The organism is Methyloversatilis sp. (assembly GCF_051861465.1).
Lineage (GTDB): Bacteria > Pseudomonadota > Gammaproteobacteria > Burkholderiales > Rhodocyclaceae > Methyloversatilis.
The window spans coordinates 1-54,159 of the sequence record NZ_JBHYCQ010000009.1 but is presented as its reverse complement, the minus strand read 5'-3'; the positions used below and the strand labels follow the sequence as shown (position 1 = coordinate 54,159).

60 protein-coding genes and 1 rRNA gene (1 of these 61 only partly in view) are annotated in these 54,159 nt (G+C 64.5%); 33 read left to right on the top strand and 28 right to left on the bottom strand.

The features are described 5' to 3' along the window. The 5 genes from ACTIFF_RS13870 to ACTIFF_RS13850 form a co-directional block, all read left to right on the top strand. Positions 1-296 carry the end of an STAS domain-containing protein gene (locus ACTIFF_RS13870; protein ID WP_439537361.1) on the top strand. It extends 784 nt beyond the left edge of the window, so 296 of the gene's 1,080 nt are visible here — the last part of the coding sequence; its start codon lies off the left edge, out of view; it ends in the stop codon at positions 294-296. Between the two features lie 66 nt (positions 297-362). Continuing rightward, the gene (gene hslV, locus ACTIFF_RS13865; RefSeq protein WP_069038550.1) at positions 363-902 is read left to right on the top strand and encodes an ATP-dependent protease subunit HslV; all 540 of its coding nucleotides are present in this window, start codon (positions 363-365) and stop codon (positions 900-902) included. A 26-nt stretch (positions 903-928) separates the two neighbouring features. After that, positions 929-2,251 carry an ATP-dependent protease ATPase subunit HslU gene (gene hslU / locus ACTIFF_RS13860; RefSeq protein WP_439537360.1) on the top strand — a complete coding sequence of 441 codons (1,323 nt, stop codon included), beginning with the start codon at positions 929-931 and terminating at the stop codon, positions 2,249-2,251. An 81-nt stretch (positions 2,252-2,332) separates the two neighbouring features. After that, a complete protein-coding gene (locus ACTIFF_RS13855) occupies positions 2,333-2,812 on the top strand; it encodes a disulfide bond formation protein B (protein WP_439537359.1) in 480 nt (159 codons plus the stop codon). 109 nt (positions 2,813-2,921) lie between these two features. Further along, the gene (locus ACTIFF_RS13850) at positions 2,922-4,244 is read left to right on the top strand and encodes an NAD(P)/FAD-dependent oxidoreductase (protein ID WP_439537358.1); all 1,323 of its coding nucleotides are present in this window, start codon (positions 2,922-2,924) and stop codon (positions 4,242-4,244) included. A gap of 45 nt (positions 4,245-4,289) precedes the next feature. On the opposite strand, the gene ACTIFF_RS13845 is transcribed toward ACTIFF_RS13850, so the two are convergent. From ACTIFF_RS13845 to gpmA, 5 genes are all read right to left on the bottom strand, one after another. After that, a complete protein-coding gene (locus ACTIFF_RS13845) occupies positions 4,290-5,042 on the bottom strand; it encodes a HesA/MoeB/ThiF family protein (protein ID WP_439537357.1) in 753 nt (250 codons plus the stop codon). A 27-nt stretch (positions 5,043-5,069) separates the two neighbouring features. After that, the gene (locus ACTIFF_RS13840; protein WP_439537356.1) at positions 5,070-5,531 is read right to left on the bottom strand and encodes a hypothetical protein; all 462 of its coding nucleotides are present in this window, start codon (positions 5,529-5,531) and stop codon (positions 5,070-5,072) included. An 85-nt stretch (positions 5,532-5,616) separates the two neighbouring features. Further along, entirely contained in the window at positions 5,617-7,005 is a 1,389-nt protein-coding gene (locus ACTIFF_RS13835) for a S41 family peptidase (RefSeq protein WP_439537355.1), read from the bottom strand. Positions 7,006-7,038: 33 nt separating this feature from the next. Further along, the gene (locus ACTIFF_RS13830) at positions 7,039-8,265 is read right to left on the bottom strand and encodes a murein hydrolase activator EnvC family protein (RefSeq protein ID WP_439537354.1); all 1,227 of its coding nucleotides are present in this window, start codon (positions 8,263-8,265) and stop codon (positions 7,039-7,041) included. Beyond that, positions 8,262-9,080, bottom strand: coding sequence for a 2,3-diphosphoglycerate-dependent phosphoglycerate mutase (gene gpmA, locus ACTIFF_RS13825; RefSeq protein WP_439537353.1), 819 nt, complete (start codon positions 9,078-9,080; stop codon positions 8,262-8,264). The genes ACTIFF_RS13830 and gpmA overlap by 4 nt, the downstream gene beginning before the upstream one ends. A gap of 266 nt (positions 9,081-9,346) precedes the next feature. Between gpmA and ACTIFF_RS13820 the strand changes: the two genes are divergently transcribed. Genes ACTIFF_RS13820 through ACTIFF_RS13800 form a run of 5 tightly spaced genes read left to right on the top strand, consistent with a single transcriptional unit; the run spans position 9,347 to position 11,995 of the window. Next, positions 9,347-9,757, top strand: a complete 411-nt coding sequence (locus tag ACTIFF_RS13820) for a rhodanese-like domain-containing protein (RefSeq protein WP_439537352.1) — start codon at positions 9,347-9,349, stop codon at positions 9,755-9,757. 4 nt (positions 9,758-9,761) lie between these two features. Continuing rightward, positions 9,762-10,019, top strand: a complete 258-nt coding sequence (grxC, locus tag ACTIFF_RS13815; protein WP_069038542.1) for a glutaredoxin 3 — start codon at positions 9,762-9,764, stop codon at positions 10,017-10,019. A gap of 41 nt (positions 10,020-10,060) precedes the next feature. Then, positions 10,061-10,540, top strand: a complete 480-nt coding sequence (gene secB, locus ACTIFF_RS13810) for a protein-export chaperone SecB (RefSeq protein WP_306476199.1) — start codon at positions 10,061-10,063, stop codon at positions 10,538-10,540. After that, positions 10,540-10,986 carry an SH3 domain-containing protein gene (locus ACTIFF_RS13805; protein WP_439537351.1) on the top strand — a complete coding sequence of 149 codons (447 nt, stop codon included), beginning with the start codon at positions 10,540-10,542 and terminating at the stop codon, positions 10,984-10,986. Before secB ends, ACTIFF_RS13805 begins: the two co-directional genes overlap by 1 nt. 16 nt (positions 10,987-11,002) lie before the next feature. Then, complete coding sequence (locus ACTIFF_RS13800) at positions 11,003-11,995, top strand: NAD(P)H-dependent glycerol-3-phosphate dehydrogenase (RefSeq protein WP_439537350.1); 993 nt, start codon at positions 11,003-11,005, stop codon at positions 11,993-11,995. Between the two features lie 6 nt (positions 11,996-12,001). On the opposite strand, the gene ACTIFF_RS13795 is transcribed toward ACTIFF_RS13800, so the two are convergent. Together ACTIFF_RS13795 and ACTIFF_RS13790 are read right to left on the bottom strand one after the other, a co-directional pair. Further along, positions 12,002-12,484, bottom strand: coding sequence for a tRNA (cytidine(34)-2'-O)-methyltransferase (locus tag ACTIFF_RS13795; RefSeq protein ID WP_439537349.1), 483 nt, complete (start codon positions 12,482-12,484; stop codon positions 12,002-12,004). A gap of 52 nt (positions 12,485-12,536) precedes the next feature. Then, positions 12,537-13,244 carry a ComF family protein gene (locus tag ACTIFF_RS13790; RefSeq protein WP_439537348.1) on the bottom strand — a complete coding sequence of 236 codons (708 nt, stop codon included), beginning with the start codon at positions 13,242-13,244 and terminating at the stop codon, positions 12,537-12,539. A 71-nt stretch (positions 13,245-13,315) separates the two neighbouring features. Between ACTIFF_RS13790 and bioB the strand changes: the two genes are divergently transcribed. The 7 genes from bioB (at position 13,316) to ACTIFF_RS13755 (ending at position 22,578) form a co-directional block, all read left to right on the top strand. Continuing rightward, positions 13,316-14,296: a biotin synthase BioB gene (gene bioB, locus ACTIFF_RS13785; protein WP_439537347.1), complete on the top strand. Its 981-nt coding sequence runs from the start codon at positions 13,316-13,318 to the stop codon at positions 14,294-14,296. A 62-nt stretch (positions 14,297-14,358) separates the two neighbouring features. Beyond that, positions 14,359-15,216, top strand: coding sequence for a methyltransferase domain-containing protein (locus ACTIFF_RS13780; protein WP_439537346.1), 858 nt, complete (start codon positions 14,359-14,361; stop codon positions 15,214-15,216). After that, positions 15,213-15,386, top strand: a complete 174-nt coding sequence (locus ACTIFF_RS13775; protein ID WP_439537345.1) for a hypothetical protein — start codon at positions 15,213-15,215, stop codon at positions 15,384-15,386. Before ACTIFF_RS13780 ends, ACTIFF_RS13775 begins: the two co-directional genes overlap by 4 nt. 2 nt (positions 15,387-15,388) lie before the next feature. Further along, a complete protein-coding gene (locus ACTIFF_RS13770) occupies positions 15,389-16,588 on the top strand; it encodes an MFS transporter (protein WP_439537344.1) in 1,200 nt (399 codons plus the stop codon). Between the two features lie 126 nt (positions 16,589-16,714). After that, positions 16,715-18,661 (top strand): bifunctional metallophosphatase/5'-nucleotidase, encoded by a 1,947-nt coding sequence (locus tag ACTIFF_RS13765; RefSeq protein WP_439537343.1) that lies wholly within the window; start codon positions 16,715-16,717, stop codon positions 18,659-18,661. Positions 18,662-18,734: 73 nt separating this feature from the next. Further along, entirely contained in the window at positions 18,735-21,824 is a 3,090-nt protein-coding gene (locus ACTIFF_RS13760; protein WP_439537342.1) for an ExeM/NucH family extracellular endonuclease, read from the top strand. Positions 21,825-21,849: 25 nt separating this feature from the next. After that, positions 21,850-22,578 (top strand): PEP-CTERM sorting domain-containing protein, encoded by a 729-nt coding sequence (locus ACTIFF_RS13755; protein WP_439537341.1) that lies wholly within the window; start codon positions 21,850-21,852, stop codon positions 22,576-22,578. Positions 22,579-22,587: 9 nt separating this feature from the next. Here the strand turns inward: ACTIFF_RS13755 and ACTIFF_RS13750 are convergent, their stop codons facing one another. Together ACTIFF_RS13750 and msrP are read right to left on the bottom strand one after the other, a co-directional pair. Then, a complete protein-coding gene (locus tag ACTIFF_RS13750) occupies positions 22,588-23,148 on the bottom strand; it encodes a sulfite oxidase heme-binding subunit YedZ (RefSeq protein WP_439537432.1) in 561 nt (186 codons plus the stop codon). A gap of 112 nt (positions 23,149-23,260) precedes the next feature. Next, complete coding sequence (gene msrP, locus ACTIFF_RS13745; protein ID WP_439537340.1) at positions 23,261-24,214, bottom strand: protein-methionine-sulfoxide reductase catalytic subunit MsrP; 954 nt, start codon at positions 24,212-24,214, stop codon at positions 23,261-23,263. Positions 24,215-24,297: 83 nt separating this feature from the next. On the opposite strand from msrP, the gene ACTIFF_RS13740 reads away from it, so the two are divergent. Then, the gene (locus tag ACTIFF_RS13740) at positions 24,298-25,110 is read left to right on the top strand and encodes a ferritin-like domain-containing protein (protein ID WP_439537339.1); all 813 of its coding nucleotides are present in this window, start codon (positions 24,298-24,300) and stop codon (positions 25,108-25,110) included. Here ACTIFF_RS13740 and ACTIFF_RS13735 read toward each other — a convergent pair. After that, the gene (locus ACTIFF_RS13735) at positions 25,089-25,739 is read right to left on the bottom strand and encodes a c-type cytochrome (RefSeq protein ID WP_439537338.1); all 651 of its coding nucleotides are present in this window, start codon (positions 25,737-25,739) and stop codon (positions 25,089-25,091) included. The two genes, ACTIFF_RS13740 and ACTIFF_RS13735, sit on opposite strands and share 22 nt — an antisense overlap. A gap of 146 nt (positions 25,740-25,885) precedes the next feature. On the opposite strand from ACTIFF_RS13735, the gene yihA reads away from it, so the two are divergent. Beyond that, positions 25,886-26,515, top strand: coding sequence for a ribosome biogenesis GTP-binding protein YihA/YsxC (gene yihA, locus ACTIFF_RS13730; RefSeq protein WP_257081923.1), 630 nt, complete (start codon positions 25,886-25,888; stop codon positions 26,513-26,515). A 287-nt stretch (positions 26,516-26,802) separates the two neighbouring features. Beyond that, entirely contained in the window at positions 26,803-27,813 is a 1,011-nt protein-coding gene (gene hemB, locus ACTIFF_RS13725) for a porphobilinogen synthase (protein ID WP_439537337.1), read from the top strand. Here hemB and ACTIFF_RS13720 read toward each other — a convergent pair. The 14 genes from ACTIFF_RS13720 to ACTIFF_RS13655 form a co-directional block, all read right to left on the bottom strand. After that, positions 27,800-28,468 carry a pyrimidine 5'-nucleotidase gene (locus ACTIFF_RS13720; protein WP_439537336.1) on the bottom strand — a complete coding sequence of 223 codons (669 nt, stop codon included), beginning with the start codon at positions 28,466-28,468 and terminating at the stop codon, positions 27,800-27,802. The genes hemB and ACTIFF_RS13720 overlap by 14 nt on opposite strands. Then, complete coding sequence (gene argB / locus ACTIFF_RS13715; RefSeq protein WP_069038525.1) at positions 28,465-29,367, bottom strand: acetylglutamate kinase; 903 nt, start codon at positions 29,365-29,367, stop codon at positions 28,465-28,467. Before argB ends, ACTIFF_RS13720 begins: the two co-directional genes overlap by 4 nt. A 109-nt stretch (positions 29,368-29,476) precedes the next feature. Continuing rightward, positions 29,477-29,899 carry an Hsp20/alpha crystallin family protein gene (locus tag ACTIFF_RS13710; protein WP_439537335.1) on the bottom strand — a complete coding sequence of 141 codons (423 nt, stop codon included), beginning with the start codon at positions 29,897-29,899 and terminating at the stop codon, positions 29,477-29,479. A 70-nt stretch (positions 29,900-29,969) separates the two neighbouring features. Beyond that, positions 29,970-30,419, bottom strand: a complete 450-nt coding sequence (gene nudB, locus ACTIFF_RS13705; protein WP_439537334.1) for a dihydroneopterin triphosphate diphosphatase — start codon at positions 30,417-30,419, stop codon at positions 29,970-29,972. Then, a complete protein-coding gene (locus tag ACTIFF_RS13700; RefSeq protein ID WP_439537333.1) occupies positions 30,416-30,871 on the bottom strand; it encodes a barstar family protein in 456 nt (151 codons plus the stop codon). The genes nudB and ACTIFF_RS13700 overlap by 4 nt, the downstream gene beginning before the upstream one ends. 2 nt (positions 30,872-30,873) lie before the next feature. Beyond that, entirely contained in the window at positions 30,874-31,263 is a 390-nt protein-coding gene (locus ACTIFF_RS13695) for a ribonuclease domain-containing protein (protein ID WP_439537332.1), read from the bottom strand. A gap of 9 nt (positions 31,264-31,272) precedes the next feature. Then, complete coding sequence (gene aspS, locus ACTIFF_RS13690) at positions 31,273-33,066, bottom strand: aspartate--tRNA ligase (RefSeq protein WP_439537331.1); 1,794 nt, start codon at positions 33,064-33,066, stop codon at positions 31,273-31,275. Positions 33,067-33,110: 44 nt separating this feature from the next. Then, positions 33,111-33,740 carry a DUF502 domain-containing protein gene (locus ACTIFF_RS13685; protein WP_439537330.1) on the bottom strand — a complete coding sequence of 210 codons (630 nt, stop codon included), beginning with the start codon at positions 33,738-33,740 and terminating at the stop codon, positions 33,111-33,113. Further along, positions 33,740-34,060: an FmdB family zinc ribbon protein gene (locus tag ACTIFF_RS13680; protein ID WP_439537329.1), complete on the bottom strand. Its 321-nt coding sequence runs from the start codon at positions 34,058-34,060 to the stop codon at positions 33,740-33,742. The genes ACTIFF_RS13685 and ACTIFF_RS13680 overlap by 1 nt, the downstream gene beginning before the upstream one ends. A gap of 121 nt (positions 34,061-34,181) precedes the next feature. Beyond that, positions 34,182-35,036, bottom strand: coding sequence for a prepilin peptidase (locus ACTIFF_RS13675; protein WP_439537328.1), 855 nt, complete (start codon positions 35,034-35,036; stop codon positions 34,182-34,184). A gap of 18 nt (positions 35,037-35,054) precedes the next feature. Then, positions 35,055-36,287: a type II secretion system F family protein gene (locus ACTIFF_RS13670; protein WP_439537327.1), complete on the bottom strand. Its 1,233-nt coding sequence runs from the start codon at positions 36,285-36,287 to the stop codon at positions 35,055-35,057. 59 nt (positions 36,288-36,346) lie between these two features. Further along, positions 36,347-38,062, bottom strand: a complete 1,716-nt coding sequence (pilB, locus tag ACTIFF_RS13665; RefSeq protein WP_439537326.1) for a type IV-A pilus assembly ATPase PilB — start codon at positions 38,060-38,062, stop codon at positions 36,347-36,349. A 100-nt stretch (positions 38,063-38,162) separates the two neighbouring features. Next, on the bottom strand, positions 38,163-39,440 hold the full coding sequence (locus tag ACTIFF_RS13660; RefSeq protein WP_439537325.1) for an HlyC/CorC family transporter: 1,278 nt from the start codon (positions 39,438-39,440) through the stop codon (positions 38,163-38,165). A gap of 3 nt (positions 39,441-39,443) precedes the next feature. Next, entirely contained in the window at positions 39,444-40,256 is an 813-nt protein-coding gene (locus ACTIFF_RS13655) for a cytochrome C assembly family protein (protein ID WP_439537324.1), read from the bottom strand. A 37-nt stretch (positions 40,257-40,293) separates the two neighbouring features. Here ACTIFF_RS13655 and ffh point away from each other — a divergent pair, with 37 nt between their 5' ends. Then, positions 40,294-41,649 carry a signal recognition particle protein gene (ffh, locus tag ACTIFF_RS13650; protein WP_439537323.1) on the top strand — a complete coding sequence of 452 codons (1,356 nt, stop codon included), beginning with the start codon at positions 40,294-40,296 and terminating at the stop codon, positions 41,647-41,649. A 19-nt stretch (positions 41,650-41,668) separates the two neighbouring features. After that, complete coding sequence (locus tag ACTIFF_RS13645; RefSeq protein WP_439537322.1) at positions 41,669-42,295, top strand: response regulator transcription factor; 627 nt, start codon at positions 41,669-41,671, stop codon at positions 42,293-42,295. Between the two features lie 6 nt (positions 42,296-42,301). On the opposite strand, the gene ACTIFF_RS13640 is transcribed toward ACTIFF_RS13645, so the two are convergent. Together ACTIFF_RS13640 and ACTIFF_RS13635 are read right to left on the bottom strand one after the other, a co-directional pair. Then, entirely contained in the window at positions 42,302-42,913 is a 612-nt protein-coding gene (locus tag ACTIFF_RS13640; protein ID WP_439537321.1) for a lytic transglycosylase domain-containing protein, read from the bottom strand. Next, positions 42,913-44,640, bottom strand: a complete 1,728-nt coding sequence (locus ACTIFF_RS13635) for a proline--tRNA ligase (protein WP_439537320.1) — start codon at positions 44,638-44,640, stop codon at positions 42,913-42,915. Before ACTIFF_RS13635 ends, ACTIFF_RS13640 begins: the two co-directional genes overlap by 1 nt. Before the next feature lie 144 nt (positions 44,641-44,784). Here ACTIFF_RS13635 and ACTIFF_RS13630 point away from each other — a divergent pair, with 144 nt between their 5' ends. The 3 genes from ACTIFF_RS13630 to coq7 all read left to right on the top strand — a co-directional run bounded on the left by ACTIFF_RS13630 (position 44,785) and on the right by coq7 (position 46,648). Then, a complete protein-coding gene (locus tag ACTIFF_RS13630; RefSeq protein ID WP_439537319.1) occupies positions 44,785-45,360 on the top strand; it encodes an RNA pyrophosphohydrolase in 576 nt (191 codons plus the stop codon). Between the two features lie 82 nt (positions 45,361-45,442). Beyond that, positions 45,443-46,024, top strand: a complete 582-nt coding sequence (locus tag ACTIFF_RS13625; RefSeq protein ID WP_439537318.1) for a CNP1-like family protein — start codon at positions 45,443-45,445, stop codon at positions 46,022-46,024. Further along, the gene (coq7, locus tag ACTIFF_RS13620; RefSeq protein WP_439537317.1) at positions 46,025-46,648 is read left to right on the top strand and encodes a 2-polyprenyl-3-methyl-6-methoxy-1,4-benzoquinone monooxygenase; all 624 of its coding nucleotides are present in this window, start codon (positions 46,025-46,027) and stop codon (positions 46,646-46,648) included. 13 nt (positions 46,649-46,661) lie between these two features. Here the strand turns inward: coq7 and ACTIFF_RS13615 are convergent, their stop codons facing one another. After that, positions 46,662-47,084, bottom strand: coding sequence for an OsmC family protein (locus tag ACTIFF_RS13615; RefSeq protein WP_439537316.1), 423 nt, complete (start codon positions 47,082-47,084; stop codon positions 46,662-46,664). Positions 47,085-47,584: 500 nt separating this feature from the next. Between ACTIFF_RS13615 and rplM the strand changes: the two genes are divergently transcribed. The 6 genes from rplM to erpA all read left to right on the top strand — a co-directional run bounded on the left by rplM (position 47,585) and on the right by erpA (position 51,132). After that, a complete protein-coding gene (rplM, locus tag ACTIFF_RS13610) occupies positions 47,585-48,013 on the top strand; it encodes a 50S ribosomal protein L13 (protein ID WP_069038506.1) in 429 nt (142 codons plus the stop codon). A gap of 13 nt (positions 48,014-48,026) precedes the next feature. Beyond that, positions 48,027-48,425 carry a 30S ribosomal protein S9 gene (gene rpsI / locus ACTIFF_RS13605; RefSeq protein WP_069038505.1) on the top strand — a complete coding sequence of 133 codons (399 nt, stop codon included), beginning with the start codon at positions 48,027-48,029 and terminating at the stop codon, positions 48,423-48,425. 124 nt (positions 48,426-48,549) lie between these two features. After that, on the top strand, positions 48,550-49,581 hold the full coding sequence (gene argC, locus ACTIFF_RS13600) for an N-acetyl-gamma-glutamyl-phosphate reductase (RefSeq protein WP_439537315.1): 1,032 nt from the start codon (positions 48,550-48,552) through the stop codon (positions 49,579-49,581). A gap of 101 nt (positions 49,582-49,682) precedes the next feature. Next, the gene (locus ACTIFF_RS13595) at positions 49,683-50,309 is read left to right on the top strand and encodes a DUF6776 family protein (RefSeq protein ID WP_439537314.1); all 627 of its coding nucleotides are present in this window, start codon (positions 49,683-49,685) and stop codon (positions 50,307-50,309) included. 23 nt (positions 50,310-50,332) lie between these two features. Next, positions 50,333-50,734, top strand: coding sequence for a bactofilin family protein (locus ACTIFF_RS13590; RefSeq protein WP_306476235.1), 402 nt, complete (start codon positions 50,333-50,335; stop codon positions 50,732-50,734). A 47-nt stretch (positions 50,735-50,781) separates the two neighbouring features. Beyond that, positions 50,782-51,132 (top strand): iron-sulfur cluster insertion protein ErpA, encoded by a 351-nt coding sequence (gene erpA, locus ACTIFF_RS13585; RefSeq protein WP_439537313.1) that lies wholly within the window; start codon positions 50,782-50,784, stop codon positions 51,130-51,132. Positions 51,133-51,148: 16 nt separating this feature from the next. Here the strand turns inward: erpA and ACTIFF_RS13580 are convergent, their stop codons facing one another. Further along, positions 51,149-52,237, bottom strand: a complete 1,089-nt coding sequence (locus ACTIFF_RS13580; RefSeq protein WP_439537312.1) for an anhydro-N-acetylmuramic acid kinase — start codon at positions 52,235-52,237, stop codon at positions 51,149-51,151. A 108-nt stretch (positions 52,238-52,345) separates the two neighbouring features. On the opposite strand from ACTIFF_RS13580, the gene tyrS reads away from it, so the two are divergent. Next, entirely contained in the window at positions 52,346-53,548 is a 1,203-nt protein-coding gene (gene tyrS, locus ACTIFF_RS13575) for a tyrosine--tRNA ligase (RefSeq protein WP_439537311.1), read from the top strand. Positions 53,549-53,896: 348 nt separating this feature from the next. Then, positions 53,897-54,159, top strand: a 16S ribosomal RNA gene (locus ACTIFF_RS13570); the annotation flags it as partial.

Genomic DNA, 54,159 nt, shown 5'->3' with positions numbered 1-54,159 from the left:
CGGCCAAAGCGACCGGCAAGCAGGCGGTGGCATTGCAGGGCGAAATCACCGGTGCCAGGCAGGATGCCTTCGCCGTGCTGACGGCCGGCGATCACCCGCCGGGCGTCCTGAAGGTCGAATGCTGCGATCTGAAGCGCATGGATTTCATCAGTGCCGGCCTGCTGTTCAACGTGATCACGGCTGTGCAGGCCACGGGTCGCCAGCCGCGATTCGTCGAGGTGCGCCCGATGATTGCAGCGCTGTTCGTGCTGATCGGCGTGGCTGCGGTGGCGGAAATCCAGCAGCGGCATTTCTGAATCGACCCACCCGGTCGCGTCCGCAGGGGTAAAGTACGCGACCTCTCTGCTTCATCAGGATCAGGCATGGAACAGTTTCACGGCACGACCATCCTTTCGGTGCGCCGTCCGGGGCAGGTTGCGCTCGGCGGCGACGGCCAGGTCACGCTCGGCAACATCGTCGTCAAGTCCACGGCACGCAAGGTGCGTCGCCTGTATCAGGGCCGCATCCTGGCCGGTTTCGCCGGCGGTACGGCCGACGCCTTCACGCTGTTCGAGCGTTTCGAGACCAAGCTGGAGAAGCATCAGGGGCACTTGCTGCGCAGTGCGGTCGAACTGGCCAAGGACTGGCGCACCGATCGCATGCTGCGCCGGCTGGAAGCCATGCTCGCCGTGGCCGATCGCGAATCGTCGCTGATCATCACCGGCAACGGCGATGTGCTTGAACCGGAAGGCGGCATCGTTGCCATAGGCTCTGGCGGCGCCTACGCCCAGGCGGCCGCCCGCGCACTGATCGAAAACACCGAACTGTCCGCCAGCGACGTGATTTCAAAGTCACTCGGCATCGCGGGTGACCTGTGCATCTACACCAACCAGAGCCACACCATCGAAGTGATCGAATGGTGATGAATACTGCCGCTTCCAGTCACACCATGACGCCCTCCGAAATCGTGTCCGAACTCGACAAGCACATCGTCGGGCAGACGCGCGCCAAGCGCGCGGTTGCCGTGGCGCTGCGCAACCGCTGGCGTCGCGCCCAGGTGGCCGAGCCGCTGCGCACCGAAATCACGCCGAAGAACATCCTGATGATCGGCCCGACCGGGGTCGGCAAGACCGAGATCGCGCGCCGGCTGGCGCGCCTGGCCAACGCGCCCTTCATCAAGGTGGAGGCGACGAAGTTCACCGAGGTGGGCTACGTCGGGCGCGATGTCGACAGCATCATCCGCGACCTGATGGAAATCGCGATCAAGGACCTGCGCGAGCGCGCGATGAAGGCCTCGCGCACGCGCGCAGAGGACGCCGCGGAAGACCGCATTCTCGACGTGTTGCTGCCGCCGGCCCGCCCGACCGGTTTCGGCACCGACGCGCCGCCGGCCGAAGAATCCGGCACGCGGCAGAAATTCCGCAAGAAGCTGCGCGAGGGCGAACTGGACGACAAGGAGATCGACATCGAGGTCGCGCAGTCGGCGCAGTCGATGGAAATACTGACGCCGCCGGGCATGGAGGAACTGTCCGGTCAGCTGCAGTCGATGTTCCAGAACATGGGCAACCCGCGTCGCAGCCGGCGTCGCATGACCATCGCGGAAGCGATGCGCGTGCTGACCGACGAAGAGGCTGCCCTGCTGGTGAACGAGGACGAGGTGAAGCAGCAGGCGCGGCTCGCGGTCGAGCAGCACGGCATCGTGTTCCTCGACGAGATCGACAAGATTGCCACGCGCTCGGAGCACGGTGGTGCAGACGTGTCGCGCCAGGGCGTGCAGCGCGACCTGCTGCCGCTGGTCGAAGGCACGACCATCAGCACCAAGTACGGCATGGTGAAGACCGATCACATCCTGTTCATCGCCAGTGGCGCCTTCCACCTGTCGCGGCCGAGCGACCTGATACCTGAAATGCAGGGCCGCTTCCCGATCCGGGTCGAACTCGAATCCTTGTCGGTGGAGGATTTCGAACGCATCCTGACCGCCACCGACGCCTGCCTGACGCGCCAGTACAGTGCGCTGCTGGGCACCGACGGCGTCACGCTGGATTTCACCGCCGACGGTATCCGCCGGCTGGCCGAAGTCGCCTGGTCGGTGAACGAGCGTACCGAGAACATCGGCGCGCGCCGTCTGCATACGGTGATGGAAAAGCTGCTGGAAGACGTGTCCTTCGACGCCGGCCGGCACGACAGCGCACTGACCGTCGATGCCGCCTACGTCGACGTCCGCCTGGGTGAACTGTCGCAGAGCGAAGATCTTGCCCGCTATGTGCTTTGAGCGCACACCGTTGCGTACCGCTCTTTCCATCGTCCCGAGCTTCTGCCTGAAGGTCCGCCTGTCCGTCTACCTGAGCGTCCGATGACCCCGATCGCCCGTACCCGCCTGCTGTTCGTCCTGTCCTACCTCTGTTTCGGCCTCGTTGCCTATGCGCTCTACCTGCAGCACGTCGAACGCCTGGCGCCGTGCCCGTTGTGCATCCTGCAGCGCTACGCCTTTGCCGGAACCGGCCTGTTCCTGTTGCTGAGCGCGTTGTTCGGTGGTGCGCTGTCGCGCAGCGGTCTGTGGCTAGCGGCGCTGGTCGCCGGCGCGGGCGCTGCGATTGCCGGTCGGCATGTCTATGTGCTGTACCACCCGTCGGTCAGCTGCGGTCTCGATCCGGTCGAGGATTTCGTCAACAGCCTGCCGCCCGCGCAATGGCTGCCGCAACTGTTCTTCGCCGACGGCGCCTGCGGCGCAAAGCTGCCGCCGATCTTCGGACTCGACATTCCGGAGTGGTCGCTCGCGTGGCTGGTCGCACTGGCGCTGATCGCCGTGCTGCTTTCCTGGCGCAGGCACTGAGCGGCCGCACCGGCTGTTTCATTTGTGCAGCATCCGGACGGGTGTCGAGCACAAGCGACGGTTGCTGATGCACAATTCGCGTGCATCAATCTTTCTGCTTCCGGACACTATGAATCATCAGAAAAAACCCGTCATCGTGGTGGTGGGTGGCGGCGCGGGCGGTCTCGAACTCGTCACCAGTCTCGGTGACCGCTACGGCGAAAAGGGTCTGGCCGACGTGGTGCTGGTCGATGCATCGCCGATCCACATCTGGAAGCCTCATCTGCACGAAGTCGCCGCCGGACGCATGGACATGCACATGCACCGGCTCGAATACGTCGCCCAGGCGCGCTGGCACAGCTTCGAGTTCCAGCTTGGCTGCATGACGGCGATTGACCGCGATCGCAAGACCATCCGCATCGAGGCGGTGCCGGACTTCGACGGTGACCCCATGCTGCCGGAGCGCGAACTCCATTACGACTATCTGGTGATCGCCATCGGCAGCACGGTGAATACCTTCGGCATCCCGGGCGCGGACGAGTTCACGATGGCGCTCGACTCGACCCACGACGCCGAACGATTCCGGCAGAAGCTGGTGGCCGCCTGCATGCGTGCCGATGCGCGCGCCGAGCGCGGTGAGCCACACCAGGTGTCGATCGCCATCATCGGTGCCGGCGCAACCGGCGTCGAACTGTCGGCCGAGCTGCGGCACACCAGCAAGGTGTTGCGGGCCTTTGGCGTGCACAGCATGGACCCGCGGCAGGACGTCCGGATCACGTTGATCGAGGCGGCCGAACGCGTGCTGCCGGCGCTGCCGACGCGAATTTCGGTTTCGGTCGAAGGCCTGCTCAGGAAGATGGGCATCGATGTGCTGAAGTCCGAACGGGTCAGCGAAGTGAGCAAGGACGGTCTGGCCACGGCCAGCGGCCAGTTCATCCGCGCCGACCTGATGGTGTGGGCGGCCGGCATCAAGGCGCCGAACATGCTTGCCGGTTTCGGCGGACTGGAATCGAACCGCATCAACCAGCTGGTGGTGGATGATCACCTGACCAGCACGCGAGACCCGGACGTGTTCGCCTTCGGTGACTGTGCGGCCTGCGTCTGGCTGGATGGCGAAGGCACGATTCCGCCGCGTGCCCAGGCGGCACACCAGCAGGCCAGCTATCTGGTGAAGATTTTCGACATGCGCCTGTTCGGCAAGGGCGATCCCGGCCCGTTCAAGTACAAGGACTTCGGCTCGCTGGTGTCACTGGGCAAGACCGGCGCAACCGGCAACCTGATGGGCGGCATCATCGGCGGCAGCATGTTCATCGAAGGTCTGGTGGCGCGCGTGATGTATCGCTCGCTGTACCAGATGCACCAGATCGCGCTACACGGCTGGATCAAGAGCTCGATCGACGCGCTGGCGCGCATCATCAAGCGCAGTACGGAGCCGCACGTCAAGCTGCATTGAGGCGGGATCAAGATTCAAGGTGCAAGGGGGCGGGAGCCGGGCGGGTCAGGTCCGGGGGGCGCACACTTCGCACGCGGGGTCGCGCGGCAGCGTGATGCTGCGCCACTCCATGCCCAGCGCGTCGAGCAGCAGCAGCCGGCCGGCCAGCGACTGACCGGTGTGCGCCAGCAGCTTCAGCGCTTCGGCGGCCTGCATCGTGCCGATGATGCCGGTCAGCGGCGCGAACACGCCCATCACTGCGCAACGCACCTCGTCGGCGTCGCCACCTTCCGGAAACAGGCAGTGGTAGCAGGGCGCGTCGACGCCGCGGCTGTCGAACACCGACACCTGACCGTCGAAACGGATCGCAGCGCCGGACACCAGCGGCGTGCGCGCGGCCACGCAGGCGCGGTTGATGGCATGGCGGGTGGCAAAATTGTCGCTGCAGTCGAGCACCACGTCGGCCGCCTCGACCTGTTCGCGCAAAGCGTCGCCGGCCAGCCGGGTCTTGAGCGCAATCACCTCGATGCCCGGATTGATGTCGTGCAGCGCTTCTCGCGCCGACTCGACCTTGGCCCGCCCGACCGAATGCTGCCGGTGCAGCACCTGCCGCTGCAGGTTGGTCAGATCGACTTCGTCATCGTCGACAATCACCAGCGTGCCGACACCGGCGGCCGCCATGTACAGCGCGGCCGGGCAGCCCAGACCCCCGGCACCGACGATCAGGGCGCGCGAGGCGAGCAGTCTGTCCTGTCCTTCGATGCCGATCGGGTCCAGCAGGATGTGCCGGCTGTAGCGCAGCAGTTGTTCGTCGTTCATTGCAGATGAGGGTGCCGCCGTGCGGTGTCAGCGGTAATCGCGCAGTTCGGTCGGCGTGTCGTCATGGTCGCCGTGCGGATGATGCTGCCAGGCCTTGACATAGATTTCGTTCGATTTCTTGATCAGCCGCTCCGGTTGCCGCAGGTTGCGCAGCTGGGTGTCTTCGCAGAAGTGCAGCAGCGCACGCACGATGCGCATCACCAGCCCGGTGTCGGTGTGAAAGCCGTGCTGGCCGAGCAGCCGTTCGATGCTGCGGAAACTGTGCTCGGCCAGACTGTATTCGATGGCCAGAGCCCGACCGCGGCGACCGGTGACAGTGATGTTGCCCTGCGCGGTCAGAAAGCGGCCGGCCTCATCGATCCGCTCGTAGCTGCGCAGGCTGAAGCGCACTTCGCGGTGTTTCATCAGGCCGGCCTGCGGGCCATAGCCCGGCTTGCGCGGGGCGCGGTGTTCGCGACCGAAACGACGCTGGCTTGCATGCGCGGCCATCATTGAGCTCCTCAATCCGGTAGTTCCGAAGATCCGCGTGCGGACTTCGGACACGCTGGCCGGACCGCGCGGACGCGGTCGCAGCTCAGTTCTTCTGCATGATCTGCAGGCCCTTCAGCAGATTCAGCGCCTGCGTGAACTGATAGTCGGTCTTGGTCGCAAATTCAAATGGCGCGGCCTGCTTGTCGTCCTCTTCGTCCTTCGCAGGCGCTGCCTTGCCCTTGGCGCCCGCATCGGTCGGCATGGCGGGGATCTCCACGTCCTTGTCGTTGTTCAGGTGACGGTCAAGATCGGCTTCGCGCAGACGCAACCCGCTGCTGCCGTTCGCACTTTCCTCGACGACGATGTCCGGCACGATGCCCTTGGCCTGGATCGAGCGGCCATTCGGCGTGTAGTAGCGCGCCGTGGTCAGCTTGATCGCCGTATTGTTGGTCAGCGGCATGATGGTCTGCACCGAGCCCTTGCCGAAGGTCTGGGTGCCCATGATGACTGCGCGCTTGTGGTCCTGCAGCGCGCCGGCGACGATTTCCGAAGCCGAAGCCGAACCCGAATTCACCAGCACCACCAGCGGCACCGATTTGGCACCCGCCGGCAGGCTCTGCAGGAAGTCGTCGCGACTGCCGCGCAGGTAGTCTTCCGGCGATGCGATGAAGCGGCGCTTCGCGTCATCCGTACGCCCGTCGGTCGACACCACCAGCGCCTTCGGTTGCAGGAAGGCGGCCGACACGCCGACCGCGCCGTGCAGCAGACCGCCTGGATCATTGCGCAGGTCGAGCACCAGTCCTTTCAGCTCGCCGTCCTTGTAGAGTTTGCCGATGTGCTTGGCCAGATCTTCCGCGCTCTGCTCCTGGAACTGGGTCAGCCGCAGGTAGCCGTAGCCTGGCTCGACCAGCTTGGACTTCACGCTCTGCACCTTGATCACTTCGCGCATCAGCGTCACTTCGATCGGCTTGGTTTCGCCCTTGCGCGCGATGGTCAGGCGGATGCTGGTATTCGGTTTGCCGCGCATGCGCTTGACCGCATCGCTGAGGTTCAGCCCCTTGGTCGAGGTGTCGTCGAGCTTGATGATCAGGTCGCCGGACTTGATGCCGGCGCGAAACGCGGGGGTGTCCTCGATCGGCGACACCACCTTGACGAATCCGTCTTCCATGCCGACTTCGATGCCGAGGCCGCCGAATTCGCCCTGGGTACCTGCCTGAAGGTCCTTGAACGCATCCTGGTCAAGGTAGGCGGAGTGCGGGTCGAGGCCGGACAGCATTCCGCTGATGGCCTGGGTGATCAGCTTCTTGTCATCGACCGGCTCGACATAGCTGGCCTTGACCGCGTTGAGGACGTCGGCAAACTGGCGGAGCTCTTCAACCGGCAGGCTGCTGCCGGGCGTCTTGTTCGCATTGGCGGAGAAATTGAGACTGAGCAGCACGCCTGCACAAAGCCCGATCATGATCAGGCCGGTTTGCTGCAGCTTCTTTTGCATCGAAAGCACTCCGCGTGTGTATCGGCCGGAAATCTAGCGGGAAACCCATTTCAAGGGATCCAGCGCCTGTCCCTGATGCCGCAATTCAAAGTATAAACCCGATTCCAGAGCCCCACCGCTGCTGCCGATCGAGGCGATGTTCTCGCCACTGCCGACGCGTGCCCCCACGCCTTTGAGCAGGGCTTCGTTGTTGCCGTAGATGCTGAGGTAATGGTCACCGTGGTCGACGATGATCAGGTTGCCGAAGCCGCGCAGCCAGTCGGCGAACACCACGGTGCCCGCCGCCACGGCTTTCACGTCGCCGGCACCGGCACGGATGAAAATGCCGCGCAGCGGTGTGCCGCCATCGGCGCTTTGGGCACCGAAGCGGCGCGCAAGTTCGCCGCTTGCCGGCCACGGCAGTTTGCCGCGCAACCTGACGAAGGGCTGGCCGCCGTGATCGACCGGCAGCGACTGCACGACCGGACCCGTGTCCGCCTTGTTGCGGGCGGGTTCCGGGTCATCTGCAGGGGGCAGTCCGCCGGGCGCCGGGCGCGGCACGGTGCGCGCACTTTTCTTCGACAGGGCTTCGATCAGCCGGCCGAGTCTCGCCGCGTCGCGCTTGAGCGTGGCCAGTTCGCGACGTTCGGTGCGCAACTGCGTGGCCAGTCGTTCGAGCACCTTGCGGCGCACATTGTTTTCGGCAGCCAGTCGTTCGCGTTCGCGTTCGCGCTCCGCCTCAAGTGTGCGCACCTGTTCGAGCTGGCTGTCCTGCTGCGCCAGCAGCTCGCGCTGCTGCGCCAGCGCGGCGCGATGCGTGTCCATCAGCGCGAGCTGGCTGCGCGACAGGCTGCGCAGGTAGTGCAGGTCGCGCGCGCTCTGGTTCGGGTCGGTGCCCGACAGCAGGTGGCGCAGCGCATCGGCTTCGCCGGCGCGCTGGTGTCCGCGCAGCAGTTGTGCAAGTTGTGTCTGCTGGCGCTGCAGTGTCGTTTCGCCGGTGGCGATGTCGGCGCGCGTGCGGGCGAGTGACGTCTCGACCTCCTTGCGCTGCCGGCTGATGTCGCGCAGCGCGCGGGTGGCGTCGGAGATGGCTTTCTCTGAACTGCGCAGTTCGTCGCGCGCCTCGCGGTGCGCGCTTTCGGACTGGTTGAGCTCGTCACGCAGCGCTTCCATGCGCTGCTGCAGTGCCTTGAGCTGTTCCGGACTGGACTGGACCGAGCGTTCAGCGTGTGCGGTCAGCGGCAGGGCGCACAGCAGGGCAAGGAGGAACCGGACGGTCACTCCATCCACGGCGGGCGTTGCTCGGTCTGCGCCTCGTCGGTGTCCGGAATCGGCGGCCGCTGGCGCTGCGGAACGGCGCGACTCTGGTTGGCCACGGCGTCGATGGCGGCCCTGATGGCCTCCTGGTCGCCCAGGTAGTAATGACGGATCGGCTTCAGATCGTCGTCCAGCTCATAGACCAGCGGCTGTGCAGTCGGGATGTTGAGGCCGAGGATGTCCTGCTCGGACACATTGTCGAGGTACTTGATCAGCGCACGCAGACTGTTGCCGTGGGCGACGATGAGCACGTTCTTTCCAGCCCTGATCTGCGGCACGATTTCCGCGCTCCAGAACGGCAGCACGCGCGCCACGGTGTCCTTCAGGCACTCGGTGCGCGGAAAGCATTCGTTCGGCACTTCGGCGTAGCGCGGGTTCTTGCGGTCGAGTCGCGGGTCGTCCTCCTCCAGCGCCGGCGGCGGCGTGTCGTAGGAGCGGCGCCATGCCAGCACCTGTTCCTCGCCGAAGCGCTGTGCCGTCTGCGCCTTGTCCAGACCTTGCAGGGCACCGTAGTGGCGCTCGTTCAGGCGCCAGGTCGGGCGGATCGGAATCCACATCAGGTTCATTTGTTCGAGCGCAACATACAGCGTCTTGTTGGCGCGCTTGAGCACCGACGTGAATGCCACATCGAAGCGGTAGGACTCGCGGGCGAGCAGGCGGCCGGCTTCGCGCGCCTCGATTTCACCCTTCTCGGTCAGACCGACGTCGGTCCAGCCGGTGAAACGGTTTTCCTTGTTCCAGACGGATTCGCCATGGCGCAACAGAACGAGCTTGTACATGAGGTGGGATCTGTAGGGTGGGATCGGGTCGCGCGCGGCATCCTGCGGCGGAGAGTTGCGCTACTGATTCGTGGTCGGTAGGTGAGCCGCGCGCGCTTGGGCTAAAATCGACATTTTCCCAGAAAAAGCATTTCGCGGTCCGGTAAAAAATCGACATACCTGCGCGTTTCGACGCGCATCAAGTGGTCGGATGCTTCCATACGACGGTCCGCTCACCCGGGCATGCGACTTCATTCCGCCCCCCACACTGGCTGCTCTCAGACTCCATGGACTTCGTAACAACCAACTACATCTGGGCCATCACCGCTTTCATGAGCGGTGCCGGACTCATCATCCTGACCATTCGCCAGAAGGTATCCGGCCCGCGCCTGTCACCGGCCCAGGCCACGCAGCTGATCAACCGCGAAGACGCGCAGGTGATCGACGTGCGTGATCAGGCGGAGTGGTCCAAGGGCCACATCAATGGCGCGCGACACATCCCGGCGGGCGAAGTTGCACAGCGGCTGGGCGAACTGGAAAAGTTCAAGCAGCGGCCGCTGATCGTCGTCTGCGCCAGCGGGCAGCGCTCGGCGAGTGCCTGCTCCGCGCTGCGCAAGGCGGGTTTCGAGAAGGTTTTCGCGCTGGACGGCGGGATCGGTGCCTGGGAACAGGCCAGTCTGCCGCTGACAAAGAAGTGATGCCATGGCACGCGTGCTGATGTATACAAGCGGTTTTTGTCCGTATTGCTCGCAGGCCGAACGCCTGCTGACGAGCAAGGGTGTGACCGATATCGAGAAGGTGCGCATCGACATCGATCCGGACCGTCGGTCCGAAATGATGGAGCGCACCGGCCGGCGTACCGTGCCGCAGATCTACATAGGCGATTACCACGTGGGCGGGTGCGACGATCTGCATGCACTCGACCGCGAAGGCAAGTTAGACCCCCTGCTGCAGGCGTGAGCCGGTTTTTGCAGCCTTAACCCCCAACCGAGAAGCGAAAAATGGCCGAAGAAGCAGTGCAACCCCAACAGCCCACGGGCCCGGTGTTTTCCATCGAGAAGATTTACGTCAAGGATCTGTCGCTCGAAGTCCCTAACGCGCCGGAAATCTTCCTGACGCGCGAGAATCCGACCGTGCAGATCCAGCTGCAGACCGAAGGCAAGGCCGTGCAGGAAGGCGTGTTCAACGTGACGCTGACCGTCACCGTCACGGCCAAGCTCGAAGAGAAGACGATGTTCCTGGTTGAAGTCCGTCAGGCCGGCATCTTCCAGATCCGCAACGTGCCGAACGAAGACATCCAGCCCATCCTCGGCATCGCGTGCCCGACGATCCTGTTCCCGTACGCCCGTGAAAGCGTGTCGGACGCGGTCAATCGCGCCGGCTTTCCGCCGGTCGTGCTGGCTCCGGTCAATTTCGAATCGATCTACCAGCAACGCATGCAGCAGCCGCCCGAAGGCCAGAACGGCGCCACGGTGCAGTGATGAAGCAGGCCGCGTGTGCGGCACTGGCCGCCCTCGTCTGCCCGCTTGCCGCGCAGGCGGCGGGCGTCGAGTACCGGTCGCTGTCGGATGTTGCGGTGATGTACGACGCGCCGTCCCGGCAGGCGCGCCAGCAGTTCGTCATTGCACGCCACACGCCGGTCGAGGTGGTGCGCAGCCAGACCGGATGGGTCAAGGTACGCGAACCGGGCGGCATGCTCGCCTGGGTCGAGGCGGCCTCGCTGGCACCGGCACGCATGGTGATTGTCACCGCCGAGCGCGCGCGCATCCTGGTTCGTGCGGAAGACGACGCACCGCTGGTGTTCGAAGCGGAACGCCGCGTACTGCTCGAACCGCTCACCGAAGCCGCGCCTGCAGGCTGGGCGAAGGTGAAGCACCGCGACGGCCAGAGCGGTTTCGTGCGCATCTCCCAGGTCTGGGGGCTGTGAGCCGGATCTTGCCGACATGAAGCTGTGCGTGATGGGTGCCGGTGCCTGGGGTACGGCGCTGGCTGTCGCCTATTCGGCGGACCATGATGTCACGCTGTGGACGCGCGACGCCGACCATGCGCTGTCGCTGCACAGCTCGCATTGCAACGAACGCTATCTGCCGGGCATTGCGCTGCCGCCCGGCATTGCGGTGTCGTCCGACGTCGCGCTTGCGCTGGATGGATGCGATCTGGCGCTGATCGCGACGCCGATCGCCGGCCTGCGCGCTGCGCTCGAAGCGGTCGCAGGCAGCGGGGTTTCCGCCGTGCTGTGGGCCTGCAAGGGCTTCGAAAGCGGCAGCGGTCTGCTGCCGCATCAGGTGGCGCTGGACATCCTGCCCGCGCAGGTTTCGCGCGGTGCATTCAGCGGGCCCAGTTTCGCGATCGAGGTGGCGCGCGGCCTGCCGACCGCCATCACCGTGGCGAGCGATGACATCGAATTCGTCAGTGCGCTGGTCGCGTCACTGCACAGTCCGCGGCTGCGGCTGTACGCCAATGACGATCTGATCGGCGTCGAGGTCGGTGGCGCAGTCAAGAACGTCATGGCGATCGCCACCGGCGTGTGCGACGGACTGGGCTTCGGCATGAACGCCCGGGCCGCGCTGATCACCCGCGGGCTGACCGAGATTGCCCGCCTGGGCGTGGCGCTCGGCGGCCGCAGCCAGACCTTCATGGGGCTGGCCGGCATGGGGGACCTCATCCTGACCTGCACCGGCGACCTGTCGCGCAACCGGCGCGTCGGCCTGTTGCTGGCCGAAGGGCGTTCGCTGGCGCAGGTGCTGGCCACGCTGGGTCATGTGGCCGAAGGTGTGCCGACCGCGCGCGAGGCGGCCGCGCTGGCTGAGCGCCTGCAGGTCGACATGCCGATCACCCAGGCGGTGGCGGCGGTGCTCGACGGGCGGCTGGCCGCGGCCGACGCGGTCGAGTGCCTCTTGTCGCGTGACCCGAAGGCGGAAACGCCGCCGCTGTAATCTTTTTCAGGGCGTCGCCGCACCGGCGAAGTCATTCTGGCGCCACGCTTCATAGGCGACGATGGCCACCGAATTGCTCAGGTTCAGGCTGCGGCTGTCCGGCTGCATCGGAATGCGCAGGCGTTGCGCGACCGGCACCGTGTCGAGCAGCGCACGGGGCAGACCGGCGGTTTCCTGACCGAACAGGAAAATGTCGCCGGCGCGGTACTGCGGCGCCGTGTGCGCCGTGCGCCCGCGCGTGCTCAGCGCGTACAACCGCGGATCGTCGGCCTGCAGCGTCAGCGCGTCCGACAGCGCCGCCCAGTCATCATGGATCGTCACATTCACCAGGTCGCGGTAGTCCATGCCGGCACGCGCGAGATGCTTGTCGGTGATTTCGAAACCGAGCGGCTTCACCAGATGCAGCCTGAAGCCGCCGTTGGCGCACAGCCGCATCACGTTGCCGGTGTTGGGCGGAATTTCGGGCTGGTACAGGACGATGTGGAACATGGAGGGGCGCCGGGTCGGGGAGCAGGATTGTGCCGCGGCGACGCAGGTGACGCTACTTCCCGCGCAGCCGCGGCGTGCGCGCCAGCACCAGATTGGTCACCGTCAGCGCGCCGGCTGCCTTCAGCATGCGCGCGACCTCATGCAGGCTGGCGCCGGTGGTCAGCACGTCATCCACCACGGCGACATGCCGACCCGCCACCTCGCTGCGCACCGCAAAGGCGCCGCGCACATTGCGCCGTCGCTGCGACCACGCGAGATCGCGCTGAGGCGGCGTGTCGTGCAGGCGTACCAGCCCAAAGGCATCAAAGTTCAGCCGATCAAGCTTGCCGAGCGCGCGGCCGATCTCGACCGACTGGTTGAAGCCGCGTTCGCGCAGCCGGTTGGGATGCAGCGGCATGGCGAGCAGCAGGTCGCAGGGCGGCAGGCCGAGCGCATGCAGCTCGCGCGCGAACCAGCCTGCCAGCGGCAGGCGGGCGCGGAACTTCAGCGCATGGATCAACTGGTCGGCAGGCTCCGCGTACGCCCAGACCGCCAGCGTCGCATCGAACGCCGGCGGATGCTTCAGGCAGCGTCCGCACACGTCGGCCGTGGGTACCGGCAGCGCGCAGACCGGGCAATGCGCCGCGGGCAGGCGCGGCAGCTCGTCGCGGCAGCCGGCGCAGAGCAGGGCATCGCCCGATGGCAGGCCGCACAGCCGGCAGTCCTGCGGCAGCAATCGCACGCTTGCGGCTCGCGCGGCCGCAATCACGCGGTGCAACATGGGCAGGCCGTTTTCGCGGAAAATGCGGGCTTCGCCGTTTCGGCGCCGATGCGCCCGCCAGACTTCACATCATGCATACCCAGGTCATCCATCTTCCGCCGTCCTCCCGGTCGCAAGTGCCCCCGCGCTGGACCACCGAACAGGTCGAGGCGCTGTTCGCGCTGCCGTTTTCCGATCTGATGTTCCGCGCACAGCAGGTGCACCGCGCGCATTTTGATCCCAATGCCATACAACGATCCACCCTGCTGTCGATCAAGACTGGCGGCTGCCCGGAGGACTGTGGCTATTGTCCGCAGTCGGTGCGCCACGATACCGGTGTGACCAGCCAGGACCTGCTGCCGGTTGAAGACGTGCTGGCCGCCGCGCGCGCGGCGCGCGATGCCGGTGCGACGCGCTTCTGCATGGGCGCCGCCTGGCGTGGCCCGAAGGATCGCGATGTCGAAGCGGTCGCCGAAATGATTTCGGCGGTGAAGGGCCTGGGTCTGGAAACCTGCGCCACGCTGGGCATGCTGCGCGAGGGCCAGGCCGAACGCCTCAAGGAAGCCGGGCTCGATTACTACAACCACAACATCGACACGGCCCCGGAGTTCTACGGTGACGTGATTGGCACGCGTACGCAGGCGGACCGCTTCGACACGCTGCAGGCGGTGCGCGAAGCCGGCATGAACGTGTGCTGCGGCGGCATCGTCGGCATGGGTGAATCCCGTCGCGCGCGCGCCGGCCTGATCGCCACGCTGGCCAGCATGGACACGCCGCCGGAATCGGTACCGATCAACAATCTGGTCAAGGTCGAGGGCACGCCGCTGGCCGATGCGCCCGATCTCGATCCGTTCGAATTCGTGCGCACCATCGCCTGCGCCCGCATCACGATGCCGGACAGTCACGTCCGGCTGTCCGCCGGACGCGAAGCGATGAACGACCAGATGCAGGCGCTGTGCTTTCTTGCCGGCGCCAATTCCATCTTCTACGGCGACAAGCTGCTGACCACCGGCAACCCGCAGGCCGACAACGATCGTCGGTTGCTGGAGCGGCTGGGCATCCGGTCGGTCTGAGCGCGGAGCGCCCGACCATCGCCGCTGCGGTTCCGCCCGATCTCGCACTCGATGCGCGCGCCGTGGCGCGTCGCTTCGAGCGTGCCGCGGCGCGGTTCGACGACGCGGCGATACTGCATCGCGAAGTCGCCCGGCGCATGGCCGAGCGGCTTGACATGGTCATGCTGAAGCCGGCGCGCCTGCTCGATCTGGGGTGCGGAACCGGCGCCGATCTGCAGCCGCTGCGCGCCCGCTATCCCGACATGCAGATGATCGGCATCGATCGTTCGGCGGCCATGCTCGCGCGGGCAGCCGCCCGCACGCCGCGCTGGCGGCGCTGGCTGCCCGGGGTGCTGGGCGGCAGCCAGACCACGCTGGTGCGTGCCGATATCACGCGGCTGCCGATCGCGCCGCGCAGCATCGACATGGTGTGGTCGAACATGGCGCTGCACTGGCAGGCGGACCTGCCGGCGACACTGCGCGAGGCGCAGCGCTGCGTGCGCGTCGGCGGGCTGTTCATGTTCTCCATGCTCGGCCCGGACACGCTGCGCGAACTGCGTGGCGCGCTGGCTGAAGCCGGGTTGCCGTTGCGTGCGCACCGCTTCGTCGACATGCACGATGTCGGGGACATGCTGGTCGAAGCCGGCTTCGCCGAACCGGTGATGGACATGGAACACATCACGCTGACCTTCGACACGCCGGCCGCGCTGTACCGCGATCTGGCCGATACCGGCGGTTTCAGCGCACTGGCTGCGCGGCCGCGCGGCCTGCTGACGCCGCGTGCCCGTGTGCGGCTCGATGATGCGCTGCTGCGGCTGCGTGACGACGGCCGCCTGCCGGCGACGATGGAAATCATCTACGGCCACGCCTGGCGCGGCGAGCCACGCCAGACCGAAGACGGCCGCGCGATCATCCAGTTCGAACGCGGCCGCCGGCGATGAAGCGCAAGGACGCCGTGCGGGTCAGCGCCAAGGGACGCAGCCTGAAGCCACGCAACCCCCTGGCCACGGCGGCGCTGATGAAGAAGGGCGGCGAGCACGCACGGCAGGACAAGAAGGCCAGTCGCGCCCGGCTCAAATCGGATCTGCGCAAGACGGCGGACAGCGACTGACCATGTCGCCGTCGGCCCGGCTCACGCTGCTGATGTGCGCTGCCGAGACGCTGGGCATGACCGGTTTTGCCGCGTATCCGTCTTTTCTGCCCTTGCTCACTGGTGCCTGGCAGCTGAGTGGCGCCGAGGCCGGTCTGATCGGCGGCGCCTTCTTCTTCGGCTACATGGTGGCCGTGCCCTTTCTGTCCGGCGTCACCGACCGCATCGATGCGCGCGTTGTCTATGTGGCGTCCTGCGTGCTGATGGCAGGCGGAACGCTGGGCTTCGCGCTGCTCGCCCGGGGCGTGTGGAGTGGCGCCTTCTTTCAGGCGCTGTGCGGCGCCGGACTTGCCGGCTGCTACATGCCCGGCCTGCGCGTACTGACCGATCGCGTGTCGACGGCCCGAAGCAATCGACCGATCGCGTTCTACACCGCGAGCTTCGGCATCGGTACCAGCCTGTCGCTGCTGCTGGCCGGCGCCCTCGGCAACCTGATGGACTGGCGGATCGCGATCGCGCTGATGGCGGTCGGCCCCCTCCTTGCGGCCGTCATCGTGTTTGCGGGCACCGGGCCGCATGCGCCGCCCGGTGCCGCCGACGCGCACTGGCTGCCTCGTTTCGGACCGGTGCTGGCGCACCCGCGGGTGCGCCAGCTGGTGACCGGCTATGCGGTGCATTGCTGGGAGCTGTTCGGCCTGCGGTCGTGGATGGTGGCCTTCATCGCTTTCGCTTACGGACTGTCGTCGGCGCAGGCCGCGCTGTCGCCGACCGAAGCGGCGGCGCTGATCAATCTGCTCGGACTGCCGGCCAGCATTCTCGGCAACGAAATGGCCGGACGTGTCGGGCGACGGCGCTGGATCGTCGCCATGATGATCGCCTCGGGCCTGCTGTGCTGGCTGGCCGGCGCGTCGGCGGCGTTGCCCTGGTGGCTCATGCTGTGCGTGCTGGCGCTTTACAACACGGCCGTCATGGCCGATTCGGCCTCGCTGACCGCCGGCCTGGTGCATGCAGCGCCGGCCGCGCAGCGCGGCGCAGCGATGGCGCTGTATTCGCTCGGCGGCTTCGGCGCCGGTTTCGTCGCGCCGCTGGTGTTCGGCAGCGTGCTGGACCTGTCTGGGGGCCTCTCGTCTCCTGTGGCATGGACCTTCGCCTGCGGCACGCTGGGCATCGGTTGCCTGCTTTGGGCGCTGTCGGCGCTGCGTCGCCCGGCCCGCGCAGCATAGTCCGATCAGATCATGCCGCACGGTTTTCGCGGCCACAGTCCGGTCATCTTCGCGCCCTAACCTTCCGGTCACACCGTCGGGTGCCGTTGCGCGCCCGCCGTTCGACAACGGTTCCGGAGATGTCCCATGAAAGCCACCCTCGTCGTGCGCAGGCATACGCTTGCCATCCTGATTTCGTCACTGTTTGCCGGCCCGGCGCTGGCCGAAGGTCTGACGCTGCTGCATGTCGGTGACCAGGAGTCCTGGCTGCTGTCGGCGCAGGGCAATCTGCGTGACAACGCCTCGCAGGCCGTGTCGTTCTACGGCGGCGTCGATCGCCTCGCCAGCGTCATGTTCGCCGCCGAGTCGGCCGCCGAACTGGCTGGCAACACGGTGTTCAAGCTCAACGCCGGTGACGCCTTCCTGCCCGGGCCGCGCCTGAACGCCAGCTTCGCCAATCTGGGCTCGGCCTACATCGACGGCGGACAGGATTTCTACGACGCCATCGCGATGCGTCACATCGGTTTCGATGCTGCCGTGTTCGGCAATCATGAATTCGACCTCGGCCCGGATGTCGCGGCGCGCTTCGCCCAGGTGTCCGGCACGACGTATCTGTCGTCCAACCTGAACTTCAGCGCCACACCCGCGTTCGCGTCGCTGGCGGCGACCGGCACAGTCGCGCCCTACACGCTGCTGAGCACGAATGGTGGCAACAAGGTGGCGGTGGTCGGTGTCACCACGCCGCTGCTGTCGAGCATCAGTTCGCCCGGCGCGGTGAACCTGACGGCCGGCTGGAGCGCCGGCAATACCGAGGCGCAGAACCTGCAGGCGCTGGTGCCTTTCGTGCAGCAGCAGATCGACGCCGCGCGCGCCCAGGGCGCCGGCAGCGTCATCGTGATCAGCCACCTGCAGAATGCCGCCAACGAGCGCGACGTGCTGATCCCCGGACTGCGCGGCGTCGACGTCGTGCTGTCGGGCGGTGGCCACGAACTGATGGCGGACGCCGACGATGCACTCATTCCGGGTGACGTACGCGCCATCACCGGCCTGCCGCAGATCGTCAATGGGGCGGACAACCGGGGTGTCGCGCTGGTCACGTCGAACTTCGGCAACCGTTACGTCGGAGAGCTCAACCTGACGCTGGACGATACGACCGGTGTCGTGACTGCGATCAACGGCTCCAGTCTGTATCGCGTGTCGGGCGCGCTGGCCGACACCGACGCGGTGGCGGGCGACAGCTTCCTGAAGACCGCGGTGGTCGATCCGGTCAAAAGCTACATCGATGTGCTGAATGCGACCGTGATCGGTCAGTCGGACGTCTTCCTGAACGGCAACCGCGGCGCCGCCGGTACGCCCGGCAGCTTCCAGGCAGGCGTGCGCAATGCGGAAACCAATCTGGGCAATCTGGTCGCCGATGCCATGCGTCACGCGGGCGGCACCGACATCGCGATCCAGAACGGCGGCGGCCTCCGCACCTCGATCAATGCCGGCAATGTCAGCGTGGGCGACACCTTCAACGTGCTGCCCTTCACCAATCTGGTCGATGTCGCGCCGAGCGTGAATGCGGAACAGCTGAAGACCATCATGGAACATTCGGTCGCCAATGCATCGGCCAGCGGCAACGCCGACGGCCGCTTCGCCCAGGTGTCCGGCATGCGGGTCGTGTACGACACGACGCGTGCGTCGGGCGACCGCATCGTCAGCATCGTGCTCGACGACGGTACCGTGCTGGTGCAGGGGGGCGAAGTGGTGGATGACGCGCGCAGCTTCTCGCTGACCACGATCGACTTCACCGCCAACGGCGGCGACGGTTACCCGTTCGCGGCCGCCGGCATCGAGTTCGAGAATGCGGTCAGCTCGATCACCTACCAGCAGGCGCTTCAGGAATACATCACCGACGCGACTTCGGAGGGCGGTCTGGGCGGTGTCATCAGTGCCAGCCGCTACGGCGTCGCCGATCCGCTCGACCCGGCCGGCCGCCTGGTCGATCTGGCGATTTCGCCGGTGCCGGAAGCCGAGACCTGGGCCATGTTGCTGGCCGGCCTGGGTCTGCTCGGCGCGTTCGCCCGCCGCCGCAACGCCGTCGCTGTCTGATTCAAGCTCGCGGCCCGTCCGGTATCGCCGACGGGCCGCTTCGATTACCCTGCCTGTCTCGCTGGAAATCCACATGTCATCCTACGACCGCCATGCCTCGCCCCGACTCGCCCTGACGCTGGCCATCGCCAGTCTGTTCGCCTCGGCCGCGCAGGCCGACAACACGCCGCAGACCCTGCCGTTTGCGCAGGACTGGACGACCATCGGCCTGATCACGGCCAATGACAACTGGAGCGGCGTGCCCGGCATCACCGGCTACCGCGGTGACGACCTGACCAGCGCGACCGGCGCCGATCCGCAGACCGTCACGGCCGATGGCACCGCGTCGCCGGTCGACGTGAATGCCAACCAGACCAATCCGAACACCTTCAGCACCGGTGGTGTCACCGAATTCCACCTGACCGATCCGGTCGTCGCACTGACCGGCTCCGGCACCGCCGATGCGCCGTTCATCCTGCTGTCGCTGAACACCACCGGCCACAGCGGCATCGTCGTGCGCTACGACCTGCGCGATCTCGACGGTTCGGCCGACAACGCGCAGCAGCAGGTGGCGCTGCAGTATCGCGTCGGCGCCAGCGGCAGCTTCATCAATGTGCCGGACGCCTACGTGGCTGACGCGACCGAGGGCCCGTCGCTGGCCGGCAAGGTGACGCCGGTGCAGGTGACGTTGCCGGCCGACGCCGACAACCAGCCGCTGCTGCAGCTGCGGGTGATCACGAGCAATGCGCCGGGCAACGACGAGTGGGTCGGCATCGACAACCTTTCGGTACAGGGCGGCGGCAGCGGTGCGGTGAATCAACCCATCGTGACCAGCTGCCCGGCGCTTGCGCTGCAGGCCGGCGAAGCGGGCAGCGTGACGGTGGCGGCCAGCGACGCCGACAGCGTGGTCGAAGCTTTCTCGCTGACCGGCACCCTGCCGGTTGGTGTGACGGTCGACGGTTTTGCGCCGGCGACGACCGACGGCGGCAGCGCGTCGGCACGGGTCAGCGTCGCGGCAGGCACTGCGACCGGCCAGTACAGCATCGGTCTGCGCTTCACGAACAACGAGGCACAGGAAGGAACATGCAGTGTCGATATCACGGTCGCTGCGCCGGCGGCCATCGTGCCGATCCCGGCGATCCAGGGCAGCGGTGACGCCAGTCCGCTGAACGGTCAGGTCGTCACCACCGAGGGCGTCGTCAGTGCCGTATTCCCCGGCCTGAACGGCTACACCCTGCAGGACGACGCCGGCGATGGCGACGTGAGTACGTCGGATGGCATTTTCGTGTTCGCGCCGGGCAATTCAGCCGTGGTCGGCCAGCGGTTGCGCCTGACCGCCAGCGTCACCGAATTCAACACGGTGACCCAACTCACGTCGCCGAGCGCCGTGCAGGTGCTGGGCAGCGGTGTTTCGATCACGCCGACCGACATCGTGCTGCCGGAGGCTTTCGAGGGCGAACTGGAACGCTACGAAGGCATGCTGGTGCGCATCACTTCGCCGCTTACCGTGTCGCAGAACTACTTCCAGGGCCGCTACGGTCAGGTGACGCTGTCGGCCGAGGGGCGCATGGAAATCCCGACCAACCGTCACCCGGCGGGAAGCGCCGAGGCGCTGGCGCTGCGCGAAGAGAACGCCCGTCGGCGCATCGTGCTCGACGACGGCTCGAGCGCGCAGAACCCGAACCCGATTCCGTTCATCGGCGCCGACAACACGCTGCGTGCCGGCGACACGGTGAACGGTCTGACCGGCGTGATCGACCATGGCCTGATCACCGCGTCGAGCACCGGGCCGCGGGACTACAAGCTGCATCCGGTGGTGACACCGGATTTCAGCCGCGACAATCCGCGCACCGCCGTTCCGGCGGCGGTCGGCGGCAACGTGCGGGTGGCCAGCTTCAATGTGCTGAACTACTTCAGCACGATCGACCAGGCGGGCGCATCGTGCTTCCCGACCGGCACGCGCAGCGATTGCCGCGGCGCCGACAGCGCGCTCGAATTCACACGTCAGCGCGACAAGATCGTTGCCGCGCTGCGGGCGATGGATGCCGACGTGGTCGGCCTGATCGAGATCGAGAACAACGGCCAGGGCGCGGTGAACAATCTGGTGGCTGCGCTGAACGCGTCCGCCGGCGGCGCGGTGTATGCCGCAGTCGGCCTGCCGGTCGGCGGCACCGGCACCGACGCCATCCGCCAGGCCATGATCTACAAGCCGGCGAAGGTCACGCCGGTCGGCAGCGCGATCAGCGACACGGCAACGGTCCATAACCGCCCGCCGCTGGCGCAGACCTTCGCCGCGGCCAACGGCGAGCGCTTCACGGTCATCGTGAATCACTTCAAGTCGAAGTCCTGCGGCGATGCCGCCGGTGTCGAGGCCGATCAGGGCGACGGTCAGGGCTGCTGGAATCCGCTGCGCGTGCAGCAGGCGGCAGCGCTGCAGACCTTCATCGAGCAATTGCCCGGTCAGGGTGGCGCCGCCGACGTGCTGGTCATCGGTGACCTGAACGCTTATGCGAAGGAAGATCCCGTCCTCGCACTCACCTCGGGCGGGCTCAGCGATCTGGCCGCAGGCATCGATCTCAACTACACCTACACCTTCGACGGCGAAAGCGGTGCGCTCGACCATGCGCTGGCCAGCGCCGCGCTGGCCGGCAAGGTGAGCGGCATCACGCAGTGGCACATCAATACCGACGAGCCCTTCGTGATCGACTACAACACCGAGTTCAAGCCGCAGGACCTGTACGCGCCGACAGCTTTCCGCTCATCCGACCACGACCCGGTCCTCATCGGGCTGAACCTGCTGCGCACGATCAACGGTGGCGCCGGTCGCGACACGCTGAGCGGTACGCCGGGCGATGACGTCATCACCGGCGGCGAGGGCGCGGACCTGCTGACCGGCGGAACCGGCGCGGACACCTTCGTCTATCGAAGCGTGCGCGATGCGCTCGACACCATCACCGACTTCGACCCGCAGCAGGACCGGCTCGATGTGCGACAGCTGCTGGCCGGCGTCACGACCGGCAGCGACCCGCTGATCAGTGGCCACATCAGCGTCCGCCAGACCGGACCGAACACGATGGTTCTGTTCGACGCCGACGGGTCGGCCGGTCGCGCCGCTGCCCGTCCGCTGGTGACCCTGCGCAATGTGCTGCCGGCCCAACTGGGCAGCGCGTCCTTCCTTTACTGAACCCTGACGTTCCGGAGATACGAACATGACCTTCAAACCCCTTGCCGCCGCAGCGCTCATCGCTTCGCTGTTCGCCACCGCTGCGCAGGCCAACGTGAGCTTCAGCGAAGACTTCACCAGCGGTTATGTCGCCAACTGGCAGACCGCCGGCGACGTGTCCGCGCAGGACAATTCCGGCGACACCTACATCGCCCTGACGACAGCATCGCTGACGTTCGAGGATGACTTCCCGCTGCCGGCCGGCTCGTTCAATCTGAGCGGTGTGGGCGCGGTCGAAACCGGGCTCGCGCTCGAAACGGCGATCGGTGCCGAGCCCGGTGCCTTCGACCGCGGCGACGACTTCACCTATGAAGGCTCGGCCATCTGGCGCACCGTCAATGTGAATGTCGGCGACATCCTGCGGTTTGACTGGCTGCTGGCGACCAACGAAGTCGGTGCCGAAGCACGGCCGGACTTTGCCTTCCTGTCGGTCGACGGCGACATCACGCGCATCGCCTCGGTCGCCGATGCCACGTCGGCGCCGATTCTCGATTTTCTGGCCGACACCGGCATCCGCAGCTTCGAGTACGTATTCACGCGCGGCGGTGCGGTGCAGCTGGCGTTTGGCGTCGTCGATGTGGGCGACTTCGGTGTCACGACCGCACTGGCGATCGACAATGTGAGCATCACTGCCGTGCCGGAACCGGAAAGCTGGGCGCTGATGCTGGCCGGCCTGATCGGTGTGGCGGGTGCCGCTCGTCGCGCGCGTCGCTGAGCGACCTCCTCACGTCGTCTGCGCGGCCACGTGCGCGCGCAGGCGGCGGGCGTGCCAAAGGCGCACGGCGAACAGCGTGGCGAGGATGCAGGCGTAAAGGATGGGTTCGGTCAGGTCCTTCTTCACCAGCCACCAGTAGTGCGCCACGCCGAGGATGCAGACGACGTACACGAGCTTGTGCAGCCGCTGCCACGCCCGGCCGCCGAGCCGGCGCACCATGCCGTTGGTCGAGGTTACGGCGAGCGGCAGCAGCAGCAGGAACGCACCGAATCCGATCGTGATGAAGGGCCGCTTGATGATGTCCTTCACGATGCCTTCGATGTCGAAGAACTGGTCCAGCCACAGATAGGTGAGCAGGTGCAGGCTGGCGTAGAAGAACGCGTACAGCCCGAGCATGCGGCGCAGGCGTACCAGCCAGTGCCAGCCGGTGATCTGGCGCAGCGGCGTCACGGCCAGCGTCACCAGCAGCAGGCGCAGCGTCCAGTCACCGGTGGCGCGCGTGATGTATTCGATCGGGTTGGCGCCCAGCCGGTCCGTGCCGGCGCCGAATGCCAGCCACAGGAGCGGCATCAGGCAGGCGACCCAGACGATGCGCCACAGCAAGCGGAACGCGGCGGGCCCCGGGGTCCAGGCGCGCGCGTTGCGGTTGGCGGATTGTGTGGTCGAGGCGCGCGCCTGCACCTCAGTAGTACTTCCTCAGGTCCATGCCCGTGTAGAGCGACGCAACCTGATCGCCGTATCCATTGAACATGAGCGTCTTGCGCTTCGAAAACTCGCCGATGCGCCGTTCGCGTCCCTGGCTCCAGCGCGGGTGGTCGACGTCCGGATTCACATTCGAATAGAAGCCGTACTCGCGACCGGCGGCGCGCGACCAGGCGCTCAGCGGCTCCTTGTCGGTGAAGCGGATCTTCACGATCGACTTCGCGCTCTTGAAGCCGTACTTCCATGGCACCACCAGCCGTATTGGCGCACCATTCTGGTTCGGCAGCACTTCGCCGTACAGGCCCACGGCCATGAGGGTGAGCGGATGCATGGCTTCGTCCAGCCGCAGGCCTTCGACATACGGCCACTCGAGCACCGCGCTGCGCACGCCGGGCATGGTTTTCGGATCGGCCAGCGTGGTGAATTCGACGTACTTTGCGCTCCCCAGCGGCTCGACCTGCTTGAGCAGCACTGACAGCGGAATGCCGACCCAGGGCACGACCATCGACCACGCCTCGACGCAGCGCAGCCGGTAGATGCGTTCCTCCAGCGGCGCCAGCTTCAGCACCTCCTCGATGCCCAGCGTCCTGGGCTTCTGCACCAGGCCCTCGATGCTCACCGTCCACGGCCGGGTGGACATGCGGTGGGCATTCTTCGACGGATCGCCCTTGTCGGTACCGAATTCATAGAAATTGCAGTAGCCGGTGATGTCCTCGTAGTCGTTCAGCTTTTCGTCGGTCGAGAAGGGGCTTTTCGCCAGTGGCCCGAGTTTTTCGCCACGCTTGCCCTGCGCATCGGCGATCCCCGGCAAGCCGCCGAGCAGCGCCGCACCGGCACCCAGTCCGGCCGCGCGGATGAAATCCCGTCGTGTATCGAACAGCGCGCGCGGCGTGATGTCGGACGGCACGATATCGGCCGGGCGTTTGATCAGCATGGTGAAGCTCCTCGTTGTACGCTGCAGGGGTCAGACAAGTGCTGACCGGCCGCATCGGCGCGACCTTACCTGTATGACTGCAGATGAACCGAAAGATTTTTCCCGAACTGCTCGACCCGCTGATGTGCGAGGCGCCGCAGGCCAAGTGCGCTGCGGTGGAATCGCTGTGGACAGACTGGCAGGCGGGTGTGATGTTCGATCGCGCCGCAGCGCTGCCGCATGCCATCGACGAACCCGGCCGCCCGGCGCGACCCGAACTGGTCGAGCCCTCTGCGCTGCGTTCGCGCCGAGTGGGCACACGCGAAGGTCATGCGGCGATGATCCATGCGATCTGTCACATCGAATTCACCGCCATCAATCTTGCACTCGATGCCGCCTGGCGCTTCCGTGACCTGCCGGATGCCTACCTGGCCGACTGGCTGCGCGTGGCGGCTGACGAGGCGCGCCACTTCGGCCTGCTGCGTGCCCACCTGCAGACGCTGGGCTTCGACTATGGTGACTTTCCGGCGCACGCCGGCCTGTGGGACATGGCGCGACGCACCGCCGATGACGTGCTGACCCGCATGGCGCTGGTGCCGCGCGTGCTCGAAGCGCGCGGGCTGGACGCCACGCCGCCCATCATGGACAAGCTGCGCACCATCGGCGATGCGCCGGCGCTGGAGATCCTCGACCTCATCCTGAATGACGAAATCACGCACGTCGCGATCGGTGACCGCTGGTTCCGTCATGTGTGCGCACAGCGCGGACTGGCGCCCGAAGCCACCTTCCTCGCACTGTTCAATGCTTTCAATGCACCGCGGCTGCAGCCGCCGATCAACGAAAAAGCCCGCCTGGCGGCGGGCTTTTCGGAAGGCGAAATCGACAGCCTGACCGCTCAGCGCAGACCCGCCGCGTAGTCGGACACCGCCTTGATTTCCGCGTCGGTCATCTTGACGGCAATCATGCGCATCATCTTGGCCGGGTCATTGGCGCGTTCGGCGACGCGGAAGTACTTCAACTGCGTTTCGGTGTACTCGGCGTGCTGGCCGGCGATGCGCGGGTACTGGGCCGGCATGCCGGCACCTGCCGGACCATGACAGCCGGCACAGGCGGGAAGACCTTTTTCGAGGTCGCCACCGCGCCACAGGCGCTGGCCCAGTTCGATGCTTTCGCGGCTGCCCTTGGCCTTTTCCGGCGTCTGGGTCTGGCTCGCATAGTAGGCGGACACGTTGCGCATGTCCGCTTCCGACAGGCCGGAGGCCAGTGCGCCCATGATGGCGTTGGCGCGCTCGGGCGGCTGACCGTCCTTGCTGCGGAAATTCATCAGTTGCTTGTACAGGTATTCCGGATGCTGGCCGGCCAGCTTGGGATTGACTGCGATGACGCTGTTGCCGTCCGCCCCGTGACAGGCTGCGCACACCTGCGTCGCGACAGTCTTGCCGGCCGCGATGTCCGCTTTCGGGGCGGTTTTTTCGTCAGACGCCAGCGCGCTGGCGGAAACCAGGGTCAGAGACAGGGCAAAACCGAACGACTTGAGCATACGCATGACTATCCTTGAACGATGAATCCGGTCGTTGGCCCGGTCGATGGCCGGGTCGGTTGCCGGATGGATCTGTGGCCGGTTGAATAGAGTGATACGGTAAACTCCTCATTTTACCGTGTTTTCCTGGGCGCGCGTGGCGCGTAATCGATTTGTCCTCTCTGTTCCGCGGTGCTGCATTTCATCTGTCCGTCGCCAAGCCATCGGGCCTGCCGGCGCCTGCCGGCCCGGAAATCGCATTTGCCGGCCGTTCCAATGCGGGTAAATCGAGTGCCATCAATACCTTGGTCGGCCACACGCGTCTGGCTTTCGTCAGCAAGACGCCCGGGCGTACCCAGCTGATCAACTACTTCACGCTGGTGCGCGGCGGTTTTCTGGTCGACCTGCCCGGCTACGGCTATGCCCAGGTGCCGATCGAAGTCCGCAAGGCCTGGGCGGGACTGATCGAGCGCTACCTGAAAGAGCGCGAAAGCCTGGCCGGCCTTGTGCTCATCATGGATGCGCGTCACCCGCTCACGCCTCTGGACTGGAACATGATCGAATGGTTCTCGGTGAGCGGCAAGCCGATGCATGTTTTGCTGACCAAGGCCGACAAGCTGACCCGCAGCGCTCAGGCGGCGACGCTGGCCGACGTGCGCAGACAGCTGTCCGGCATGGGGGAGCAGGTCAGCGTGCAGCTGTTCTCCAGCCTGAAGAAGACCGGTGTCGAAGAAGCCGAGGCGGCCGTTTCGCCATGGCTGGCCGCGCATCTGCCCGATCAGGCATCGTCGACGCCGGTCTGACATCTGTTGCAGCGAAACGGCCCACGGCGCACAGAACGCCGGAGCCGGAAAGAAAAAAGCCCACGGCCAAAGGGGATGGAAGCCGTGGGCTCGAAACGCCTCTTGAAGAAGCACCCGCTCAGGGAGGTGAAGCGGGTGACGGCTTGCACCGTCGCTTGCTCTGACCGGGTCGCGTCGGCGCGAGTTCCGGGATTGTTGCGTCGCCGCAGCGCGCAGCGGCGCGTGCCGGCGCGCGAAGCCTGCCGCGCTCGTACTATCATCGCGGCTTTGCGAACCGGGCCACCGCGATGTCCTTTCCTCCCGCCAGCCATTTCCCGTCCACCCGCCTGCGCCGCATGCGCCGCGATGATTTCTCGCGCCGGCTCATGCGCGAGCACACGCTCACCACCAACGATCTGATCTACCCGGTCTTCGTGCTCGACGGCCCGACGCGCAGCGAAGCCGTGGCATCGATGCCCGGCGTGAGCCGGGTCAGCGTCGATGTGCTGATGGGAGTGGCCGAACAGGCGGTGTCGCTCGGCGTACCCGCACTGGCGCTGTTTCCGGTGATCGACGCCCCGCTGAAGACCGACGATGCGGCCGAAGCGTGGAATCCGGACGGGCTGGTGCCGCGCACGGTACAGGCGCTGAAAGCGCGGTTTCCCGCACTCGGCGTGATCACCGATGTTGCGCTCGATCCCTACACCAGCCACGGTCAGGACGGCCTGATCGACGCGGCCGGCTATGTGATGAACGACGAAACGCTGGAGGCGCTGGCCAAACAGGCGCTGTGCCATGCGCGTGCCGGCGCCGACGTCGTCGCGCCGTCGGACATGATGGACGGGCGCATCGGCCGCATCCGTTTCGAACTCGACGCGCACCGCTTGATCCATACGCGCATCCTGGCCTACTCGGCCAAGTACGCCTCTGCCTTCTACGGCCCGTTCCGCGACGCGGTGGGTTCGGCCGGCAACCTCGGCAAGGGCAACAAGTACACGTATCAGATGGACCCGGCGAACAGCGACGAGGCGATCCGCGAAGTGTCGCTCGACATCGCCGAAGGTGCGGACATGGTCATGGTGAAGCCCGGCATGCCGTATCTGGACATCGTGCGCCGGGTGAAGTCGGAGCTGGGTGTGCCGACCTATGCCTACCAGGTCAGTGGCGAGTACGCGATGCTGAAGGCCGCGGTCGCCAACGGCTGGCTGGACGAGCGCGCCACCGCGATGGAAGCGTTGCTCGCATTCAAGCGCGCCGGCGCCGACGGCATCCTGACCTATTACGCGCTGGACGCCGCGCGCTGGCTCAGGGACGCCTGACGCTGAGCAGTCGCATGGCCTGCGGCAGCTTCAGCACCGAGGTCAGCCGCAGGTCGACGTAGGTGTGGTGGCCCGCGCTGCGGCTGATCCACACGGTGCGCATGCCGAGCTGTTTCGCGGTGCGCAGATTGGCCGCGGTGTCTTCCACCATGATGCAGTCAGCGGGCATCACGTGCTGGTCGCGCAGCAGATGCAGGAAACCGGCGAGCCGCGGCTTCGGCACGTAGCGCGAATGTTCGATGGCATGCACCGCGTCGAACAGGTGGCGCATGCCCATCACCGCCAGCACCGCTTCGGCGTAGTGCGCCGGACCGTTCGTGAACACGATCCTGCGGCCCGGCAGGCGGGTCAGCATGTGGCGCAGCGCGCGGTCGAACACGACACCCGGACGCAGCGCCTCGACGTCGTGCGTCCCGCGCAGGAAATGCGACGGCCGTGTGCCATGGTGGCGCATCAGGCCGAGCAGCGTAGCGCCGTAGCGATGCCAGTAATGCGTGCGCAGGCGATCCGCTTCGGCGTGTTCGAGTCCCAGTTCCGTCATCAACCAGGCGGTCATCGCCCGGTTCAGGTGCGGAAAGATGTGCGGATTGGCGTCGTGCAGTGTGTTGTCCAGATCGAAGATCCAGACCGGACGCCGCCCCGCCTGTCGACTCACTTGCTCTTGATCAGCGTGCCGACGCCGTCATTGGTCAGCACTTCGAGCAACAGCGCATTAGGCACGCGACCGTCGATGATGTGCACGCTCTTGACGCCGCTGCGGGCGGCATCGAGCGCCGAGCCGATCTTGGGCAGCATGCCGCCGGACAGCGTGCCGTCCGCGATCATGGCATCGACGTCGCGCGGCGTGATGCCGGTCAGCAGATTGCCTTCCTTGTCCAGCACGCCCGGCGTATTGGTCAGCAGCACCAGTTTTTCCGCCTTCAGGATTTCCGCCAGCTTGCCAGCCACCACGTCGGCGTTGATGTTGTAGCTTTCGCCGTCCGGGCCGACGCCGATCGGCGCGATCACCGGGATGAAGTCGCCGCTGTCGAGGAAATTGATGATGGTGGGGTCGATCGACACGATGTCGCCGACCAGTCCGATGTCGAGCATTTCGTCGGGCTTGTCCTTGTTCGGCATCATCAGCTTGGTGGCGCGGATGAAGGACGCATCCTGCCCGGTCAGTCCGACCGCCTTGCCGCCGGCCTGGTTGATCAGGTTCACGATGTCCTTGTTCACGTGGCCGCCGAGCACCATTTCGACGATGTCCATCGTTTCATCGTCGGTCACGCGCATGCCCTGCACGAAGGTGCCCTGCTTGCCGACCCGCTTCAGCAGGTCGTCGATCTGCGGTCCGCCGCCATGTACCACCACCGGATTCATGCCGACCAGCTTGAGCAGCGTCACGTCGCGCGCGAAACCCAGCTTCAGCGCAGGGTCCGTCATCGCGTTGCCGCCGTACTTGATGACGATGGTGCGGTCCTGGAAGCGCCGGATATAGGGCAGCGCCTCCGAAAGCACGGCGGCCTTGGCGTGGGGTGACAGTCCGGAAGTCAGGTCGGAAGAGTGGGGCATTTCGGGTGTCCGGCAGCTGGAGATGATGGTGGCGGATTCTAGCCGTGCACTGCACAAACAAAAAGCGGACACCCTGGGGTGTCCGCTTCCGATGCAACGCCGGTCCGAATTACTGGATGGTCAGCTTGCGCGATGCAGCCACCACCTTTTTCGGCAAGGTCAGTTCCAGTACGCCGTCGCTGAAGCGGGCCTGGGCGTTCGCCTCGTCGATGTCCTGGCCGAGCTGGAAGCTGCGCGACACCTTTCCATAGTGACGTTCCGAGCGCAGTACGCGCTCGCCGTCCTTGTTCTCGACCGTGCGCTTCTTCTCCGCACTGATCGACACCACCGGCCCTTCGATGCTGACGTGTATGTCGCCCTTGGTCACGCCGGGCAGATCGGCATGCACCGTGTAGGCGTCCTTGTCTTCCTTCACGTCGACCTTCAGCGCCGGGACGTCCGGATTGCTGGCGAGATCGACCGGCTGCAGCACGAGGCCGCGGAAGTCCTTGAACAGGTTTTCGAACGGGTCCCAACGGGTCACTTGATTCATGGTTTTCCCTTTCATGTCTGGTGCGGGGAGCGCCCGCGTGCTTCTAAACTAGGGTCGGGAAAAAGTGATTTCAAGACCGCCGCAGCAACGCCTTGCGCTGGGTCAACATCCGTATCGCATCGCGATTGGTCCATGAAAACACCGCGTCAAGCGCCTCGCGACAGGGCAGCCAACGCCAGTCGCGGTGCTCGTCGGGGGCCAGCGTGATCAGCGTGTCGCGCGGCACGCACAGGCTGAACAGGTGTTCGGTGTTGTGGGTGACGCCGGGCGGATAGCGCTGGCGCCACATCGGGAAGATTTCGAAGCGGCTGCTGTGATGCCAGCGCTCGAAATCCGTTGCTGGCGCGACGATGCCGGTCTCTTCAGCCACTTCACGCTGCGCCGCTTCGGCCAGCGATTCGCCGGCTTCGACGCTGCCGGTGACCGATTGCCAGAACCCCGGGTGCTTCGCGCGCTCGATCAGCAGGATGTCGCCACAGTCACTGTGGATCAGCACCAGGACCGACTGCGGTCGCTTCATGCGCTGGCCATGAAAGGACGCGCCAGCGAATTCGGCTGGTCGATCAGCACCCAGAACGGCGTGCCGCGCGTGCGCCATTCCGCAGCGGCCTCGTCGAGCACGGCGACGATGGCATTGAAGTCGTCCTTGCAATGTTCGACCGGCTTCGCGCAGCCACTCAGATGCACCAGATATCCGCCAGCCGGTATCCATGACAGATCGCCGAGGCAGTCGCCCAGCGCGTCGAGGTTGTGGCCGAAGGTGGCTGGAAAGCCGAAGGTGTCGGCGAAGGCCTCGAACAGCGCAGCGCGGTCGCGCGCGTCCTTGAGATCGAGACCGATCAGCAGCAATCCGGCCTGATCGGCCACGCGCGCTGCGCGGGTGGCCGCGGTGGGCTGCGCGAAAAAAACGCCGCTGCGCGAGGCGTCGCGCAATCGGGCCTCCATCGACGTCGGTGGCGGCAGGGAAGACATGGTTACTCCTTGATTCGGCGGAAACTTCGGTAGTGATCGCCCGTGTAGTAATACTCGTCCGAAGTACGCACGTCGCGTCCGGTGCCCTCGCCAGCGACGATGCGCCGCGCGCCGCGGTGATTCAAACCGGGCGTGCGCACCGTGTATTCGCGGTAATAGCCGCGCTGGCGCGCCGGCAGCAGACGTTCGCGGTTCTGGAACACCACGCCGTCACGCGAGTACGGAAACGGCCCGCCCTGCTTGATCAGCATCAGCGTGCGCGCGGCCTCCGGTGGCAATCGGTCGAGGTCGACCTCGGGCAGACCGCCGGGCGGCGCGAAGCCGCTGAGCAACAGCCAGAGCAGTGCAAGCACCGCACTGCGGCCGGTCCTGCGAAAAAATCCCGAGGTCATCAGGCGTGCTTACTGCGCAGGGTCCGCCTTCGCGGTGTTGCGCAGGCGGATGTGCAGGTCGCGCAACTGGCGCTCGTCCACCGGGCTCGGCGCCTGTGTCAGCAGACACTGTGCGCGCTGGGTCTTCGGGAAGGCGATCACGTCGCGGATCGATTCGGCGCCGGTCATCATCGTGACGATGCGGTCCAGACCGAAAGCCAGGCCGCCGTGCGGCGGCGCGCCGTACTTCAGCGCGTCGAGCAGGAAGCCGAACTTGAGCTGCTGCTCTTCCGGGCCGATGTTGAGTGCCTCGAAGACCGTTTCCTGCACGTCTGCGCGATGGATACGCACCGAGCCGCCGCCGATTTCCCAGCCGTTGAGCGCGAGGTCGTAGGCCTTGGCCAGACACTTGCCCGGATCGGTCTTCAGCAGGCCGATATGATCGTCCTTCGGGCTGGTGAAGGGGTGGTGGCAGGCGTTCCAGCGCTTTTCGTCCTCGTCGTATTCGAACATCGGGAAGTCGATGACCCACAGCGGACGCCAGGCGTCGCCGGTGACGAACTTCTTTTCATGGCCGATCTTCAGGCGCAGCGCGCCCAGCGCGTCCGAAACCACCTTGCTCTTGTCGGCGCCGAAGAAAATCACGTCGCCGCTCTGCGCGCCGGTGCGCGCCATGATGGCGGCCAGCGATTCAGGGCTCAGGTTCTTGACGATGGGCGACTGCAGGCCTTCCTCGTTCAGCTTTGTGACGTCGTTGACCTTGATGTAGGCCAGACCGCGTGCGCCGTAGATCTTGACGAATTCGGTGTAGCTGTCGATCTCACCGCGCGACAGCGAGGCGCCGCCGGGCACGCGCAGCGCGGTGACGCGGCACGCCGGGTCGTTGGCCGGGCCCGAAAACACCTTGAAGGCGACGTCCTTGACCGCATCGGCGACATCGACCAGTTCGAGCGTGACGCGCAGATCCGGCTTGTCGGAACCGAAGCGGTCCATCGCTTCGGCGTAGGTCATGCGCGGGAACGGCGACGGCAGTTCGACCGCGAGTGCCTCCCTGAACACGTAACGGATCATCTCTTCCATCAGCGCGGTGATTTCGTGCTCGTCGAGGAAGCTGGTTTCGATATCGACCTGGGTGAATTCCGGCTGGCGGTCGGCGCGCAGGTCTTCATCGCGGAAGCACTTGGTCAATTGATAGTAGCGGTCGTAGCCGGCCACCATCAGCAGCTGTTTGAACAGCTGCGGCGACTGCGGCAGCGCGAAGAAATGACCATCGTGCACGCGGCTGGGCACCAGATAGTCGCGCGCGCCCTCCGGCGTACTCTTGGTGAGCATCGGCGTTTCGATGTCGATGAAGCCCTTTTCGTCGAGGAAGCGTCGGAACGCCATCGCCGTCTTGTAGCGCAGCATCATGTTCTTCTGCATCGCCGGCCGGCGCAGGTCGATCACGCGGTGCGTCAGGCGCACCGTTTCCGACAGGTTCTCGTCGTCGAGCGGGAAGGGCGGGGTGACCGATGGGTTCAGCACTTCGACTTCGTGCGCCAGCACTTCGATCTGGCCCGATACCAGATTGGCGTTGGTGGTGCCTTCCGGACGGCGGCGCACGCGGCCGGTCACCTTCAGACAGAACTCGTTGCGGACCGATTCGGCCACGGCAAAGGTGTGCGCGCGATCGGGGTCGCACACGATCTGCACCAGGCCTTCGCGGTCGCGCAGGTCGATGAAGATGACGCCGCCGTGATCACGCCGGCGGTGCGCCCAGCCGAACAGTGTGACGGTCTGATCAAGATAGCCCGCATCGAGCAGGCCGCAGTATTGCGTACGCATGGTGTATTTCCGGAAGAGAGAAGGGGCGCGGCCGCGCCCCGGTTTCAGTTATCGAGTGCGGGCACGACCGTCTTCTGTACCCTGGGTTTGCGGGCGGGCGGCACAACGCCCATCGACACGATGTATTTCAGCGCTTCGTCCACCGTCATGTCGAGTTCGATCGCCTCGCTGCGCGGCACCATCAGGAAGAAGCCCGAGGTCGGGTTGGGCGTGGTCGGCACATAGACGCTGATGTGGTCGGTCAGGTGGTTGGCCACGTCGCCGCCCGGCTGGCCGGTCATGAAGGCGATGGTCCAGCTGCCCTGGCGGGGGTACTGGATCAGCATCGCCTTGCGGAAGGCCTCGCCCGAGCTGGAAAACAGCGTGTCCGACACCTGCTTGACGCCGTTGTAGATCGACTTGACCACCGGAATGCGCGACAGCAGGCTTTCCCAGTAGCGCAGCAGGCGCTGGCCGATGATGTTGTGGCCTACAACGCCACTGATCAGGATGATCAGCACGGTCAGGATGACGCCCAGACCCGGAATGTCGAACCCGAAAAGCTGCTCCGGCCGCCATTTGTAGGGCACCAGAAGCATGGTTGAATCAAGCGTGCCGAGAATCCACGCGAGCACCCAGAGGGTGATCGCGAGCGGAATCCACATCAGCAGACCGGTGATGAAATAACGTTTCATCAATGGCAGGCGCACGGGCCGCCGCAAGCCTTCGGCGCGGCCGGACTGCTGTCGGTCGAAGCCGGTTCGGCAGAGGATCCCGATGACGCCTCCTTCGGGGCATCGGCGCTGGCTGCGGGGCTGGACGGCTTTGCGCCGCCGCCCTTGAAGTCGGTTGCATACCAGCCGCTGCCCTTGAGCTGGAAGCCGGCGGCGGAAAGCTGCTTGATGAAGGTCGATGCGCCGCAGGCCGGACAGACTGTCAGCTTCGCCTCGCTGATTTTCTGCATCACATCTTTTTCATGACCGCAGGACGAGCAGCGGTAACCGTAAATCGGCATGTCAGGCTCCGGAAAACGCAGAAGTATAGATTAAGGCATTGTTGCACATGCACATTTCAGTCCATGTGCGGCAATCGTGAGATGAGGGTTGGCGTGCCGGAATCAAGTCCGGGTCTGCCGTTCAGAAAGCACCGAGATAGGTCTGGTTGATCGACTGCCCGAAAAACAGGGCCAGCACACCGGCTGCCGCCAGATAGGGACCGAATGGAATGGGCACGTTGCGGCCGTGCGAGCGGAAGACAATCATCGCGATGCCGACGCCGGCACCGACCAGCGACGACAGCAGGATGACCACCGGCAGCATCTGCCAGCCGAGGAAGGCGCCGATCGCAGCCAGCAGCTTGAAGTCGCCGTAACCCATGCCTTCCTTGCCGGTAACCAGTTTGAAGGCCCAGTAGACCGACCACAACACCAGGTAGCCGACGATGGCGCCCGCCACCGCCGAGGACAGATCGGTGAAACCGCCGACCAGATTGAGCAGCAGCCCGGCCCAGACCAGAGGCAGCGTGATGCTGTCGGGCAGAAGCTGGGTATCGAGATCGATGAAGGTCAGGGCGATCAGTGACCACAGGAACACCAGTGCGCCAGCCAGCAGCAGCGTCGGGCCGAAACTGAGGGCGCAGACGGTACTGAGCAGGCCGGTCAGCAGTTCGACCAGCGGATAGCGCACGCTGATCGGCGTCCGGCAGGCGCTGCAGCGACCGCGCAGCAGCGCCCATGACAGCAGCGGGATGTTCTGCAGCGCGGTAATGGCGTGGCCGCAGGATGGACAGCGGGAACGCGGTGAAGAGAGGGTCAGTGGATCAGCCGGTGCAGGCGTCTGGCCGGCAAGTTCCGCGCACTGTGCCGCCCATTCGCGTTCCATCATCAGCGGCAGGCGATGGATCACCACGTTCAGGAAGCTGCCGACGGCCAGCCCGATGAGGCCGCACAGCAGCGCCAGCGGCCCGGACTGGGCCAGCAGGTCGATGTTCATGAAGTGACCTGCCTGCGCTCAGACCGACTGCGCGACCTTGAAGATCGGCAGATACATGGCCACCACCAGACCGCCGATCAACGTACCCAGTACCACCATGATGATCGGCTCCAGAAGACTGGACAGCGCCTCCACCGAGTCATCGACCTCCTGTTCGAAGAAGTCGGCCACCTTGGACAGCATGGCGTCGAGCTGCCCGGATTCCTCGCCGATCGACGCCATCTGGATCACCATCACCGGGAACACATTCGTGTTCTGCATCGCCACCGTGAGGCTGGTACCGGTACTCACCTCCGACTGGATCTGCTTGGTTGCCATGCGGTAGATGTGATTGCCGGCGGCGCCGCCGACCGAATCGAGCGCTTCGACCAGCGGTACGCCGGCCGCGAACATCGTCGACAGCGTGCGTGCCCAGCGCGCGATGGTGGCCTTGCGCACGATGTCGCCCATCACCGGCAAGCGGAGCAGCAGCCGGTCGACGGCAATCTGCAGTGGCAGCGAGCGCTTGAGCATGTACGCGAAGCTGACGAAGGCGCCGACGGCAACAAGCGCAATGAGCCAGGAATAGGCGACGAAGGCGTCCGAGATCGCAATGACAACCAGCGTTGGTGCCGGCAGGTCTGCACCGAAGCTCGAAAACACCTTCTTGAACTCCGGGATGACGAAAATCATGATCACCGCGGTGATGATGATTGCGATGCCCAGCACCGATGCCGGATAGAACATGGCCGACTTGATCTTGCCCTTGATGGCCAGGATCTTCTCGCGATAGGTCGCCAGCCGGTCGAGCAGGCTGTCGAGAATACCGGCCTGTTCGCCGGCCGACACCAGGTTGCAGAACAAGGGATCGAAGTGCTGCGGGTATTTGCGGAAGGCCTGGTTGAGGCTCGAGCCGGATTCCACTTCGAGTTTGATGTCGCCCAGCAGGCGCGACACGGCGCCATTCGCAGCGCCCTTGCCGACGATGTCGAAGGCCTGCAGCAGTGGTACGCCGGCTTTCATCATCGTCGCGAGTTGGCGCGTAAACAAGGTGATGTCCTTTTCGGTCACCTTGCCACCGCGCCCGAAGCTGCGTTTCTTGACCTTGGTGACCAGAATGCCCTGACGGCGGAGTGTGGCCTGGACCATGGCCTCGCCGCCGGCGCGCATTTCTCCGCGCACCTGCTTGCCACTCTTGTCCTTGCCTTCCCAGTTGAATACCTGGTCCTTGGAACCGCTGTCCTTGCGTACGGGTCGGGTTGCGGTGGCCAAATCAAGCTCCTAGCGCGGTATGTCCGCTCGTGCTGGCGCGGCGGGGGTGCCGCGACCGTTCATTCATTGGTGCAGGCAAGCACTTCCGCCAGCGAGGTCACTCCCTGCTTGACCTTCAGCAGACCCGACTGTCGCAAATCCTTGACGCCGTCGCGCCGGGCCTGCTGCGCGATGTCGATCGAGTTGCCATTGGTCATGATGATATGCGCAATCTCGTCCGAGATCGGCATCACCTGGTAGATGCCGACCCGGCCCTTGTAGCCGCTGTCCTTGCAACGCTCGCAGCCGACAGGGCCGTAGGGCTGCCAGCTGCCGTCGAGTTCTTCCTCTGTGAAACCGGCTTCGAGCAGGGCTTCGACCGGAATGTCCATCGGTTGCTTGCAGGAGCATAGGCGCCGCGCAAGGCGCTGTGCAGTGATCAATATGACGCTTGATGCAATATTGAAGGCGGCGATGCCCATGTTGCGCATGCGGTCGAGCGTGGTCGGGGCGTCGTTGGTGTGCAGCGTCGACAGCACAAGGTGGCCGGTCTGGGCGGCCTTGATCGAAATTTCGGCCGTTTCGAGGTCGCGGATTTCGCCCACCATGATCACGTCCGGATCCTGCCGCAGGAAGGATTTGAGCGCTGCAGCGAAGGTCAGGCCGGCCTTGTCGTTTACATTGACCTGATTGACGCCGGGCAGGTTGATTTCAGCCGGATCTTCGGCAGTCGAAATATTCACGCCGGCCTGGTTCAGGATGTTCAGGCAGGTATAGAGCGACACGGTCTTGCCCGAACCGGTCGGGCCGGTCACCAGAATCATGCCGTAAGGACGTCCGATCGCATTCATCAGCGCCGCGCGCTGCGGAGGCTCATAACCCAGCGCGTCGATGCCGAGCATGGCCGAGCTGGGATCGAGAATCCGCATGACGATCTTCTCGCCGTGCAGCGTCGGCAGCGTGCTGACCCGGAAGTCGATGGCGCGCGTCTTGGACAGCACGAATTTCATCCGGCCGTCCTGTGGCACCCGCTTTTCCGAAATGTCGAGCCGGGAAATGACCTTGATGCGCGACGCGATCTTCTCGCGCAGCACCAGCGGCGGCTGGGTGATTTCACGCAGCACGCCGTCGGTGCGGTAGCGGATGCGGTAATACTTTTCGTACGGCTCGAAGTGGACGTCGGACGCCCCCTCGTTGATCGCGTCGAGCAGGATTTTCTGGATGAAGCGCACCACCGGTGCGTCGTCGATCTCGACCGTGCCGGTGTCGTTGCTGGCGGCGTCCTCATCGGGCGCCATTTCACCGTCGAAGTCGAAGTCGGCCGAAGAGAGTGATTCCAGCGTCTTCTCGACCGATTCCGACAATTTGTCGACCAGCGCAAACAGCTTGTCCGTTTCCACCACAACCGGATCGACGGCCAGTCCGGTCTGGAAGCGGACCTCATCGATGGCGCGCAGATTGGAGGGGTCGGCGATCGCCACAGCCAGCCGGTTGGCGCGCTTCTTCAGCGCGAGCACGCGATGCGCGCGCATCAGCTTCTTGTCGATCGCGTCGGTCGCGAACTGGTCGGGGTCGTACTGCGTCAGGTCGAGCAGCGGATAGCCGAAGGTTTCCGATGCAAACACGGCCGCATCACGGGCGGTCATCTTGCCGCTCGCCACGAGCTGGGCGACGAAACCGGCCCCCGACTGATCGCCTTCACGGGTCAGCGTGCTGGCTTCCGTCTCGGTCAGGCGGCCGTGCTGGGCCAGCGCGCGCGCCAGACCTGACAGGGAGCTTTTTGCTGTAGCGGCCATGATCGGAGTCGGAGACGTGTGTGCGAAAGTTGATAAATCGCCTTTGATGATGACGATTCAGGCTTGATCTGTAAACGGTTTCTGGCGCTTCAGCGCCGTTTCAACGTTTCGATTCGTCGACCGGTTTGAACAGGCGCACGCTGCGCACCATTCGGTCTTCGGTATGCAGTATTTCCATCGTCACATTATCGATCCGTACCGAAAGCCCGGATTCAGGGATGTCCTGCAGGTGGTCAAGCAACAGCCCGTTCAGTGTTTTCGGCCCCTGAAGCGGGAGGTTGAGCCCGAGCTTGCCATTCAGTTCGCGCAGGCTGCGGCTGCCATCGACGATGACGCTGCCGTCCGCCCAGGCCAGCGAGAGGGCACTGCCCGGCTGGCCGGTGGTGAACTTGCCCACAATCTCCTCGATGATGTCCTCCAGGGTGACCAGTCCCTCGACCTCGCCGTATTCGTTCACCACCAGCGCCAGGCGCTGTCGGTTCTCCTGGAAGAACTGCAGCTGGCTATAAAGTGGTGTCGCCGACGGCACGAAGTAGGGCTTGGTCAGCAGCGCACGGATTTCATCCTTGTCGAGTTCGCCCGCTGACAGCGCGCTGACCACCCGCCGCTGCGGCAACACGCCGAGCACCCGGTCCAGTTCGCCGACATAGACCGGTACCCGGCCGTGGTGACTGGTTGCAATCTGGTGCTGGATGTCCGGCAGCGGCTGTTCGAGGTCGATCGCCTCGATCTGGTTGCGCGGGGTCATCACGTCCTCGACCGTCACGTCCTCCAGCTCGAACAGGTTGATCAGGATGCGCCGGTGAGCAGCGGGGATGAAATGGCCCGATTCGGTCATCAGCGCGCGCAGCTCGTCCGCCGACAGCGCATGACCTTCTTCCTGGTCGCCCGGGTTCAGGCGGGTGATGCGCAGGATGCCCGAAACGAGCAGATTGACCGACCAGATGACCGGATAGAACACCTTCAACAACGGCTTGAGCACGAACGCGACCACCGGGGCGATCGAATTGGCGTAGCCCGCGCCGACCACCTTGGGCGTGATCTCGGAAAAAACCAGGATGAGGAAGGTGATCAGCAGCGTGCCGATCGCGAGTGTCAACTCGCCTTCGCCGAACAGGCCGATCACGATCACCCCGGTCAGCGTGGCGGCCGCGGCATTGACCAGATTGTTGAACAGCAGGATGACGCCGAGCAGCTTGTCGGTCTGTGCCAGCAGGTCGAGCGCGTGCTGTGCGCCGCGCGAGCCACCTTGGGCCGCCGCCTTCAGCCGGTAGCGGTTGGACGCCATCATCGCGGTCTCGGCCATCGAGAAGAAGCCCGACAGCACCAGCAGCACGGCCAGCGCCACGAACTGGCTGGACAGGGGGATCGAATCCATCGCTCAGGTACGGCCGAGCACGACCTCGAGCACGAAGCGCGTACCGATATAGGCGAGCAGCAGCACGAAGAAGCCGCCCAGCGTCCAGCGCAGGGCGAGCCGGCCGCGCCAGCCGCGGAAGTGCCGCCCGGCCAGCAGGATGCCGAACAGCACCCAGGACAGGATCGCGAAGAAGGTCTTGTGATTGAAGGTGAGCGGCTTGCCGAATACCTGTTCCGAAAACACGATGCCGCTGACCAGCGTGGCACTCAGCAGCACGAAAGCGACCGTGATGAGCCTGAACAACAGCCCTTCCATCACCAGGAGCGGCGGCATGTTGTCGAGCAATCGGGTCAGCCGGCCCTTGTGCAGGCTGCGCTCGACCGCCGACATCAGCATCGCGTGCAGCGCGGCCAGGGTGAACAGGCTGTAAGCCGTCATCGCCATGACGAAATGAGTGCGGAACAGCAGGTTGTCGGCATTGCCGATCGCGTGACGGTCCGGCCAGATGACGGGAATCGCGGCGCACACCGCAGCGACCGGCAGCGCCAGCGTGTGCAGGCCATCCAGTCGCGACGACAGGCTTTCCACCCAGTAGAAAACGAGCGCCAGCCAGGTCATCACGGCCAGCGCGTCGGCCGCGCCGAACCGCATCTGGCCGTCCGGGAAAAGCTGGTGCGACAGCACCACGCCATGCACCACAAGCGCGAAGGCCAGCGCTGCGGTGCGCGTACTGCTGCCCGGCGCCGACAGTGCTTGGGCCAGCATGGCAGGGCGGGTAAGCCAAAGCGCCAGTGCGGCGTACAGGGCGGAAGGGAGCAGTTCGATTAGAATCATTCCTCCCAGTTTAACCCAAGGCGCAGGCCGCCCCGACATGCTAGACAACCTCACCCAACGGCTCGCCAAGGTCGTCAAGACGCTGCGCGGTCAGGCCCGCCTGACCGACGAGAACATTGCGGACATGCTGCGCGAGGTGCGCATGGCCCTGCTTGAAGCCGACGTCGCCCTCCCTGTCGTGAAAGACCTGGTCGCAAAGATCCGCGAAAAGGCGGTCGGTCAGGAAGTGGTCGGGTCACTCACGCCCGGCCAGGCGCTGATCGGCGTCGTGCATGACGAACTCACTGCGCTGATGGGCGGCGCGTCGGTCGGTCTGAACTTCGCTACCCAGCCACCTGCCATCGTGTTGATGGCCGGCCTGCAGGGTGCCGGCAAGACGACCACGGTCGGCAAGCTGGCCAAATGGTTGAAGGAGACGCAGAAGAAAAAGGTGCTGACGGTGTCGTGCGACATCTATCGCCCGGCCGCCATCGAGCAGTTGCGCACCGTCACCGGCCAGGCCGGCGCCGAGTTCTTTCCGTCGACGCCCGACCAGAAGCCGGTCGACATCGCGCGCGCGGCGGTCGAATTCGCGAAAACCCGTTACTTCGATGTGCTGCTGGTCGACACCGCGGGCCGGCTGGCGGTCGACCAGCCGATGATGGATGAAATCCGTGCGCTGCACGAGGCGATCAAACCGATCGAAACGCTGTTCGTTGTCGATGCCATGCTGGGTCAGGACGCGGTCAATACCGCCAAGGCGTTCAAGGATGCGCTGCCGCTGACCGGCGTCGTGCTGACCAAGCTCGATGGCGATGCGCGCGGTGGCGCAGCGCTGTCGGTGCGCCATGTGACCGGTGCGCCGCTGAAGTTCGCCGGCGTCGGCGAAAAGCTGACCGGACTGGAGGAGTTCCATCCGCAGCGCATGGCGTCGCGCATTCTCGGCATGGGTGACATCCTGGGTCTCGTCGAAGACGCGCGCCGTCAGGTCGACGAGGATCAGGCGCGCGATCTGGCGCAGAAACTCAAGAGCGGCAAGGGCTTCGATCTCAATGACTTCAAGCAGCAGATCGCGCAGATGCGCAAGATGGGCGGCCTGTCGGCGCTGATGGACAAACTGCCGGCGCAGTTCGCCGGTGCTGCCCAGCAGATGCAGGGTGGCCAGGACGACAAGGCCATCCGGCGCATCGAAGGCATCATCAATTCCATGACGCCGACCGAACGCACCAAGCCCGAACTGATCAAGGCGAGTCGCAAACGGCGCATCGCAGCGGGTTCCGGCACATCGGTGCAGGAGGTGAACCGGTTGCTGAACCAGTTCGAACAGACGCAGAAGATGATGAAGCAGTTCTCCAAGGGCGGCATGCAGAAAATGATGCGCAGCATGAAGGGCATGCTGCCGGGCATGCGCTGAGCGCGCGGAGCCGGTCGCCGTGGTCCGCGAGTTGGTATGCGTCGTCGATGACGACGAGCGTGCCCGCCGCGCGCTGGCGGAAGCGCTCGAGGGACCGGACATCGATGTGCAGGTGTTTGCCGGTGCCGGTTCGCTGCTGCAGAACCGCAGCGCCATCGCGCGCGCGGCCTGCCTGGTGGTCAGCGCGACCTTGCGGGACATCGGCGGCGTCGAGTTGCAGTCCAGTCTGCGCGCCATCGGCAGCCGCGCCCTGATCGTGTTCGTGTCCGGCCCCTGCGAGGTGAGTCAGGCGGTCCAGGCGGTGCGCGGCGGTGCGCTGGATTTCCTGCTGAAACCGGTCGATCCGGTGCAACTGCGCGAACGGGTGAATGAAGCGATCGGCATCCACAGTGCGCAGCGCGGCCGGCGCAGCCGCCTTCATGCGGTCGGACAACACCTGGGAACGCTGACCGCACGCGAGCGCGAAGTGCTCGAACGCGTCATGGATGGGCGTCAGAATGCGGAGATCGCAGTCGATCTCGGCATCAGCACGAAAACGGTTGAACAGCACCGCGCGCGGATGATGACCAAGATGAAGGTCGATTCGCTGGCCGAACTGGTGGTTCAGGTCACCGAATGGCGATTGCTCTCGGAGCCATTGCGCTGACCCGGTTCAGGGGTTGCTGGCACTCAAGCCGGGCCAGGACCAGTGACGCTCCCACGCACCGCGCACCAGATTCGGGTATTCGGCCTTGCCCAGGCTGCCGTTGTAGCGCCCGAGCGCCCTGAACAGGTTGCCCTTCTCGATGTCGAGATAGTGGCGCAGGATCGTGCAGCCGAAACGCAGGTTGGTGCGCAGGTGGAACAGGTTGCTTTCCTCGTTGCCGATCAGCTTCACCCAGAACGGCATGACCTGCATGTAGCCGCGCGCACCGGCGCTCGAAACCGCGTACTTGCGGAAGCCGCTTTCCACCTGGATCAGGCCGAGCACAAGCTGCGGGTCGAGCCCGGCCCGCGTCGCCTCGTAATGCACCGCCTTCAGGAATTCCATGCGCCCGGCTTCGTCCGGCATGCGTTTGGTCAGCCGCTCGGACATCGTGTTCAGCCAGAGCTGACGTTCGGCCGACGCGCCGCCGGCTGACTCCGGTGCCGGTCGGTCACTGATCGCCCGGTGCAGGGCCGCGCGCACGCTGTCGGCCAGCGGCTCGTACTGCTGAGACGCTTCCGCGCCGCCCGTCAGCGAAGCGAGCAGCAGGGCGAAGCAGGCGAGCCGAGCGCGTCTCATCAGTGTCCCGCAGGGGCGCCCAGAAGTCCGGCCACGGCGTCCGGCGCCACCTTGTGCACCACGCCCTCGCGCCGGTGCTGGTACTCGACCACCCCTTCTTTCAGGCCGCGCTCGCCGACCGTGATGCGATGCGGCACGCCGATCAGCTCCCAATCGGCAAACATCACGCCCGGGCGCTCGTCGCGATCGTCGAGGATGACGTCGAAGCCCTTCGCAACCAGTTCGCCGTACAGCGACTGCGCCGCGTCGCGCACGGCGTCGGACTTGCTCCAGCCAACCGGGCAGATCACGACTTCGAACGGCGCGATCGTCTGCGGCCAGATGATGCCGCGCTCGTCGTGGTTCTGTTCGATCGCTGCGCCGACCAGACGCGTCACGCCGATGCCGTAGCAACCCATCACCATGGTGCGCGGCTTGCCGGTTTCGTCGAGATAGGTGCAGTTCATCGCTTCCGAGTACTTGGTGCCGAGGAAGAACACATGGCCGACCTCGATGCCGCGCTGGATGGCCAGCACGCCCTTGCCGTCCGGTGACGGATCGCCTTCAACCACGTTGCGCAGGTCGGCGACCGCTTCGGGCTCCGGCAGGTCGCGGCCCCAGTTCACGCCGGTCAAGTGGGCGTCCGGCCGGTTGGCGCCGGTGACGAAGTCGTTCATGTTGGCGACCGTCAGGTCGGCCACGATGCGCACCGGCTTCTTCAGGCCGATCGGCCCGAGATAGCCCGGTACGCAGCCGAAGTGCTCGACGATCTCCGCTTCGGACGCAAAGCGGAATCCGTCCTTGAGACCCGCCAGCTTCGATGCCTTCACTTCATTCAGTTCGTGATCCCCGCGCAACATGAGCAGCCACAGTTCGGTCCTGCCTTCCTTTTCGGCCGCAAGCACGATGGACTTGACGGTCGACGCCAGCGGGATGCCCAGCAGCGCCGAAACATCCTCGCACCGCGTCGTGCCCGGCGTCGGTGTGACAGCCATCACCTGCGTCGCTGTTCCGCGTTGCGGGATCAGCGACACGGCCTGCGCCAGTTCTATATTGGCGGCGTAGTCGGACTCGGGGCACCAGGCGATCAGGTCTTCGCCGGTGTCGGCGATCACCTGGAATTCGTGGCTGCGCGAGCCGCCGATGGCGCCGGTGTCAGCGGCAACGGCGCGAAACTGCAGGCCGAGCCGGTTGAAGATGCGCAGATAGGCGTCGAACATGATGTCGTAGCTGCGGCCGGCAGCGTCATCGTCACGATCGAACGAGTAGGCGTCCTTCATCGTGAACTCGCGCCCGCGCATCACGCCGAAACGCGGCCGGCGCTCATCGCGGAATTTGGTCTGGATGTGATAGAAATTCTTCGGCAGCTGGCGCCAGCTGTGGATTTCGGCCCGCGCAATATCGGTCACCACTTCTTCCGACGTCGGCTGGATGATGAAGTCGCGGTCGTGTCTATCCTTCACGCGCAGCATTTCCGGACCCATCTTGTCCCAGCGCCCGGTCTCCTGCCACAGCTCGGCCGGCTGGATGAGCGGCATCAGCAGCTCGATCGCGCCGGCCTTGTTCATTTCGTCGCGGATGATGCCTTCGATCTTGCGGATGACCCGCAGACCCATCGGCATGTAGTTGTAGATGCCGCCGGCGAGCTTGCGGATCATGCCGGCGCGGGTCATCAGCTTGTGCGATACGACCTCGGCGTCCGAGGGGCCTTCCTTGAGTGTGGAAATGAAGAATTTGCTGGCGTGCATGAAGTTCGCGAACCCGGGAGTGGTGAAGTGGCCAACCTGCGATTCTAGCCGCTTGGCGCCAATAGGCTGAAGCGGAGGCCTTTGCTTCAATTCGGTGACGAATTGTGGAAGAATCCACAAAAATTTCATCAGGCAGGTTCAGTCATGCTCGACCGGGAAGGGTACCGCCCGAACGTCGGCATCATCCTCATCAACGGGCGCAATGAGGTCTTCTGGGGAAAGCGCATAGGCGAACACGCCTGGCAGTTTCCGCAAGGAGGCATCAACCACGGTGAATCGCCTGAGCAGGCGATGTACCGCGAGCTCTGGGAAGAGTTGGGGCTACGTCCGCAGCATGTGCGCATCGTCGGGCGAACCCGCGACTGGTTGCGCTATGACGTGCCGCGCAACTGGGTGCGGCGCGAGTGGCGCAGTGCGTATCGCGGCCAGAAGCAGATCTGGTACCTGTTGCGCATGGTGGGTCGCGACTGCGATGTCTGCCTGCGCGCCACCGATCATCCCGAGTTCGACGCTTGGCGATGGCACGATTACTGGATTCCGCTGGATTCGGTCATCGAGTTCAAGCGGCAGGTCTATCAGCAGGCGCTGACCGAACTGGCGCGGCTGGCCTTCCGGAACGCCCGCGCGAAAGGCTGCTCGAGTCATGGCGACGACGAGGAACACAAGGTTGCGCCGCTTCCGGACGATTCACGACCGGACTCTGTTTCCCCGGCGCCTTGAGCGCGTCGTATTTCGTCCGGGCTGGGCAGGTTCTGCAGCAAGCTGCGGAACCTGCTTCAACCAAGGACCCTCAACTGCTCATATGTCGATCAAACATTTTCCAGCCGCCGGACGTCGTGCTGCGGCTTTGTTGCTGTGCTTCTGGATGACCGGCGCAGGTGCGCAGATCACCGACTGGCAGAAGCCGGATCCCTATCGCGGAGAAGAAGCCGGGGAACCGGGCGAACTCAAGGAAGACGACTACGCGTTGCCCGATGTTGTACAGGCGACGGACTGGGTCGAATTTCATGTCGGTTCCGAGACGCGAAACCGCTACTTTGTAGCGCGCGCGAGTATCAGCGTGGGCAAGGACGAGGTGACGCGCTTCATCTCGCGTGTGCTGACGGCGGGTGGCGCAGAGACTGTGTCGGTCGAGGGCATCCGCTGCGCAACAGCGGAACGCCGTCTGTATGCCTATCTCAGGGCTGGGGCGGGCTGGGTGACTCCGCGTGGTGTGCGCTGGTCTCCGGTTTACACCGGCAATCGCTTCAACGCCTATCACTACGCTTTGTTCGATGGTTTGGTGTGTGCGGGCGATCGCCCGCAGACCCCATCTCAGGCGATCGAGCTGATGGCGGCCAGCTTCAAGCCGCGTGTGGGCACGCCACTTACGGGTTATCGCTGAATGTTCCTTGACCGCCTGATCATAGAGCTTGATCGCGCACTGCGGACGCTGGCAGCTCCTGCGCGCACGGCGCGCCCGATTCCGGGTTCCGAACTGCCGGAGCCGGATCTCGATGACAGCCAGCGTCGTCATGTTGGTGCGCTGATGCGCATCAACCATGTGGGCGAGATCTGTGCCCAGGCGCTTTATCAGGGGCAGGCGCTGACGTGTCGCGATCCGTCTGTTCGCGATGCGTTGCGTCAGGCGGCCATCGAGGAAACCGAACACCTGTGCTGGACTGCGTCACGCATCGGCGAACTCGGTGCGCGGACCAGTCTGCTGAATCCACTCTGGTACGGCGGTGCACTGCTTGCAGGCGTCTCCGCAGGATTGGTCGGCGACAAGTGGAATCTGGGTTTTCTGGCGGAAACGGAAAGGCAGGTCGAGACGCATCTGCAGGGGCATCTGGACCGCCTGCCGGCAGCTGACCAGAAATCCTGGCGGCTGCTCGAGCAGATGAGGCAGGACGAGCGACAGCACGCGCGCGTAGCGGAAAGGTTGGGCGCGGCAGAATTGCCGACGCCTGTCCGGGCAGTGATGCGCGCGTCGTCGTCGGTGATGACACGACTGGCCTACCACGTCTGACGGCGCCAGCCGATCAGTCAGATGTTTCGGTGATTTCCCAGGTGTGCTCGATACGTGCCGTCTGGCCGAGCATGATGGAAGCCGAACAGTACTTTTCAGCGGACAGATGGATCGCGCGCTCGATCACCTCGGGTTTGAGCTGCCGGCCGCTGATCTTGAAGTGGAACCCGATTCGGGTGAATACCTTTGGATCTTCAGGCGCGCGATCTGCCTTCAGTTCCACTTCGCAACCGGTGACCGCCTGGCGACTTTTCTTCAGTATGAGCATGACGTCGAAAGCGGTGCAGCCTCCCGTTCCGGCGAGCAGCAGCTCCATTGGCCGCGGTGCCATATTGCGGCCGCCGGCCTCTGGCGCGCCGTCCATATTCAGCATGTGGCCGGAGCCCGTCTCGGCCACGAAGCTCACACCGTCCAGCCACTTCACGACACATTCCATTGCGCCATCTCCTGTAAGAGCGCGTGATTGTAATGCTCAGAGGCGATCAATCGGCGAGCACCGAGATTGTTGCAATGCGTCACGAGGCGGGCGGCAATGCGAAGTAATCCGCATTTTCGAAGGGTTGATTTTCTGGCTTGCAAGAGAGTGGTCTGCAACTCAATGAAAATTTGAGTTTTTTATGGCACCAGGGCGGCGCTGGTACACATGTCGGATGTGCCGCGTCACTTGTGCGACGCAAAAATTTCTTGCTTACGCGGATCGGCTGGACAATAATCCAGTCAAGTTTTGAGAACGATCGTTCACGTGGCGCCTGCCGCCGGCTTTGCGGTCGTTTCTCCGCAGGTGTCTCCTCCACCCTCCTCCTTTGGTGTGGATTTAGCGCGACTCAATGAGTCGCGCTTTTTTTATTCGGGCGTCGAGCATTGACACGCCTGACTCCGCGGGCTATATTCGCCGGCTTTTGGGCGATCTGGCCCGAAATCATTGGGACGTTCGAGATGAAAACCTTTTCAGCCAAGCCGCACGAAGTCGAGCGCGACTGGTATGTCGTCGATGCCTCTGACAAGGTGCTCGGGCGCCTGGCCAGCGAAATCGCACGCCGTCTGCGCGGCAAGCATAAGCCTGTATTCACGCCCCACGTTGATACAGGTGATTACATCGTTGTCGTGAACGTCGAGAAGCTGCGCGTCACCGGCAACAAGGCAGAGGACAAGAAGTACTACCGCCATTCGGGTTACCCCGGCGGTATCTACGAAACGAATTTCACGAAGCTGCAGCAACGCTTCCCGGAGCGTGTTCTTGAGAAGGCCGTCAAGGGCATGCTTCCGAAGGGGCCGCTCGGCTACGCAATGCTTAAGAAGCTGAAATGCTACGCGGGAACGGATCATCCGCATACCGCGCAGCAACCCAAAGCGCTGAACATCTGAGGACGGTCCGGTCATGGCTTTCAATGTTGATTATTACTATGGCACGGGACGGCGCAAGACTGCGGTTGCCCGCGTGTTCCTCCGTCCGGGCAAGGGCGCGTTCGTTGTTAACGACAAGCCGGTTGACGAGTTCTTCTCGCGCGAAACAGGCCGCATGGTCGTGCGCCAGCCGCTCGAACTGACCGAACATGTCAGCACGTTTGACATCATGGTGAATGTGATCGGTGGCGGCGAATCGGGTCAGGCGGGCGCGGTTCGTCACGGCATTACCCGTGCGTTGATCGACTATGATGCAACGCTGAAGCCGGCGCTCAGCAAGGCTGGGTTCGTTACGCGCGACGCACGTGAAGTGGAACGCAAGAAGGTTGGCTTCCACAAGGCACGTCGTCGCAAGCAGTTCTCGAAGCGCTGATTCGTCAGCCGCCTCACCCGGAGAAGGCCGCCTCGACAGCGGCCTTTTTCGTTTCTGGCATGATGCGGCGGGTGCATGGAAGCTAAGTGCGCCCTGCGCTGCATCCATTCAAAGGGGAATAGACGTGGCAATCCGGGCTGGTATCGTCGGTGGAACGGGTTATACGGGCGTCGAATTGCTGCGATTGCTCGCTCGGCATCCAGACGTGGAGTTGAAGGTGATCACCTCTCGCGGCGATGCCGGCAAACCCGTGGCCGACATGTTTCCAAGCCTGCGTGGACACGTCGGTCTGCGTTTTGCCGACCCCGCTGAGGCGGGCCTGGAGGACTGCCATGTGGTCTTCTTCGCCACGCCGAACGGCATCGCCATGCAGCAGGTGCCAGCACTGCTGGCGGCAGGGGTGAAAGTGATCGACCTTGCTGCGGATTTTCGCTTGAAGGAAGAGGCCGTCTGGGAAAAATGGTACGGCATGCCGCACGCCTGTCCGCACATCCTTGCTGAAGCCGTTTATGGTTTGCCGGAAGTGAATCGGGCGCAGATTCGTTCCGCACGCATCGTCGCGAACCCTGGCTGCTACCCGACAGCGGTGCAACTTGGATTCATCCCGTTGATCGAAGCAGGTGTGATCGATCCCGCCAGTCTGATCGCCGACGCCAAGTCCGGCGTGTCCGGTGCGGGGCGCAAGGCAGAAGTGCATACGCTTTTCGCTGAATCATCGGATAATTTTAAGGCGTACGGGGTCCCTGGACACCGCCACCTCCCTGAAATCCGGCAGGGCCTTTCGAATGTGGCAGGCACCGAAATCGGTCTGACGTTCGTGCCGCATCTGACGCCTCTGATCCGCGGCATTCACGCCACCCTGTATGGCCGCCTGAAGAAGGAATGTGACCTGCAGGCGCTGTTTGAGGAGCGCTACGCTGACGAGCGTTTCATTGATGTCCTGCCAGCGGGCAGTCATCCCGAAACGCGATCGGTTCGAGCGTCCAACACTTGCCGCATCGCGGTTCATCGCCCGCAGGGAGGCGATACGGTGGTTGTCCTCAGCGTAATCGACAATCTGGTGAAGGGTGCAGCGGGGCAGGCGGTGCAGAACATGAACCTGATGTTCGGGTTCGATGAGTCGTGTGGACTAGAGCTCGTACCGGTCTTGCCGTAAAGGCGCGTCGCTGGCGTTCGCGCCACGGCATCGCAGCCCGTCAGGTTGCGGTGCGTTCGCACGCGCCCTGGTATCTCAAGGCGCTTGCGGTCACGGGTGTCGTGGCGATTGCGCTGGTCCTTGCACAAGTCATTTTCGATGCCGGACGCGGCTGGGTGGGGCTGGACGTTTCTGGAATGCAGTCGGAGGCGCGTTCGCTCCGGGAGCGCGTGTCGGTGCTTGAAGGCGAACTGGCGGGTATTCGTCAGCAAGCCGACGCAGCGCACAGCACGTTGCAGATCGAGCGAAGCGCGCAGGAACAGCTGACATCCCGTATTCGCTCCCTCGAAAGCGAAAACAGCCGCCTGCGCGAAGATATGCTGGTATTCGAAAGTCTGGCCGGTTCATCCGGCGCCGAGCAGGGCTTCAAGATCAACAGATTGGTGCTCGAACCCGATGGCGACGCCGGGCGCTATCGCTATCGCATGCTGATCATTCGCCAGGGCGGCAAGCCCGACCGGGACGCCCTTGGGGCCTACGAGATTGTTGCGACAATTGATCAACATGGGCACGATGCTAATATCACATTCCCGCCTAAACCCGGCGACGCCTCGCATCGGGTCGCCTTCAGGCACTTTCAGCGTGTAGATGGCGTAATTACCCTGCCTGATGGCGCGCGGCTGAAGTCGATAGAAGTCCGCTTTGTTCAGGACGGGCAGATCAGGGCGCGCGCGACCGCCGCGGTTTGACTCGACAATCCTTGGAGGACGGCATGTTCGGAAAGAAGTCGAAGAAGCCCAGCAACCGGATCGACAGCCTGATTGGCGCCGGCACCCGAGTGGTCGGTGACGTACATTTCAGGGGTGGTCTGCGCATTGACGGTGAAGTGGTGGGCAATGTCCGCGCTGATGGGGATGAATCCAGCACACTGGTGCTGAGCGAGCATGCGCGGATTGAAGGTGCCGTCTCGGTAACCCATGCCATGGTGAATGGCCTCGTCAACGGGCCCATCGTATCGTCCGAGTTTCTTGAGCTTCAGCCGCAGGCACGAATTTCCGGCGATGTGGTCTATAACAGGCTGGAGGTGCATCTTGGTGCTATCGTCAAGGGGCAGCTTGAACACCAGAACGCGGCCCCGCGTGCGATAGAGCTAAAATTGGCCAGTGGAAGTTGAGTTGAACGAACCTGTCTTGTAGTGCAGCAACCTTGGAGTGACGAAACATGAATGCAATGACCGAAATGCCGATGCCGCTGCTTTTTTCCGACAGCGCGGCAAACAAGGTCCAGGAGCTGATCCTCGAAGAGGGTAATCCTGACCTGAAGCTGCGCGTTTTCGTGTCGGGCGGTGGATGTTCCGGTTTCCAGTACGGCTTCACTTTCGACGAAGTTACCAACGAAGACGACACCGCGCTTGAAAAGAACGGTGTGACGCTGTTGATCGATCCGATGAGCTATCAGTACCTGGTTGGCGCAGAGATCGATTACACCGAGGGCCTCGAAGGTGCTCAGTTCGTGATCAAGAACCCGAACGCGACGTCGACCTGCGGTTGCGGCTCGTCCTTCTCGGTCTGATTCTGCAAGCTGATTTCTAGGCCGGCCACACGGCGCCCAGTATTCGGGGGCCGCGGGCGCCGGTGACGTTCGCTACGTTGCCGGCCTCGCCGCGCAAGGTGCGCCGCGCAAGCCACGCAAACGCGAGGGGCTCAACGCTGTCGGGCGCCACACCCCAGTGGGCGGTGCTGATGACCTGAGCTCGTGTATGGGCCTGCAGTCGGCGCACGAGATACGTGTTCAATGAGCCACCGCCGCACACGGCGATCTCATCAGCCCTGAAACCGGCGGACGCCAGCGCCTCGCATACCGATACTGCGGACAGTTCCGTCAGGGTGGCCTGAACGGCCTCGGCGCGCTCGCTACCCGACAACAGCGAATCCAGCCAATCGAGATTGAACTGCTCGCGCCCGCAGCTCTTTGGTGGCTGCCGCGCGAAGAACGGATGCGACAGCAACCGATCGAGCAGTGTCCGATCCACCTTCCCGGTTGCTGCCCACGCGCCATCGGCATCGTAGGGAAGCCCGCGCGCGCGCGCGATCCAGCCGTCCATCAGCACGTTGCCGGGGCCGCAGTCAAATCCACGTACCGGCTCGCCCGGCGCCAGAAGTGTCACGTTCGCCATGCCGCCGATGTTCAGTACCACGCGCGATCGCGTTGCATCTGAAAAAACGTGGGCGTGGAACGCCGGCACGAGCGGCGCACCTTGTCCGCCCGCCGCAATGTCGCGCGTGCGGAAATCGGCGACCACGGCAATCCCGGTCAGCTCGGCCAGCAGTGAGGGTGCGTTGATCTGCAACGTGTAACCATCGTCCGGCATGTGCCGGACGGTCTGGCCGTGGCAGCCGATGGCGCTGACATCTGCGGCAGACAGCCCGGCCGCGGCGAGCAGTCCGGAAACCAATTCGGCGCTGATATGAGCCAGTGCAATGGCTGCACGTTGCGATCGATGTATTTCGTCCGGTCCGCTCGCGCACAGCGCAGTCAGTTCATCGCGCAGCGTGATCGTGTAGGGCCGGTGTGCATGCGCCAGCAGGGCTGGCCGTTCAGCCGAAAAATCGACCAGCACCGCATCAATTCCGTCGAGGCTGGTGCCCGACATGATTCCGACGAACAGCTCCCTCATGAGCCTTCCCGTCGGCGCGGTCCCGCGCTTGCTATACCATCGCGCGATTTGCACGTCGGCCGGCCTGATCTGGGCGAGCCGGCGTTTCTGGATAGCCGGAGTACAGTCATGTCAGATGTCGAACAAGCGTTGCACTGGATAAAGCGTGGCGTGGAAGAGTTGTTGCCCGAGGCTGATCTGGTAGAGAAGTTGAAGTCCGGGCGCCCGCTGAGGGTCAAGGCCGGCTTCGATCCTACAGCACCGGACCTGCATCTTGGGCACACGGTATTGCTGAACAAGCTGAAGCACTTTCAGGATCTCGGTCACCACATCCTGTTCCTGATCGGTGACTTCACCGGCTCGATCGGTGACCCGACCGGCAAGAATGCGACCCGGCCCCCACTCAGCCGCGAACAGGTGCTTGCCAATGCGCGCACCTATCAGGATCAGGTCGGCAAGATCCTTGACCCGGGGCGCATGGAGGTTGTGTTCAATTCGACCTGGATGAACGACCTCGGCGCCGAGGGCATGATCCGCCTCGCTTCGCGCCATACGGTGGCCCGAATGCTCGAGCGCGACGACTTTGCAAAACGCTATGCCGGCAATCAGCCGATTGCCATCCACGAATTCCTTTACCCGCTTTGCCAGGGCTATGACTCGGTCGCATTGAAGGCCGATGTGGAACTCGGCGGGACCGATCAGAAGTTCAACCTGCTGATGGGGCGCGAGCTCCAGAAGCAATACGGACAGCCGCAGCAGGTTGTACTCATGATGCCGCTGCTTGAAGGGCTGGATGGCGTCAACAAGATGTCCAAGTCCCTCGGCAACTATATCGGTGTATCCGAGCCCCCCAACGAGATCTTCGGCAAAGTGATGTCGGTGTCCGATACGCTGATGTGGCGCTATTTCGAGCTGTTGTCGTTCCGCAGCAGTGCTGAGATCGAAGCGCTGCAGACAGAGACGCGGGCAGGCCGCAATCCGCGCGACGCGAAAGTGATGTTGGCGCAGGAGATCGTTGCGCGCTTCCATGGCGCGCCTGCGGCTGACGCTGCGCTGCGAGACTTCGAAACCCGGTTCCGGCAAGGCGGTGTGCCGGATGATTTGCCGGAGGTGATGCTTCAGGCGCCGCCATCCGGCTTGCCGATTGCCCAGGCGTTGAAGTCTGCTGGGCTCACGGGAACGACATCGGAGGCGCTGCGCATGATCGAACAAGGCGGTGTACGTCTCGACGGCGAGAAGGTATCCGATCGCGGTCTGTTGCTTGCAGCGGGGACAAACGTGGTGGCGCAGGTCGGCAAGCGAAAATTCTGCAGGATCATTCTCGGCCAGTGATGACCCGTTAGTCCGCTGATCGAACGGGGGATTTTTATACGTTTGTCGTGTTGCAGCGGATTGGCGTGGGTGCGATGCGAAAAATATTCAGGATTCTTTCGAAAAGGTATTGACGGCCTTTCGATTATCCGTAGAATGCGCACCTCTCGTTGCTCAGCAGCGAAGCTCTTTAAAAACACAAACAGCCGATAGGTGTGGGCACGGCATGGTTGTAACGGCGTGTGGATGTCGTTTCGGGGGAACCTGGGGTGATGGAAGCGCGCATGACAACTAAATTGAAGTGCTCATACGAATCAAAGGTTTTAAGCGAAAGCTTATACCTGTGAATTCTGTTGAGTTTTGGGAATTAAACTGAAGAGTTTGATCCTGGCTCAGATTGAACGCTGGCGGAATGCTTTACACATGCAAGTCGAGCGGCAGCGCGGGGCAACCTGGCGGCGAGCGGCGAACGGGTGAGTAACACATCGGAACATACCCAGTCGTGGGGGATAACACTTCGAAAGAAGTGCTAATACCGCATACGTCCTGAGGGAGAAAGCGGGGGATCTTCGGACCTCGCGCGATTGGAGTGGCCGATGTCAGATTAGCTAGTTGGTGGGGTAAAGGCCTAC

What these genes read in the sequence shown, in the direction of transcription:
- ACTIFF_RS13790 (WP_439537348.1), bottom strand. Translation starts at nt 13,244, where the DNA reads ATGTTGCACCGCGTGATTGCGGCCGCGCGAGCCGCAAGCGTGCGATTG.
- grxC (WP_069038542.1), top strand. Translation starts at nt 9,762, where the DNA reads ATGGCACGCGTGCTGATGTATACAAGCGGTTTTTGTCCGTATTGCTCG.
- ACTIFF_RS13760 (WP_439537342.1), top strand. Translation starts at nt 18,735, where the DNA reads ATGTCATCCTACGACCGCCATGCCTCGCCCCGACTCGCCCTGACGCTG.
- tyrS (WP_439537311.1), top strand. Translation starts at nt 52,346, where the DNA reads ATGTCAGATGTCGAACAAGCGTTGCACTGGATAAAGCGTGGCGTGGAA.
- ACTIFF_RS13710 (WP_439537335.1), bottom strand. Translation starts at nt 29,899, where the DNA reads ATGAATCAAGTGACCCGTTGGGACCCGTTCGAAAACCTGTTCAAGGAC.
- ACTIFF_RS13835 (WP_439537355.1), bottom strand. Translation starts at nt 7,005, where the DNA reads ATGCAAAAGAAGCTGCAGCAAACCGGCCTGATCATGATCGGGCTTTGT.
- ACTIFF_RS13795 (WP_439537349.1), bottom strand. Translation starts at nt 12,484, where the DNA reads ATGTTCCACATCGTCCTGTACCAGCCCGAAATTCCGCCCAACACCGGC.
- secB (WP_306476199.1), top strand. Translation starts at nt 10,061, where the DNA reads ATGGCCGAAGAAGCAGTGCAACCCCAACAGCCCACGGGCCCGGTGTTT.
- msrP (WP_439537340.1), bottom strand. Translation starts at nt 24,214, where the DNA reads ATGCTGATCAAACGCCCGGCCGATATCGTGCCGTCCGACATCACGCCG.
- ACTIFF_RS13755 (WP_439537341.1), top strand. Translation starts at nt 21,850, where the DNA reads ATGACCTTCAAACCCCTTGCCGCCGCAGCGCTCATCGCTTCGCTGTTC.
- ACTIFF_RS13700 (WP_439537333.1), bottom strand. Translation starts at nt 30,871, where the DNA reads ATGTCTTCCCTGCCGCCACCGACGTCGATGGAGGCCCGATTGCGCGAC.
- nudB (WP_439537334.1), bottom strand. Translation starts at nt 30,419, where the DNA reads ATGAAGCGACCGCAGTCGGTCCTGGTGCTGATCCACAGTGACTGTGGC.
- pilB (WP_439537326.1), bottom strand. Translation starts at nt 38,062, where the DNA reads ATGGCCGCTACAGCAAAAAGCTCCCTGTCAGGTCTGGCGCGCGCGCTG.
- ACTIFF_RS13845 (WP_439537357.1), bottom strand. Translation starts at nt 5,042, where the DNA reads ATGAACGACGAACAACTGCTGCGCTACAGCCGGCACATCCTGCTGGAC.
- bioB (WP_439537347.1), top strand. Translation starts at nt 13,316, where the DNA reads ATGCATACCCAGGTCATCCATCTTCCGCCGTCCTCCCGGTCGCAAGTG.
- ACTIFF_RS13770 (WP_439537344.1), top strand. Translation starts at nt 15,389, where the DNA reads ATGTCGCCGTCGGCCCGGCTCACGCTGCTGATGTGCGCTGCCGAGACG.
- ACTIFF_RS13805 (WP_439537351.1), top strand. Translation starts at nt 10,540, where the DNA reads ATGAAGCAGGCCGCGTGTGCGGCACTGGCCGCCCTCGTCTGCCCGCTT.
- ACTIFF_RS13675 (WP_439537328.1), bottom strand. Translation starts at nt 35,036, where the DNA reads ATGAACATCGACCTGCTGGCCCAGTCCGGGCCGCTGGCGCTGCTGTGC.
- ACTIFF_RS13640 (WP_439537321.1), bottom strand. Translation starts at nt 42,913, where the DNA reads ATGAGACGCGCTCGGCTCGCCTGCTTCGCCCTGCTGCTCGCTTCGCTG.
- erpA (WP_439537313.1), top strand. Translation starts at nt 50,782, where the DNA reads ATGAATGCAATGACCGAAATGCCGATGCCGCTGCTTTTTTCCGACAGC.
- ACTIFF_RS13625 (WP_439537318.1), top strand. Translation starts at nt 45,443, where the DNA reads ATGTCGATCAAACATTTTCCAGCCGCCGGACGTCGTGCTGCGGCTTTG.
- ACTIFF_RS13615 (WP_439537316.1), bottom strand. Translation starts at nt 47,084, where the DNA reads ATGGAATGTGTCGTGAAGTGGCTGGACGGTGTGAGCTTCGTGGCCGAG.
- ACTIFF_RS13855 (WP_439537359.1), top strand. Translation starts at nt 2,333, where the DNA reads ATGACCCCGATCGCCCGTACCCGCCTGCTGTTCGTCCTGTCCTACCTC.
- ACTIFF_RS13630 (WP_439537319.1), top strand. Translation starts at nt 44,785, where the DNA reads ATGCTCGACCGGGAAGGGTACCGCCCGAACGTCGGCATCATCCTCATC.
- ACTIFF_RS13775 (WP_439537345.1), top strand. Translation starts at nt 15,213, where the DNA reads ATGAAGCGCAAGGACGCCGTGCGGGTCAGCGCCAAGGGACGCAGCCTG.
- ACTIFF_RS13635 (WP_439537320.1), bottom strand. Translation starts at nt 44,640, where the DNA reads ATGCACGCCAGCAAATTCTTCATTTCCACACTCAAGGAAGGCCCCTCG.
- ACTIFF_RS13735 (WP_439537338.1), bottom strand. Translation starts at nt 25,739, where the DNA reads ATGCGTATGCTCAAGTCGTTCGGTTTTGCCCTGTCTCTGACCCTGGTT.
- ACTIFF_RS13685 (WP_439537330.1), bottom strand. Translation starts at nt 33,740, where the DNA reads ATGAAACGTTATTTCATCACCGGTCTGCTGATGTGGATTCCGCTCGCG.
- ffh (WP_439537323.1), top strand. Translation starts at nt 40,294, where the DNA reads ATGCTAGACAACCTCACCCAACGGCTCGCCAAGGTCGTCAAGACGCTG.
- ACTIFF_RS13840 (WP_439537356.1), bottom strand. Translation starts at nt 5,531, where the DNA reads ATGGCCGCGCATGCAAGCCAGCGTCGTTTCGGTCGCGAACACCGCGCC.
- rpsI (WP_069038505.1), top strand. Translation starts at nt 48,027, where the DNA reads ATGGCTTTCAATGTTGATTATTACTATGGCACGGGACGGCGCAAGACT.
- ACTIFF_RS13680 (WP_439537329.1), bottom strand. Translation starts at nt 34,060, where the DNA reads ATGCCGATTTACGGTTACCGCTGCTCGTCCTGCGGTCATGAAAAAGAT.
- ACTIFF_RS13850 (WP_439537358.1), top strand. Translation starts at nt 2,922, where the DNA reads ATGAATCATCAGAAAAAACCCGTCATCGTGGTGGTGGGTGGCGGCGCG.
- rplM (WP_069038506.1), top strand. Translation starts at nt 47,585, where the DNA reads ATGAAAACCTTTTCAGCCAAGCCGCACGAAGTCGAGCGCGACTGGTAT.
- ACTIFF_RS13655 (WP_439537324.1), bottom strand. Translation starts at nt 40,256, where the DNA reads ATGATTCTAATCGAACTGCTCCCTTCCGCCCTGTACGCCGCACTGGCG.
- hslV (WP_069038550.1), top strand. Translation starts at nt 363, where the DNA reads ATGGAACAGTTTCACGGCACGACCATCCTTTCGGTGCGCCGTCCGGGG.
- ACTIFF_RS13765 (WP_439537343.1), top strand. Translation starts at nt 16,715, where the DNA reads ATGAAAGCCACCCTCGTCGTGCGCAGGCATACGCTTGCCATCCTGATT.
- argB (WP_069038525.1), bottom strand. Translation starts at nt 29,367, where the DNA reads ATGCCCCACTCTTCCGACCTGACTTCCGGACTGTCACCCCACGCCAAG.
- ACTIFF_RS13695 (WP_439537332.1), bottom strand. Translation starts at nt 31,263, where the DNA reads ATGACCTCGGGATTTTTTCGCAGGACCGGCCGCAGTGCGGTGCTTGCA.
- ACTIFF_RS13580 (WP_439537312.1), bottom strand. Translation starts at nt 52,237, where the DNA reads ATGAGGGAGCTGTTCGTCGGAATCATGTCGGGCACCAGCCTCGACGGA.
- coq7 (WP_439537317.1), top strand. Translation starts at nt 46,025, where the DNA reads ATGTTCCTTGACCGCCTGATCATAGAGCTTGATCGCGCACTGCGGACG.
- hslU (WP_439537360.1), top strand. Translation starts at nt 929, where the DNA reads ATGACGCCCTCCGAAATCGTGTCCGAACTCGACAAGCACATCGTCGGG.
- ACTIFF_RS13800 (WP_439537350.1), top strand. Translation starts at nt 11,003, where the DNA reads ATGAAGCTGTGCGTGATGGGTGCCGGTGCCTGGGGTACGGCGCTGGCT.
- aspS (WP_439537331.1), bottom strand. Translation starts at nt 33,066, where the DNA reads ATGCGTACGCAATACTGCGGCCTGCTCGATGCGGGCTATCTTGATCAG.
- ACTIFF_RS13590 (WP_306476235.1), top strand. Translation starts at nt 50,333, where the DNA reads ATGTTCGGAAAGAAGTCGAAGAAGCCCAGCAACCGGATCGACAGCCTG.
- ACTIFF_RS13660 (WP_439537325.1), bottom strand. Translation starts at nt 39,440, where the DNA reads ATGGATTCGATCCCCCTGTCCAGCCAGTTCGTGGCGCTGGCCGTGCTG.
- ACTIFF_RS13820 (WP_439537352.1), top strand. Translation starts at nt 9,347, where the DNA reads ATGGACTTCGTAACAACCAACTACATCTGGGCCATCACCGCTTTCATG.
- ACTIFF_RS13750 (WP_439537432.1), bottom strand. Translation starts at nt 23,148, where the DNA reads ATGCCGCTCCTGTGGCTGGCATTCGGCGCCGGCACGGACCGGCTGGGC.
- gpmA (WP_439537353.1), bottom strand. Translation starts at nt 9,080, where the DNA reads ATGTACAAGCTCGTTCTGTTGCGCCATGGCGAATCCGTCTGGAACAAG.
- hemB (WP_439537337.1), top strand. Translation starts at nt 26,803, where the DNA reads ATGTCCTTTCCTCCCGCCAGCCATTTCCCGTCCACCCGCCTGCGCCGC.
- ACTIFF_RS13740 (WP_439537339.1), top strand. Translation starts at nt 24,298, where the DNA reads ATGAACCGAAAGATTTTTCCCGAACTGCTCGACCCGCTGATGTGCGAG.